The organism is Mesorhizobium sp. M0276, assembly GCF_040321755.1.
In the GTDB taxonomy this organism is placed as follows: domain Bacteria; phylum Pseudomonadota; class Alphaproteobacteria; order Rhizobiales; family Rhizobiaceae; genus Mesorhizobium.
Genome location: NZ_JAMYSC010000009.1, coordinates 110,601 through 167,082, shown reverse-complemented (window position 1 = coordinate 167,082; position 56,482 = coordinate 110,601). Strand labels below are relative to the sequence as shown.

The following is a 56,482-nucleotide window of genomic DNA, read 5'->3' as shown; positions in this document are numbered from 1 at the left end:
GACCGCGGAGATCGCGATGCGGGTCGGCATGGCCGCCGGCCTCTCCTTCCAGCGCGGCAGCCACCGTCATCGCGTCGTGCTCGGCAAGGACACCAGGCTTTCCGGCTATATGATCGAGAATGCCATGGTCGCCGGTCTTTGTGCCGCCGGCATGGACGTGTTCCTGCTCGGCCCGATCCCGACTCCGGCGGTTGCCATGCTGGTGCGTTCGCTGCGCGCCGATATCGGCGTCATGATCTCTGCTTCGCACAATCCCTACTATGACAACGGCATCAAGCTGTTCGGACCCGACGGCTACAAGCTCTCCGACGAGATCGAGGAGCGCATCGAGAGCATGCTCGACAAGGACATCGAGCTGGCGCTCGCCGATTCCGACGGGCTTGGCCGCGCCAAGCGGGTCGACGGCGTGCATGACCGCTACATCGAATTCGCCAAGCGCACCTTGCCGCGCTCGATGTCACTTTCCGGGCTCAGGATCGTCGTCGACTGCGCCAATGGCGCGGCCTACAAGGTGGCGCCCGAGGCGCTGTGGGAACTGGGCGCCGAAGTCGTCGCCATCAATGTCGAGCCCAACGGCTTCAACATCAACAAGGAATGCGGCTCGACCCATCCCGCTGGCCTTCAGAAGAAGGTCCACGAAGTGCGCGCTGACATCGGCATCGCGCTTGACGGCGATGCCGACCGGGTCGTCATCGTCGATGAGAACGGGGCGATTGTCGACGGTGACCAGATCATGGCACTGATTGCAGAATCCTGGCATCAGAGCGGGCGGCTTGCCGGCGGCGGCGTCGTTTCGACGGTCATGTCCAATCTCGGGCTCGAGCGCTTCCTCGGCGACATGAAGCTGCAATTGCACCGCACCAAGGTCGGCGACCGTTATGTCGTCGAGCATATGCGCGCGCACGGGCTGAATGTCGGCGGCGAACAATCCGGCCATATCGTGCTGTCGGACTTCTCGACCACCGGCGACGGCCTGGTTTCGGCACTGCAGGTACTGGCCTGCATCAAGCGGCAGGGGCGGCCGGTCAGCGAACTGTCGAAGAAGTTCGAACCGGTGCCGCAGCTTCTGAAGAACGTCCATATTTCCGGCGGCAAGCCGCTCGAGCAAGCGCCGGTCAAGGCAGCCATCGAGGATGCCCGTAACCGCCTCGGCAAGGCCGGGCGGCTGGTTATTCGGCCCTCCGGCACGGAGCCGCTGATCCGCGTCATGGCCGAGGGCGACGACCCGCAATTGGTCGAGTCCGTCGTCAATGGCATCGTTGAGGTTATCTCCGAAACGCGCAGCGCAGCTTAATCACAAGCCCGCCCGCGAGGGTGCCGCACTCATATCTTCGCCAGCTCAAGCCCGCCCTTCCGGCGGGCTTTTTTGGTCGGTCCGGCGGTCGATTCCGACATCCTGAAACCGCTCAACGATCCCTCGAAGTGTCGGGATTCGTGGTTAAGCAACAGGGTTAAACGCCTTTTAACCTTTGCACTTCATTATCCACGACTGAAAAGCAATTGCATTCGGACCGATGGCCGTTCCGAACTTCTCAGGGGTGACAAGCATGTTCAATACAGCCAGAAAGGTCCTGCTCGCCTTACTGTTCGCAGGTCTGGCAGGACCACTGTTCGCGGCCGACCTGCCGGAACCGGTGGTCGAGGAGGCTCCGCCTCCGGCCGTCTACGAGCAGCCGGTCGAAGTCGGCGGCTGGTACATCCGCGGCGACATCGACTATCACAAGTCGACCCTGCGCGGCATCGACTATATGACCTACACCGTCGATCCCTGTAACTGTACGGTCATTCCCGGCAGCAAGAGTTTCGACTTCGGCAAGCTCAAGGGCGGTTTCTCGCTCGGTGCCGGCGTCGGCTACAAGATCAACGACCATTTCCGTACCGATCTGACAGCCGACTACTGGTTCAAGTCGAACTTCAACGGCGGCACATCGGATATCAACGGAACATCGACCGAAGTGTCGAAAATGAGCGCCTTGCTGCTGCTGGCCAACGCCTATGTCGATCTCGGCACCTATAGTGGCATCACGCCTTACGTCGGCGCCGGCATCGGCGGTGCGCGCGTCAAGTGGGATACTGTCTACGACCCGAACACCACCGAGACCAACCCGGGAGCGTCCAACTGGCGCTTCGCCTACGCTCTGATGGCCGGCGCTTCCTACTGCCTGACCGACAAGATCATCCTCGACGCGGGCTATCGCTTCAGCCACATCCAGGGCGGCCGAATGTTCGAATGGGATGTCAGCAGCTCCGGCCCCGGCTTCGATCGCGGCATCAACACACACGAGGTTCGCGGTGGCCTGCGTTACCAGTTCGGCGGCAACAACGGTTGCGCAGCGCCGGTCGTGGCCTACCAGCCCGAACCCGAGCCGATCTACACCAAGTAACACCGGCATTACCTGAAATTCTCGTGAGCCGTCCGGCACCAGCCGGGCGGCTTTCGTTTGAGCCCTATGTAATGAAAGCTCGGCCGAAATGAATTCGCTAACGCTCTGTTAGCCTTAACCGGCACTTAACCACTATGGTTAACAATGCTCCCTGAAACGATGGCTGCCGTTGCTATTGCCAGCGGGCCAAATTCGGGAGTCGGGGACCATGAGAATCATTTCGCGTGCGGCGCTGGCGCTTGGCGCCTTAGCCCTCTTGCCGCTGGCGACCTTGCATGCTGCCGACTACAATCCGCCGATCTATGTCGACCAGGCGCCCGACTATGTGCCGGTCGAGGTCGGCTCCGGCTGGTATTTGCGCGGCGATATCGGTTACGCCTTCAGTCATCCGTTCAAACATGAGGAAACATCGAGCGGTCCGCTCGACAGTTTTACTGATGAGAGCAGCCTTTTCACGGGCAGCATCGGTATGGGCTATCATGTTAACGACTATCTCAGGGTCGAGCTGAACGGCGGGATTCTACCAACCGACAAATTCGGCGAGCACGCGAAGCTCGCCGCCACCTGCGACGGTCATACGCTCGAGGCCGACGGATTTGGAAATATCAATTCCGTTCCGGTCTCACAGGCATGCGATCTCTCCGACAACGCCTCCAACAAAGGCTACAGCATCATGGCCAACGGCTATGTGGATCTGGGCACTTACGTTGGGCTCACTCCCTATATCGGCGGTGGCATTGGTCTTGCTTACAACAAATATTTCAGAAGCATAGGCGCACGCGACTGCGTGGAAACACCGACCAATTCCGGCGGCACCGGCGGGTTTTTCTGCGACGATCCCGCCGGCTATGAAGGTCAGACCGACAGCGAGGGCAAGTTCAACCTAGCCTACTCGATCGGTGCAGGACTTTCCTATCAGGTCACCAAAAACGTTTCTGTGGATCTCGGCTACGAATATTTCTCGGTGCCGAGCGCAAAATACGTCGCCTTTGATGGCGGTGCCTTCAATATCCGCAAGGGTATCGACTACCAGACGGTCAAGCTCGGGCTGCGTTACGACCTCTGGTAGGTGCTACGCATAAGAAGAACAGGACGGGCGGATCCTCGGGTCCGCCACTCCCGGTTTTGCGCCGTGACATTTTCGTACAGATCGCTGGTATCCTGCCCGCGACAAAAACTTTCCTCTTGACGCCCGAGGCCTGAACGCATATCGCCGTCCGTGGGCCACCCCTCCCCAACGAGGGGCCACTATCTGGAAGGATAGACCACGATGACGACGCATGCGAAGCCCGGACTGCGTCCGGCAAACCCTAATTTTTCCTCAGGTCCCTGCGCGAAGCGCCCCGGCTGGTCAGTCGAGGCCCTGAAAACTGCAGCGCTTGGCCGTTCCCATCGCGCCAAAATCGGCAAGGCCAAGCTCGAACAGTCGATTTCGCTGACGCGGGAAATTCTCCAGGTCCCGGCGGACTACCGCATCGGCATCGTGCCGGCATCGGACACCGGCGCGGTCGAGATGGCGCTGTGGTCGCTGCTCGGCGAGCGCGGCGTCGACATGGTCGCTTGGGAGAGCTTTGGCTCCGGCTGGGTCACCGACGTGGTCAAGCAATTGAAGCTCGCCGACGTGCGCAAGATCGAAGCCGGCTACGGCGAACTGCCCGACCTCGCGAAGATCGATTTCGACCGCGATGTGGTCTTCACCTGGAACGGCACCACGTCCGGCGTGCGCGTGCCGAACGGCGATTTCATCCCTGCGGATCGCCAGGGCCTGACCATCTGCGACGCGACTTCGGCTGCCTTCGCACAGAGGCTCGACTTTGAAAAACTCGATGTCGTCACCTTCTCCTGGCAGAAGGTGTTGGGCGGCGAGGGCGCGCACGGCATGCTCATCCTGTCGCCCCGCGCCGTCGAGCGGCTGGAAACGTACAAGCCTTCATGGCCGCTGCCGAAAATCTTCCGCCTGACCTCGGGCGGCAAGCTGATCGAGGGCATTTTCAAGGGCGAGACCATCAACACCCCCTCGATGCTGTGCGTCGAGGACTATCTCGATGCGCTCAACTGGGCGAAGTCGATTGGGGGCCTCGACGCGCTGATCGCCAGGGCGGACGCCAATGCGGCTGTCCTCGATCGCTTTGTCGCCAAGTCCGCGTGGCTCGGTCATCTCGCCGTCCAACCGGCGACGCGGTCGAACACGTCCGTGTGTCTGTCCTTCACCGATCCGGATGTGTCCGCGCTCGATGCCGATGGGCAAGCGACTTTCGCCAAGGGACTGGTGTCGGTGCTCGACAAGGAAGGGGTCGCCTACGACATCGGCGCGTATCGCGACGCACCGCCCGGCCTGCGCATCTGGTGCGGCGCGACCGTCGAGACGTCGGATCTCGAAGCATTGCTGCCTTGGCTCGACTGGGCCTTCGCTGCGCAGAAGGCGTCGCTGAAAGCGGCGGCCTGAGATTTTCAGTGGCGGCCTTCGGCCGCCCATCCCCAACAATCCATTTCAAGGAGGCCGCTATGGCGCCCCGCGTTCTCGTCTCAGACAAACTCTCTCCCACAGCCGTTCAGATCTTCAAGGATCGCGGCGTCGAGGTCGACTATCTGCCCGATCTCGGCAAGGACAAGGAAAAGCTGCTCGAAGTGATCGGCCAGTATGATGGCCTCGCCATCCGCTCGGCGACCAAGGTCACCGAAAAATTGATCAACGCCGCCACAAAGCTCAAAGTCGTCGGCCGCGCCGGCATCGGCGTCGACAATGTCGACATCCCGGCGGCGAGCCGCAAGGGCATCATCGTGATGAACACGCCCTTCGGCAATTCGATCACGACAGCCGAACATGCGGTGGCGATGATCTTCGCGCTTGCCCGCCAGATCCCGGAAGCCAACGCTTCGACCCATGCCGGCAAATGGGAGAAGAACCGCTTCATGGGCGTTGAGATCACCGGCAAGACGCTGGGAGTCATTGGCTGCGGCAATATCGGCTCGATCGTCGCGACTCGCGGCGTCGGCCTGAAGATGCATGTCGTCGCCTTCGACCCGTTCCTGTCGGACAAACGCGCCGAGGAACTCGGCGTGGAGAAGGTCGAGCTGGACGAGCTTTTCGCCCGCGCCGACTTCATCACGCTGCACACGCCGCTGACCGACAAGACGCGCAACATCATCGACGCCGCGGCAATTGCCAAGATGAAGAACGGCGTACGCATCATCAACTGCGCCCGCGGCGGGCTGATCGTCGAGGCCGACCTTGTGGCGGCGTTGAAGAGCGGCAAGGTGGCAGGTGCAGGCGTCGACGTGTTCGAGGTCGAGCCGGCCGAGCAGAATGCGTTGTTCGGCATGGAGAATGTCGTGGCGACGCCGCATCTCGGCGCCTCGACGGCGGAAGCGCAAGAGAATGTCGCGCTGCAGGTCGCCGAGCAGATGGCCGATTATCTGATCAAGGGTGCCGTCTCCAATGCCATCAACATGCCGTCGATCACCGCCGAGGAAGCCCCGCGACTGAAGCCCTTCGTCAAGCTTGCCGAAGTGCTCGGCGCCTTTGTCGGCCAGGTCACCGAAGACCCGATCACGGAGGTCGAGATCCTGTTCGACGGCTCGACGGCGACAATGAACACCCGCGCGCTGATCAGTGCCGCGCTTGCCGGGCTGATCCGGCCGCAGGTCTCCGACGTCAACATGGTGTCGGCGCCGATCATGGTGAAGGAGCGCGGCATCATCGTTGCCGAGGTCAAGCGCGACAAGTCGGGCGTGTTCGACGGCTACATCAAGCTGACGGTAACGACCGAGCACAAGACGCGCTCGATCGCCGGCACCTGCTTCTCCGACGGCAAGCCGCGTTTCATCCAGATCAAGGGCATCAATCTCGATGCCGAGGTCGGCCAGCATATGCTCTACACGACCAATGCCGACGCGCCGGGCATCGTCGGCCTGCTAGGCACCGTCTGCGGCGAGAACGGCGTCAACATCGCCAACTTCCAGCTTGGCCGCAACCGGCCGGGAGGCGATGCCATCGCGCTGCTCTATCTCGACGCGCCGTTCCCGGAGGCCGTCCTGGAAAAGGTCAGGAAGCACAAGTCGATCGACTCGGCCAAACGGCTGCAGTTCGACATCAACGCCGTGTGATCCCGGACTTGCCGTGAAAGATCGAAAGGCGCGGCCTGGTCCGCGCCTTTTTGTTCAGCGTGTCCTGGCTGTTGGCAGGTTTGCTGCCTTGCGCCCGCTGTATTCGGCAAGCCCGATGCCGCCCAGCACGAGCGCCAGCGCCAGCGCCTGATAGAGCTGGAACGTCTCGCCGACGATCAGCACCGACAGCAGCGTGCCGAAGATCGGCACCAGATTGATGAACAAGCCGGCGCGGTTGGCGCCGATCAGTTCGTTGCCCCTGATGTAGAAGATCTGCGAGATGACCGAGGCGCCGATTGCGGTATAGACGATGACCGCCCAGCCGCGCGCGTCGGGCACGATAACCTTGCCGGCAGCGACCTCCCACAGAAAGAAGGGCACCGAGGTAACGAGAGCGGCAACCGACAGGGCGAGCATCAGGCTCTGCCAATGCATCACCGGTTTCAACCGCAGCCCGACCGAATAGCCGCTGTAGAGAAACACGGCGACCAGCATGATGGCGTCGCCGAAATTGAGCTCCAGCGTCAACAGCCGGCGTGGGTCGCCGTGGCAGGCGGTCAGGATCACGCCGGCGATGGTCAGAATGACGCCGACAATCTGCGCCCAGTTCACGCGCAGGCGGAAGAAGATGAAATTGGCTGTCATGATCAGGATCGGCATCGCCGCCTGCTCGATCGAGACGTTGATCGCCGTCGTATAGTTGAGCGCCGTGTAGAAGATGGTGTTGAACAGAGTGAAACCGCTGGCACCGAGGGCCGCGAGGATGACCCAGTGCTTGCGCACCAGCGGCCAGTCCTTGCGTATCGTCTTCCAGCCGATCGGCAGCATGATCGCCGCGGCCAGCACCCAGCGCAGGAAGACCAGCGTCATCGGCGAGACGTGATCGACTGCCAGCTTGCCGGCCACCGAGTTGCCACCCCACAGCAAGGTGGTGAGCAGCAGGACTATGTAGGCGCTTCGATGCATCGTGGGATTCCGGCCGCGGGGCCGCGGTGGTTGTCGGCCTATTGCCCCCGTGCGTCCAAGTAAATGATGTTAAGCCCGAAAATTGTTATGCCTCAGGGCATTTTCGGCGGCAAAGAAAGGTCGCGCTCGCGAGGTCTTGACGTTATAGAGGCCTGTCGTTTCGAACCATATTCAAGCCGCTTGGCGGCGTCTCAAGGGAAAAGAAACATGGCCAATGTGGTGGTCGTCGGCTCGCAATGGGGCGATGAAGGCAAGGGCAAGATCGTCGACTGGCTGTCGGAGCGCGCCGATGTCGTCGTGCGTTTTCAGGGCGGCCACAATGCCGGCCACACGCTGGTCGTCGACGGCAAGGTCTACAAACTGTCGTTGCTTCCGTCGGGCGTCGTGCGCCAGGGCAAGCTGTCCATCATCGGCAATGGCGTCGTTTTCGACCCACACGCCTTCGTCGCCGAAGTGGCCAAGCTCAAGGCGCAAGGTGTCGAGGTGACGCCGGACCGCCTGAAAATAGCCGAAAACACAGCGCTTATCCTGTCGCTGCACCGAGAACTGGACGGATTCCGCGAGGACGCAGCTTCCAATTCCGGAACGAAGATTGGCACGACCCGTCGTGGCATCGGCCCCGCCTATGAGGACAAGGTGGGCCGGCGCGCGGTCAGGGTGATGGATTTGGCGGATTTGGAAACGCTGCCCTTGAAGGTCGACAGGCTGCTGACTCACCACAATGCGCTGCGTCGTGGGCTTGGCCATGCCGAAGTCACGCATGACGCCATCATGCAGGAATTAACCTCGGTCGGGCACGAGATCCTGCCCTATATGGACCGGGTCTGGAAAATCCTCGACGACAAGCGCCGGGCTGGCGAGCGCATCCTGTTCGAGGGCGCGCAAGGCACGCTGCTCGATATCGACCATGGTACCTATCCGTTCGTCACCTCGTCGAACACGGTCGCCGGACAGGCCGCCGCCGGCTCCGGCGTCGGCCCGGGCGCCATCGGCTATGTGCTCGGCATCACCAAGGCTTACACGACGCGCGTCGGCGAAGGTCCGTTCCCGACCGAGCAGAGGAACGAGGTCGGCGAATTCCTCGGCACGCGCGGCCACGAATTCGGCGTCGTCACCGGCCGCAAGCGACGCTGCGGCTGGTTCGACGCCGTGCTGGTGCGCCAGGCCGTCGCCGTCAACGGCATCAAGGGCATCGCGCTGACCAAGCTCGACGTGCTCGACGGGCTGGACGAGATCAAGGTCTGCACCGGCTACCGGCTGGATGGCGAGATGATCGACTATCTGCCGGCCAGCCAGGGCGCGCAGGCGCGCGTCGAACCGGTCTACGAGACGCTGGAGGGCTGGAAAGGCACCACCGCCGGCGCGCGCAGCTGGAACGATCTGCCGGCCCAGGCGGTCAAATATGTTCGCTACATCGAGGAGCTGATCGGTGCCCCGGTCGCGCTCCTTTCCACCAGCCCGGAACGGGACGACACGATACTTGTGACCGATCCGTTTCAAGACTAGTTTCTCAGCCTTTCCGGGCATAGCGGCTGATTTGCGGGGGCCGGCGCGGAAACAAAATACAGGTCGACTGAAGCATGGCAGATTTCGTTTTTGTTCTGAAGAAAGCGATAGACGGTCTCGGCGATCCGTCGCCAGAGATGCGGGCGAAGGTCTACGAAAAGGCCCGCTCTACGATCGCAGCGAAGATTGCCCAGCGCGATCCGCCGCTTTCGCCGGAGGATGTCGCAAAGCAGAAACGCGGTCTGGAAGATGCCATAGCGAACGTCGAGCGGGACTATGCCAAGAGCGTGCCGGAGACCGACCCGCTCGCGGAACTGGAACACATCTTTTCCTCGATCGATCGCAACAAGAACCAGCCAAGCCACACGCGGCAACCGGCCAAGGCGGAGCCGGCCTGGCCGGCACCGCCTGCGGCCAAGCCTGAACCTTATCAACCCGCGCCGCCACCTGCCTCCAAGGTCGAGCCAAGCTGGCAAAGGCCAACGCCGGCGCCTGCCCAGCCGGCTCGCGCCGATACGCCCCTTCCAGCTATGGACGCTGAGGAGGCCGACGACGGTGTCGATGTGTTTTCCAGCAACGAAGAGCCGGCGTCGGACACTTTCCAGCGCCTGCGCCCGGCGGAGCGTAAGCGCAGCTACGGCGGGCTGATCGCCGCCGCCGTCGCGCTTCTGGTCATCGCCGGTGGCGGCTACGGCATCTGGCTGAACAAGGACGCCTTCGGCAAGATGCTCGGGCTCGACGGCACCAAGGTCGCGACAAAGACCGAACCCGTGAAGCCGGCACCTGCCAAGCCGGCAACCACCGCCGCCGCGCCGGCGCCAGCGCCAGCGCCCGCAGCTGGCGGCACGGAAGCTGAAAGCACGAAATTCACCCAACGGCTGACGCCGCAAGGCAGTGAAGTCGACCCGGGCCCGGCCGGCGGACAAAGCGGCATCGGCGAAGGCGAATCGGTCGCTGCGCTGACCACGCCGCCCTCGGCGACCAACGCGCCGCCGATTTCCGCACCGGCCGCCGGCACTCCTCCCGCGGCTACGCCTCCGGCGGCAGGTGCCGCCCCCGCAACACCGCCTGCCAACGGAGCTGCCCCGGCGGCGCCGGCCAACGCCGCCGCCACTCCGCCAGCACCGGCGGGTGCTGCGCCGGCGGCACCGGCCACCGCGCCGGCGGAAACCGCGCTGCCGGTCGGCCAGAAGGCGATCTTCTACGAGGAGCGCACCAGCACCGCCCAGGGCTCGGCGGAGCCGGGCAACATCGTCTGGTCGCTGGTACAGGAATCGCCCGGTGGCGACCTGCCGCCGGAGCCGGCGATCCGCGCCGAGGCGACCATTCCCGGCAAGGACATCCAGTTGCGCATGACGATCCGCCGCAACACCGACCAGACACTGCCGGCCAGCCATATCATCGAGATGATCTTCCTGACGCCGGACGGCTTTGAAGGCGGAGGCGTCGACAACATTCTGCGTGTCGCCATGAAGGGTTCGGAACAGGATGCCGGCAGTCCGCTGATCGGCATTCCGGCCAAGATCGCCGACGGTTTCTTCCTCGTCGCGCTGAACGACACAAAGGCCGACGAAGACGCCAACATGACCTTGCTGCGTGGCCAAGACTGGATCGACGTGCCGGTCGTCTACAAGACCGGCCGGCGGGCATTGCTGACCATGGAAAAAGGCATTCCCGGCGAGAAGGTGTTCGACGAGGCGATCAAGGCCTGGCAGGCGAAGACGGCGGGCTGAGACGGGCGCCAGCTGCGGTGCGCTCAGAAGCCTTGGAACAGCATGTCGAGTGCGGCGACGATGTCGTCGTGGTGCTTCATAAGGTTCAGTCGACTTTCGCCTAATTCACTGGCAGGAACGGTGGCAATCAGATGTGTTGCCATAACCAGCTTTCGACCGTTGATCTCAAAGATCGGATGAAGCTTTCGCATCGGCGGTGGAACAGTCGCGATCGGCAGAAGCGGGACGACCGCCCGCGTTTTGAAGTAGTCGAGGAGCTCGGACTGAACGTCGAGCAAATAGCGGCCCTCGATTTGATCGCCGAAGACATCATAGCGGGGCATCAGAATTGCCGGTACTCTTCCAGCGGAATGCCGTGTTTTTCGACATAGTCATTCCACGCGTCCATGGTGGCGCGGTTCTCAAGTTTCCATAGGCGCGCTTTTTCGGCCGCCACCGCTTCCGCGATGCCAGCCTCTGCAGCGCGAGAGACATTCACGTCAAGGCCCTTGGCTTCCCGCATGAGATTTGAATCGATCGATAGATTTGCTGGCTGACGGGTCGCATTCACGGCAATCTTACGCATAGTAGCCTCCGCAACATGCGCATAATATATGCGCACTTTCGCGTCGCTGCAATAATCAGAAGGTGCATAATCAGAAGGTGCTGATGCGGTGAGACTACCCTTCCATCTCTTCGCGCAGCATCTCCAGTTCCAGCCATTCCTCCTCCAGTGCTGCCAGCGTGGCGCGCTCCTTGTCGAGCGCGGCGATCGTCTTCTGGAACGAGGCCGGATCGCGCTCGTAATAGGCCGGATCGGCGATGTTGTTCTCGAGCCTTGAGATCGACGCCATCACAGCTTCGATTTTCTTGGGCAGCGATTCCAGCGCGAATTTCTGCTTGAACGACAGCTTCTTCGCCGGCCCCTTTGGCGTTGTGGACTCGCTCTTGCCTGGTGCGGGCGCTTCACCGTTTTCGGCCTTCGCCCGTGCCTTGCGGTCGTCCAGCCTGGTGCCGCCGCGCTGCGCCAGCATGTCGGAATAACCGCCGGCATATTCGATCCAGCGGCCGTCGCCATCCGGCGCGATCAGGCTGGTCACGGTGCGGTCGAGGAAATCACGGTCGTGGCTGACCAGGATGACCGTTCCGGCAAACCCGGCGACCAGTTCCTGCAGAAGCTCCAGCGTCTCCATGTCGAGATCGTTGGTCGGCTCATCGAGAACCAGAAGGTTTGCCGGCCGGGCCAGCACGCGGGCCAGCAACAGCCGAGCTCGCTCGCCGCCGGACAGTTCCCGCACCGGCGTGCGCGCCTGCTCCGGCTTGAACAGGAAATCCTTCATGTACGAGACGACATGGCGCTGCTCGCCATTGATGACGAGGTTTTCGCCGCGTCCGTCGGTGAGATACTGCGCCAAGGTCTCCTGCGGGTCGACCGCCTCGCGCTTCTGGTCGAGCGTGGCGATTTCCAGATTGGTGCCGAGCCGCACCGAACCGACATCGGGCTTCATCTCGCCGGTCAGCATCTTCAGCAGCGTCGTCTTGCCGGCACCGTTCGGCCCGACCAGGCCGACCCGATCGCCGCGCTGGATGCGAGTCGAAAACCCCTTGACCACGGTGAGATCGCCAAAGCTCTTCTCGATATTCTTGGCCTCGATCACCAGCTTGCCGGATTCTGCGGCATCGCTGGCCACCATAGTGGCCGATCCTTCGGCCCCGCGATGGCCGCGAAAACGCTGGCGCATGGTCTGCAATTCGCCCAACCGGCGCATGTTGCGTTTGCGCCGCGCCGTCACGCCATAGCGCAGCCAGTGCTCCTCACGCACGATCTGGCGGCCAAGCTTGTGCTGCTCGCGCTCTTCTTCCTCCAGCACCAGGTCGCGCCATTCCTCGAAATGACCAAAGCCCTTGTCCAACCTGCGGGTCTGGCCGCGATCGAGCCAGACCGTGGCGCGCGATACACGCTCGAGGAAGCGGCGGTCGTGCGAGATGACGATCAGTGCAGACGAGGTGCGGACAAGCTCCTCCTCCAGCCATTCGATCACGGATAGATCGAGATGGTTGGTCGGCTCATCGAGCAGCAGGATGTCGGGTTCGGGCGCCATGACGCGGGCAAGGGCGGCGCGCCTCGCCTCGCCGCCGGATAGGTCGTTGGGCCGCTCCTCGCCAGACAAGCCGAGATGCTCCATCAGATAGCTGGCGCGGTACGGGTCGTCGGCGGGGCCAAGTCCGGCCTCGACATACGCCCGAACACTGGCAAAACCCTCCATGTCGGGCATCTGCGGCAAATAGCGTATGGTCGCCGAAGGCTGGCGGAACACCTCGCCGTCCTGCGGCTCGATCAGGCCGGCGGCTATCTTCAGCAGCGTCGACTTGCCCGACCCGTTGCGGCCGACCAGCGCGATCTTGTCGCCTGCCGACGCCGTCAAGGCGGCACCATCGAGCAGCGGCGCGCCGCCGAAGGTCAGTTTTATACCGTCGAGATTGAGAAGGGGCGGGGCCATATCAGCTTTCAGGCAAGGGATAGGGATGGGCGAGCAGTATCGCGCGGCCGTGGCCCAGCGCGATTTCGAGGCGGCCCCTGACCTCATTGGAAATGGTCAGCGACGAGCCAAACGCCACCCCGACGTGGTTCAGCGGCCATTTGGCGCCGGTGACGGTCAGGCCGGCGAGTTGGGAAAAGCCGAGCACCGAAAACAACGTGCCGTCGGCATAGTCGAAGCCAGCCTTGCCGTGGAGCAAGGGGACACCCTCCTGCGCGCCGCTGGTTAAAAGCACATCCGTCCCGGCCTCGGCCAGCCGCAGGGCCAGCGCCAGATGCAGGAAGGCGTGGTCGGCGCGCTTGCCGCCGAAGGCGCCGGCGAGCACCAGGCTGGTCGCGCCGAGCTCCAGTGCGGCGGCGATGGCCAGTTCGCCATCAGTCTTGTCCTTTTCGGCCGGGAAAGTCCGGCGGGGAACAGTCGCGAGATCGTCCGGCAGGTTGGCCGGCACGGAATCGAAATCCCCCACCCACAGCTCCGGGACAAGGCTGAGCAGTCGCGCATGGCCGATGCCGGCGTCGGCGGCAATCACGCGGGAGCCTTCGACCTGGCGGTCGAGCCGTGGCGTGCGGATGAGGTCGCCGCCAAGCAGGATGGTGAATGTGCTCATATCGTGTGGCCCTTACCAGCCCGGCAACGGAAACGGAAGGCGGCAAACTCCCACTTGCGTGGGGGATCGGCCCGGCCTATGTGTCGAAACGCTCTAACGGGGTGCCGGACGCGATCTTCGCGGACCGGCTGAGAGGCAGTCTCGCCAACCCGCTGAACCTGATCCGGTTTGTACCGGCGGAGGGATTAGACGTTTCGGACAGTCCGACGCCTCAATTCCTTTCAATTCGAACGAAGGAGGCGCCGATGCGCACGCTCTTATACGCTCTTGTCTCAGCCATGACCTTGGTCTTGTCCGGACCGGCCTTGGCCAAGGACAAACTCACCGTCTACACCTATGAAAGCTTCACCGCCGACTGGGGTCCGGGTCCCGTGGTGAAGAAGGAATTCGAGGCCGAATGCGGTTGCGATGTCGAGTTCGTCTCGGTCGCCGACGGCGTCGCGCTGCTCAACCGCGTCAGGCTGGAAGGCGCATCGACCAAGGCTGATATCGTGCTCGGCCTCGACACCAATCTGACCGCCGACGCCAAGGCCACCGGCCTGTTCGCACCGCATGGCGCGGTGGCGGACGTCTCTGTGCCGGGCGGCTGGAGCGACGACACTTTTGTCCCCTTCGATTACGGCTATTTCGCTGTCGTCTACGACACCGAGAAGCTGAAGAGCCCGCCGAAGAGCCTGAAGGAACTGGTCGAAGGCAGCACCGACGACAAGATCGTCATTCAGGATCCGCGCACCTCGACGCCGGGCCTTGGCCTGCTGTTGTGGGTCAAGTCTGTCTATGGCGACAAGGCGCCGGAGGCCTGGGCCAAGCTGAAGGCGAAGGTGCTGACGGTGACGCCGGGCTGGAGTGAGGCCTACGGCCTGTTCACCAAGGGCGAAGCGCCGATGGTGCTGTCCTATACGACCTCGCCGGCCTACCACATGGTCGCCGAGAAGACAGAGCGCTACCAGGCTGCCTCTTTCGAGGAGGGTGAATATCTCCAGATCGAGGTCGCGGGCATCACCACGACAGGGGCCAAGAACCCGCTGGCGGCAAAGTTCATGGCCTTCATGACAGGGCCGAAATTCCAGGATGCCATCCCCGAAACCAACTGGATGTTCCCGGCCGGGAAGACCGAAAAGCCGCTCAACCCGGCCTTCGACAAACTGGTCAAGCCGACCAAGACATTGTTGCTCAGCCCCGAGCAGGTCGCCGCCAACCGCAAGGCCTGGGTGGATGAGTGGCTGACGGCGATGAGCAAGTAGGGCTCAGCCACCTCGGATGTTTGCGCCAAGCCACCCCCCTCTGGCCTACCGGCCATCTCCCCCTCAAGGGGGGAGATCAGCTACTTTGCTGGGGGCTCGTCCCCGGCAACGTTGGAGGTTGGCGAAGGCATGGGTAACGGCTAATCTCCCCCCTAGCGGGGGAGACGTCCGGCAGGACGGAGGGGGGCGCGACGGAGCGCGGCCTTCGCTAAGAACCTCAAGTCAGGTGGCCCAGCGTGCAACGCGCGTCTGACCCCCGCATCACAGCTGGCATCCTGGCGCTCGCCGCCATCGCGCTGCTCATCGGCGGCGCATTTGCCGGCCTGCTTTTCGAAGGCGGCCACGACCTCTCTGGCGCCTGGGCAGCCTTCGATCCCTATCTCCTGCGCGTCGTGCGCTTCACGCTCTGGCAAGCGGTATTGTCGACGCTGCTCTCCGTCGTGCCTGCACTGTTCGTCGCACGCGCTATGTCGCGGCACCCACGCTTCTTCGGCCGCGCCTTCATCCTGCAACTGTTCGCCGTACCGTTGGCGCTGCCGGCCATCGTCGCGGCACTCGGCGTGCTGGCGCTTTATGGCCGCGCCGGCTATTTCGCAGGCGTGCTCACGGTGATCGGCGGTGGAAGCTGGCCGGGTATCTACGGCCTGTCGGGCATTCTCGTCGCCCATGTCTTCTTCAACCTGCCGCTGGCGACAAGGCTGTTCCTCGAGGCGCTGCAGACTATACCAGCCGACCAATGGCGGCTGGCGAGCCAGCTCGGCATGGTGGCGCGCCCGGCATTCAGGCTGATCGAATGGCCAACGCTGCGTGCCGCATTGCCGGGTGTCGCCGGGCTTATCTTCATGCTCTGCATCACATCCTTCACGATCGTGCTGACGCTCGGCGGCGGGCCGGCCGCGACGACGCTGGAGGTCGGCATCTACCAGGCGCTGCGCTTCGATTTCGATCCCGCGCGGGCGGTGACGCTGACGCTGCTGCAGATCGTCCTGACCTTTATCGTGGTGCTGGCCCTGACGCGGCTTGGCGCCAATGTGGTCGGCGACACCAACCTGCCGGTTGCCCAACGCCGCTATCTCTCCGTCAACAGGAGCGAGAGCTGGCTGAACGCCATGCTCATCGTCTTGGCGCTGCTGTTCGTCGTCGGGCCGATGGCGGCGACGGTGTCGGCCGGGTTGAGTGCCGACCTCGGCCGGCTGGCTGGTGAGGCCACTGTCCGACAGGCGACTCTGACCAGTGCGGTGCTGGCCTTGCTGTCTGCGCTGCTCTCGGTGATGCTGTCGCTGGCGCTGACCATGGCGCGGCGGGCACTGGCGTTGAACCGCCGCGCTGGTCCCCGGACAATGCTAGAGCATGTCACGGATTCAGGCGCCGGCTTTGTCCTGGTCGTGCCGCCGATCGTCGTCGGCGCCGGCTGGTTCCTGTTGTTGCGCCATGTCGGCGATGTCTTCGCCATCGCCCCGGTCATGGTCGTTACCGTCAACGCGGTGATGGCGATGCCGTTCGCCCTGCGCGCCGTCCGTCCCGCCTACGATGCGGCCAGCGAGCGTCACGAACGGCTCTGCGCACAGCTCGGCATAGCGGGCTGGAACCGATTGGTTCTGGTTGACTGGCCGTCGCTGCGGCGGCCGCTCGCCACCGCCTTCGCTTTCGCCATGGCCCTGTCGCTCGGCGATCTCGGCGTCATTGCCTTGTTCGGCAGTGATTCCGTGCAGACATTGCCCTACCTTCTCCTGGCGCGCATGGGGAGCTACCGCACCGCGGATGCCGCCAGCCTGGCACTGCTGCTGGGCCTCGTCTGCCTCGCGCTGATCGTGGCGGCGCACTGGCTGGGAAGGGAGAGGGTCCGGGATGCTTGATGGAAAGGTCAGCCGGCTCGAAAAAGGCGCGCCGGTGCGGCTGGACAGGGTGTCGTTCAGCTACGGAGAGATGCCGCTCGTCTTCGACGTCGAGTTCGCCACGTCGAAGATCACCGCCATCATGGGGCCGAGCGGGTCGGGCAAGTCGACCCTGCTCAATCTGGTCGCCGGCTTCGAGATGCCACAGTCGGGCCGCGTGCTGATCGGGGGCGCCGACGTCAGCGCCGACCCGGCCTCGGCGCGGCCGGTATCGATGGTGTTCCAGGAGAACAACCTCTTCGCCCATCTTTCCGTCGAGCAGAATGTCGGGCTCGGCCGCTCGCCAGCCCTGCGGCTGACCGAGGCGGACCGCGCCGCGATCGCCGAAGCACTTGTGCGCACCGGTCTTGGAGGCAAGGAAAAGCGCCTGCCGCGCGAACTTTCCGGCGGGGAACGCCAGCGCGTCGCATTGGCCCGTGTCCTGGTGCGCAACCGGCCGGTGCTGCTGCTCGATGAACCCTTCGCGTCGCTCGGGCCCGCTTTGCGCGATGATATGCTGGATCTGGTCGCCGCCGTTCATGCCGAGCGTGGCATGACGGTGCTGTTTGTCACCCACCAGCCTGAAGACGCTCGCCGCATCGGCGAGCACATGGTGTTTCTCGACAATGGAATGGTCGCGGCAATCGGCAAGGCAGATGATTTCTTCACTGGGGCTGGTCCCGAAGTGTTCCGGCGCTATATCGGCGAGAGTGGCGGTTTATCACGAGATATTGCCCGGAAGCGGACATAATTTACGGTCAAACCGGCTCCAGGCGATGTGGCGCTTGCTTGCCATGACTGGAGGAGTGTGGCTAGGTCCGACCTGCTGGTCCGGCACAGGACGTGATTTGCCTGCAGCATCCGCCGCCCGCCCGAGGGACGTGCAACGGATGCTGCAGCAGTTTAAGATAGCGCATGACGTGTTCCGAAGATCGCCCCCGGTTTTCGTGGTTATGCGCCGGGACCCGAAAGGAAACCGTTCTGGCGATCGGCGTTGATAGACTACGAATGAATCCGCTGGCGCGTTTTCTTGCGCTGGCCGGTTTTGCCGTGGCGCTGGCGAGCTGCCAGATGTTCATGCCGCCGGAAGTACAGGAGTCCGGCTTCCAGCCTTCCGACAAGCCGATCACGGTCGACAACGTTGGCGCCAACAACAAGCTCGCCGAACTGGCCAAAGCGCAGCACCCGCGCATCCTGGCGACTTATGGCGGCGAATATTCCGACCCCAAGCTCGAGCGCATGGTCGCCAAGGTGGTCGGCAATCTGACGGTGGTGTCTGCCAACCCGACGCAGACCTATCGCATCACCATCCTGAATTCGCCCAACGTCAACGCCTTCGCGCTGCCCGGCGGCTATCTCTACATCACCCGGGGCCTGCTGGCGCTGGCCAATGATTCGGCTGAGCTTGCCGCTGTCATCGCCCATGAAATGGGCCACGTCACCGCCAATCACGGCCTGCAGCGCCAGCAGCTGGAGGCCGAGGAGGGCCTGGCGACGAAAGTGGTTTCCGATGTGCTGGGCGACAGCCCGACCGCCAAGGCGGCGCTGATCCGCGGCAAGCTGAGGCTGGCGCAATTCTCCCGCAACCAAGAGCTGGAAGCCGACGCCATCGGCATCAAATCGATCGGCGAAGCCGGCTACGATCCTTTCGCCGCCGGCCGCTTCCTGCAGTCGATGTCGGCCTATACGGACTTTCGTTCGATCAGCGGCGCCACCGATGCCAGCCTCGACTTCCTGGCCACGCACCCCAACACGCCGCAGCGCATCGATCTGGCGCAGCGCCATGCCCGCCAGTTCGGCGCGCCGGGCGTCGGCTCGCGCGACCGCGATTCCTTCCTCGCCGGCATAGACGGCCTGCTTTATGGCGACACGCCTGAAGAAGGCTATGTGCGCGGCGAAACCTTCCTGCATCCGGGCCTCGGCGTGTCCTTCTCGGTGCCGCAGGGTTTCATCATCGACAATTCGGCGGCCGCGGTGACGGCAACCGGTCCCGGCGATATGGCGATCCGCTTCGACGGCGTCTCGATCGACAAGAACCGCGCGCTGACCGACTATATCCGCAGCGGCTGGGTGGCCGGCCTCGACGACAGCAGCGTCAAGCAGGAGACGATCAACGGCAACGAGGCGGCGACGGCGCATGCCGGCGCCGAAGGATGGCAGTTCGACATTGCCGTGATCCGTGCCGGCGGTCAGGTCTACCGGCTGTTGACTGCGGCACCTTCGGCCAGCACCTCGCTGGATGCGGTCGCGCGTTCGGTCAGCGGATCTTTCCGTATCCTGAGTGCTGCCGAAAAGGCCGCGTTGAAGCCACTGCATATCCGCGTCGTCACCGTCCAGCCAGGGCAGACGATGGGTTCGCTTTCGGCTCAGATGGTTGGCGTCGATCGCAAGCTCGACCTGTTCCGCGTGCTCAATGCGCTGTCGCCGGGCGCCGCGGTTTCTGCCGGCGACAAGGTCAAGATCGTCACCGACAAATAAGAGCTCGCTGCGAATTCATTTGCTGAACGTCTGTTACAGATCAGGCGGCAGTCGCCATGAACTCCGGGTTCTGCTTCACCAACGCCACCTTGAGCTTTTCCATGGCGCGGGCCTCGATCTGGCGGACACGTTCCTTGGAAATGCCGAGCGTCTCGCCGAGCGCTTCGAGTGTCGCGCCCTCGTCATTCAGCCGGCGCTCCTCGATGATCCTCAGCTCCCGTGCGTTGAGCGCGCGCAGCGCCTCCCTCAGCCATAGCGAGCGGCGCGCGACATCGATCTTGTCTCCGACGATCTCGTCGGGCAGCGGATCGTCGGAGACCAGGAAATCCATGCGCTCGGTCGAACCCGCATCATCGGCAACCGGCATGTTGAGCGAGGAATCGGGTGCCGACAGGCGCGAATCCATCATCGCCACATCGGCTTCGGAGACGCCGAGTGTCTCCGACACTTCGCGGTATAGGGTCGCGTTCGACAGCGGCTCGGCGCCATTCGCCAGCCGGGCGCGCAGGCGCCGCAAGTTGAAGAACAGCGCTTTTTGCGCCGAACTGGTGCCGCCGCGCACAATCGACCAGTTGCGCAGGATGTAGTCCTGCATCGAGGCGCGGATCCACCACGTCGCGTAGGTCGAAAACCGCACCTCGCGCTCCGGCTCGAAGCGGGCGGCGGCTTCAAGCAGGCCGACGTGGCCCTCCTGGATCAGATCGCCGAGCGGCAGGCCGTAGTGGCGGAATTTCGAGGCCATGGAAATGACCAGCCGCATATGGGCGACGGTGATGCTGTGCAATGCGTTCTGGTCGTTGTCCTCTTTCCAGAGCAATGCCAGCCGATGCTCTTCGTCACGTTCGAGGTAGGGAGCCTTCATTGCCGCGCGGACCATGATCCGTCCTGCCGTGTCTTCCATCATGAGGCGCTCCCTGGCTCAGGCGATGCGGATGACTTTGCAAACTTGGCTGGCGCCCGGTTGAAATAGCGGCGTCGTGCCCTAGAACTGCCAGAACGTGCGGTACGCCGGAAAGGTTCCCTGGTTGTTGCCAGGCGGATCAGGTTGCTTGAACGATGTCTGCAGGACCGGTGACAGCCTCGATCGCCGCCAAGAAACGCCATTTGGAGAATCCAATTTCAGAAACGTGTGATTTTCGAAATCCGGTTCCTTATTTTCTCACCTCGCATCTGGCAGTTTCCAGCGCTCACACAATGCCGGATATCCGGCCAAGGACGGGATCACAGAAAAATGAAATGGCTGAAGTCGCTCATTATCGCCGGAACGCTGCAGGCTCTGGCTGTCACCGCAGGCAATGCCGGCGCCAATCTCGACCAGATCAAGCAGGCCGGAGTCATCAAGGTCGGCACGGAAGGCACCTATGCGCCATTCACCTATCATGACACTTCCGGCGCCCTGGTCGGCTTCGATGTCGAAATCGCCAAGGCGATCGCCGACAAGCTCGGCGTCAAGGCCGAGTTCCTCGAAGGCAAGTGGGACGGGCTGATCGCCGGCCTCGACGCCAATCGCTATGACGCCGTCATCAATGAAGTCGGCATTACCGATGCCCGCAAGGCCAAGTACGCCTTCTCCGATCCTTACATCGCCTCCAAAGCAGTGCTGATCGTGCGCGGCGACAACACCGACATCAAGACGTTCGCCGATCTCAAGGGCAAGAAGTCGGCGCAGTCGCTGACCTCGAATTTCGGCAAGCTGGCCGAGGCGAACGGCGCCGAATTGGTCGGCACCGATGGCTTCGACCAGTCGATCCAGCTGCTTTTGACCGGCCGTGCCGACGCCACCATCAATGACAGCCTGTCGTTCCTCGACTTCAAGAAGCATAAGCCCGACGCCAATGTGAAGATTGCCGCGCAAGAAGAAAACGCCGACTATTCCGGCGTCATCGTGCGCAAGGGCGATCCGGAACTTGTTGCGGCGATCAACAAAGCGCTGGCCGACATCAAGGCCGATGGCACCTACCAGAAGATCGCCGACACCTATTTCGGCCAGGACGTTTCGAAGTAAGCTGGTGAGGTGGGCCGGTCTCCGGCCCACGAGACATATCAAGCGGCGAGCCGTCTTTGACCGGCCGCCGCTTTTGTCGTGATATGTCTGACGCATTCACGCCTTGATGAACCGCCTCGACCATTGGAGAATCTTACGTGCCGCACTGGCTGCAACTGATGCTGGAGTCACTGCCTTCGCTGTTGTGGGCGGCGCTGATCTTCACCGTTCCGCTGACGCTGTTGTCCTTCGCTCTCGGCTTGACGGTCGGCCTGGGTGCTGCGCTCGCCCGGCTGTTCGGACCGAAGCCCCTGGTCGCGCTAGTGCGCTTCTACGTCTGGATTTTTCGCGGCACGCCGCTCCTGGTTCAGCTGTTCCTGATCTTCTACGGCCTGCCGTCGGTCGGCATTCTGCTCGATGCCTTCACCGCGGCGTTGATCGGCTTCACGCTCAACATAGGCGCCTACACGTCGGAGATCATCCGCGCCGCGATAGGCTCGGTGCCGAAGGGCCAGTGGGAGGCCGGCTATTCGATCGGCATGACCTGGAGCCAGGCGATGCGGCGCACCATCCTGCCGCAGGCCGGCCGGGTCGCGGTGCCGCCGCTCTCCAACACTTTCATCTCGCTGGTCAAGGACACGTCGCTGGCGGCCGCGATCACCGTGCCGGAAATGTTCCAGGCGGCGCAGCGCATCGTCGCCACCACCTATGAGCCGCTTATCCTCTATGTCGAGGCGGCGATGCTCTATCTGGCGATGAGTTCGGTGCTGTCGGCCTTGCAGACGCGACTGGAAACCCGGCTCAACCGCTATGGCGGCTTCCTGGAGGCGCGCTCATGATCGGCCTCACCAACATCGAGAAACGCTTCGGCGACAATCTTGTGCTGAAGGGCGTGACGGTCACCATTGCCGAAGGCAGCGTTACAGCGCTGGTCGGGCCTTCAGGCGGCGGCAAAAGCACCTTGCTGCGCTGCGTTAACCTCCTGGAGATCCCGACTTCGGGCACGGTGCGCATCGGTGACGAGGCGCTGGAATTCCACCCCGGCGTCAGGGTTCCGGCCAGGGATATCCAGCGCCTGCGGCTGCAGACCGGCATGGTGTTCCAGAACTTCCAGCTGTTTCCGCATCGCACCGCGATCGAAAACGTCATGGAAGGGCTGGTGACGGTGCTGAAATGGCCGCCGGAGAGGGCACGCGAGCGGGCACTCGCCCTGCTGGAAAAAGTTGGGATGGTGCACAAGGCGGATGCCTGGCCGGCGACGCTGTCGGGCGGCCAGCAGCAGCGCGTGGCGATCGCGCGTGCCTTGGCGCCGTCGCCGAAGGTTCTGCTCTGCGACGAGCCGACCTCGGCGCTTGACCCGGAACTGGCGCAAGAGGTGGTAGACGTGCTCGGCAAGCTCGCCAGCGAAGGCACGACGATGGTGATGGCGACGCATGATCTGCGCCTCGCCTCCAAGATCGCCCAGGAAGTGGTGTTTCTCGATGCCGGCGTCATCGTCGAGAAAGGGCCGGCCGCGCTGCTGTTCGGCAATCCCGAGAAGCAACGGACGAAGCGGTTTATTGCGACACTGAAGCAGGAGGCGGAGAAGGAAAGTGGCGGCGACGGATCGCTGTAGCTTTATCGTCCCAAAAAAACCCGGCGCGAGGCCGGGTTTTCATGAAATTCAAAGGCGAAAAGCTCAGGCAGCTTCTTCCTGCTCGGCTTCCTCATTGTCAGCCTTGGCGCCACGCTTAGGACCCTTGTTGAGGTTGACCTCGATCAGGCGCACGGCTTCGGTTTCCGACATGCGATTGACGGCCGCGATCTCGCGGGCCATGCGGTCGAGCGCTGCCTCATAGAGCTGGCGTTCGGAATAGGACTGCTCCGGCTGGTTGTCGGCGCGGTAGAGGTCGCGCACAACTTCCGAGATCGAGATCAGGTCGCCGGAATTGATCTTCGCATCATATTCCTGGGCGCGGCGCGACCACATGGTGCGCTTGACCCGGGCGCGACCCTGCACGACCTTCAGCGCGCGCTCGACATAGTCCTCTTCCGACAGCTTGCGCATGCCGATGGAGGTCGCCTTGGCGACCGGCACCTTCAGGCGCATCTTGTCCTTCGAGAAGTCGATGACGAATAGTTCCAGCTTATGTCCAGCAACTTCCTGCTCGTCGATCGACACGATCTGGCCGACGCCGTGCGCCGGGTAGACGATGTACTCGCCGGTCTTAAAACCGTGACGCGCAGCGGTGGACTTTTTCTGCGGGGTGATCGTAGCCATTACGCCCTGAACTCCTTGTTGTGGTACCGGCGTCCTGCCGGCCCGAACTCGCGCGATCGGGGGAGCCGATCGTTTGCCGCACAACAGATGACCCACCGGAAAAGCCGGACCGGCAAACGCAATATTGCGACCGCCTGGCCCAGATCGCTCTGGTCCGGAATGGGATTTTCACCTTTCAGTGATTTGGGGCGTCTGCGCCATAAATCGACGTGTGTCACCGGCATATTTGGCTCATGTAACACAAAAAGTCGGAAGAATCAAGGTTTTGCTGCATAAGCGAACGCCACAGGTCAACGCCGCCTGTCAAGGCGGTTAATGTGACGTGCCCCTTACCCCGCGTAATTCAGGCCTTTGCGGCCGTGTTGTCAATCGCCTTCGCCGGGCTCGGGCGAGAAGTATTTCTCGAACTTGCCGGCCTCGCCGTCGAAGGATTTGGCGTCGGCCGGTGGCTCCTTCTTGGCGGTGATGTTGGGCCATTTATCGGCATATTCGGTGTTGATCTGCAGCCACTTGTCGAGCCCCGGCTCGGTGTCGGGCTTGATCGCGTCGGCCGGGCATTCCGGCTCGCAGACGCCACAGTCGATGCACTCGTCGGGATGGATGACGAGCATGTTCTCGCCTTCGTAGAAACAGTCGACCGGACAGACCTCGATGCAGTCCATATATTTGCATTTGATGCAATTGTCGGTCACGACATAGGTCATCGGTCGGCTCCGGTACGTCCCATTTTTGTTGGGCTTTTTCCGTCAGGTAACGCCTTTATCGGCCGCTTGCAAGGGTAGGGATTGCGGGTGGTGCCGGTGTTTCGGGAATGGAATACCAGACAGCAGGCCCGGCGGAAGTCAGCCATGTCCTGCGAAACGTCTTGATTGCCGGGTTCAGTTCTGCCTCAGGCGTGTCGTCGTCCCATTCCCGCTGCGTGTTCCTGTATGTCAGGTTCAGTCTTCGCCGAGCAAGCGGTCGGTCTGCCGGCGTTCCTTCTTGGTCGGGCGGCCGCTACCGGCCTCGCGCAGCCCCGGAATTGCATCAGGAGGGGCTTCGCCCTTCGGCGCGGGCGGTGGCGAGATATCTTCGTACAGCGTGCGGGCCTCTTCGGCCGGGCCGCGTCGAGCACCGGCGCCAAGCACCTTCCAGACGAAGATGCGCCGCTCGAGCGTGATGGTCAGCACGTCGCCAGGCTTGACCAGATCGGAGGCCTGCGCTGCTTTGTCGCGATTGATGCGCACGCGGCCGGCGACCACCAGTTTCGCTGCCAGCGAGCGTGATTTCACGGCGCGCGAGAAGAATAGCCATTTGTCGATGCGCTGGCGGCCTTCGACGACCATCGAGGCGAGCCAGGTCTACTTCTTCAGCTGGTCGCGCAGAGCGGCGAGCTTGGCAAAAGGCGAGTCAGGATCGAAGCGCACCGGGCGTTCCTCGCGCGGCTTCGGCTGGAAAGCCGGCTTGCTGCCTTGCGCACCCTTGCCGTCCGGCCTGCCGCCCTTCCAGTCGGACCGGCCTTCGCGGCGGTCCGACCGATCGCCTTGCGGGCGGCCGTCACGCCGCTGTTCGCCTTCGGCCTGTGGCTTGGGCTTGAACTTCGAACGGTCGAAGCGCGGCTTGCCGGCGCCTTCGCGCCGTCCTTCATGGGCCGGACGATCGCCAGGTGGAACTGCGGCTGGTGCGCCGGCAGCATCCACAGGCGCATCGCTTCGGCCGCGCCCTTGCGCGTTGCGCGGGCGATTGTTCCTGCGGCTGTCGTCGCGGTTGCGCGGGCGCTGTTCGAAGCGACCCTGGCGCCACAACAGTATGGGCTTTGGCGCTTCGGCTTCTGGGGCGGGTTCGCTGCTGGCGGCCGCTTCAGCCGCCGCTGCAGGTTCGTTTGGCGCGGCGTCCGTTGCGGGCGCGGCATCTGGCGTCAGCTCGGCCGGTGCGGTTTCAATCTCGGCAGCTTCAGCCGCTGCCTTTGGTTCAACCGGCGCAGGTTCGGCGGCCTCTGCAACAATCTCGGCTACCGGCGCTTCGTCCTGCACGGTTTCGACTGGAGTGTCCGCCTGTTCTGCCACATCGGGCACAGTCGGTTCTGCGGCGGTGTCCGCGATGATTTCGGCAGGACTTTCGACCGGCTTTTCCGAAACGGCCACTGCGTCCGATGCCGGCTCCGAACCTTCGATCGCTGCCTCCGCAGCCGCGTCGGTTGCCGCGGCTTCCGCCGCTTTGGCCTGTTCGGCTTTTGCCGCCTCTTCCGCCGCCAGCTTGGCCGCCGCAGCTTCGCGCGCGGCATTGTCCTGTGCTTCGAGCCGTGCCTTGACTTCCACGGCCGGCTTAGGCTCGGCGCGGTAGCCCAAGCCTTTCAGGATTTCTTCCATATCGTCGGCGGTGGCGCCGAGGATCGACATCATCGGCGGCGTCACCATGAAGGACTGGCCGTCATAGGCGCCGTCCGGGCGTTGGCCGAGACCGGGCTTCCAGTTGGTCGCCGGGCGGATCAAGTCGGCCAGCCGTTCCAGGATGTCGATGCGCACGGCGCGGCGGCCGAGATTGCGGTAGCCGGCCAACTTGTAGAAGGTCTTGTCGAAGGCAGGATCGATGACCACCGATGTGCGGCCGGAAGCCAGCGCGTGAACCACGTCGCCAAAGCCGGGCTTGTCCTTGCCGTCGTTCTGCAATGCCCAGAGGAGCGTCACCAGCCCGGCGGGCGCCGGCTTGATCAGCGCCGGCACGAAGACATGGTAGGCGCCGAAGCGCACGCCAAGCCGGCGAAGGGCGGCGCGACCTTCCTGGTCGAGCGACTTCATCTCCTCGGCGATGTCGCGGCGGTTGATGAGGCCGAAATTCTCGACCAGCTGGAAGGCGATGCCACGGCCGATGCCGGAAATCTGGTCGGCATTCTTAAGGTCGACCAGCGGCTTCAGCAGCGATTCGACCTGGAAATTGACGAACCGCTCGGCACGCGCGGCGACCTTGTCGCGTGCCGGGCCAGTCAGCTGTTCGTCGGCCAGCAGCACCAGGCGCGGCTTCAGCGCGTCTTCGCCGGAAACCAGCGTGCCGATCGGCGCGCCGATCCAGCGCAGCGTGCCGTCCGAGCCAAGCGCGATGTCGCCATTGGCTGAAGCGCCGAAGCGCTCGGCGCGCGCCTCGAACTCGGCGGCCAGCGCCTTCTGGGCGGCGGTGCGCACGGCCTTGGCATCTTCGCCGCCGACGGTCTGGTCGGCGGTGAAGCGGAACCCTTGCAACTCGCCGACATGGTGGCCTTCGACAAGGACGGTTCCGGTAGGACTAATTTCGGCTTCAGGCATGGTATTTTCTCTAAGGCGCCGCATGAGGACGGAAGTCCTGCGGTCTACGAAGCGTTTCGTCAACCGCTCATGCAGCGCATCCGACAATCTGTCTTCGATTTCGCGCGTCTTTTCCTGCCAGTGTGCCTGATCGGCCAGCCAACCGGGCCGGTTCGACACGAATGTCCAGGTGCGGATCTGGGCAATGCGATGCGACAGCGTGTCGATGTCGCCCTCGGTGGTGTCGGCGCGGCGCACCTGCTCGGCCATGTAATTCTCGTCGACATGGCCATGCCGTGCAAGGTCCGTGTAGATCGAAGCAATGAGGTCTGCATGCTGGGCCGGCGCGATCCTGCGGTAATCGGGCAGCGCGCAGGCCTCCCACAGCAGCGCCACGCGTTTGGCATTGCTGGCAAGAGCGCGGATGTCTTCGTCGCGGGACAGATATTCAAGCGCCTGCGCGTCGACTGCAGGCAGCGCACGCGTCAGTCCTTCGACCGGGGCATTGGTTTCGATCGAGCGCTTCAGCGCATCGAGGCTGGCGAAGTCGAAACGCGCGGTTCGCCATTGCAGCACCTTCACCGGATCGAAATCATGGCCTTCGATCTTCTTGATCAGTTCCTCGTCCAGCGGGTCGACCTGGCCGGTGACGCCAAAGGTGCCGTCGCGCAGATGCCGACCGGCGCGGCCGGCGATCTGGCCAAGCTCGGCCGCCGTCAGGTTGCGATACTGATAACCATCGAACTTCCGGTTCTGGGCGAAAGCGACGTGATCGAGATCGAGGTTGAGGCCCATGCCGATGGCGTCGGTGGCAATGAGATAGTCGACATCGCCCGACTGGAACAGCGCCACCTGGGCGTTGCGGGTGCGTGGGCTGAGCGCGCCGAGCACGACGGCGGCGCCGCCTTGCTGGCGACGGATCAGTTCGGCGATCGCGTAGACCTCGTCGGCGGAGAAGGCGACGATCGCCGTGCGCCGCGGCAGACGGGTCAGTTTCTTGGAGCCGGCATAGGCAAGATGCGACAGCCTCGGCCGCGTCACCACGGAGACGCCTCTCAGCAGGCGCTGCAAAATGCCGTGCATGGTGGCGGCACCGAGCAGCAACGTTTCCTGACGGCCGCGCAGATGCAGGATGCGGTCGGTGAAGATGTGGCCGCGTTCGAGGTCGCCGGCAAGCTGCACCTCGTCGATGGCGACAAAGGCGGCATCGGTCTCGCGTGGCATGGCCTCAACGGTGCAGACCGAATATTTCGCGCCCGCCGGCTGGATCTTTTCCTCGCCGGTGATCAGCGCGACCTTGTGGGCGCCAACCTTTTCGCAGACGCGGGCATAGACCTCGCGCGCCAGCAGCCTGAGCGGGAGGCCGATGATACCACTCTCGTGTGCCACCATGCGCTCGATGGCGAGATGGGTCTTGCCGGTGTTGGTGGGCCCAAGTACGGCAGTCACGTCGCGACCCGAAAGGATCAGTGGCTCAGTGTGTTTCGGCTGGATGTTCATTGATCTGGAAATAAGGCTTCTGGCCTCTGGTTGTCGGGAGCGTGCCTCAACTGGCGCGTATGACAGGGGACACATAGGGATTTCGGGCGAGAAGCGAAAGCGGAATGTTCCGCCGGCGGCTAGAAGGGTCTTTGTCAAGCTCTCAATCGGCTGCGGATTAACGGATAGAACGAGTCTGGAACGAATCGGCGACGAATCAGTGACTCCTGCAGATTCAGCTTTTGTTCACGGCTACATGTGGGTTTTGCGACCACTGAACGCACCACATGCTGAATCCCCCAACTGGCCCGTTTCATGCTAGGAGAGCTATGACGTTAACCTTTGCCCATGAGCGATCATGAAGGCTTGGCGTCCCTCGCCCAACGGCATGAAATTGTTGATCTTTCCTAACCAACGTTAAGGATTAGGCTGACGATTCAGGTCGCCATCGTTAACTTTCCGGTCAAAGCCAGAACGAATCGGAGACGAATCGGCGATGGTATGATTTTCCTGGTTTGTTCACCCCAATACCTAGTGTTGTAGACAGGTTTTCCACCAATTATCCACAGGCTTGGGAACAGGTTTCGCACAGGGCAGCGGCCGGCCGTTAACCTCTGCGTGCCGGATTGGGTCAGCGACCGACGAGGACATCTCGAAAAGATCAGGCTGGCAACGAAAAACGGGCCGGCGTACCGGCCCGTCGATCTGTCCGCCTGCATCGCCGCGTCGTCAGACGAAATACTGGCCGCCATTGGCTGTGATGGTCGAACCGGTGATGAAGCCGGCATCTTCGGAAGCCAGGAAAACGACACAGCGCGCGATCTCCTCGGGCTCGCCGAGGCGGCCGACGGGGATTTGCGGGAGGATGCGCTCGTTGAGCACCTTCTCGTCGATCGCCTTGACCATCTCGGTGGCGATGTAGCCGGGGCAGATGACATTGACGGTGATGCCCGCGCGCGCGCCCTCTTGAGCCAGAGCTTTGCTGAAACCGATGTCGCCGGCCTTGGCGGCGGAATAGTTGACCTGGCCGGCCTGGCCCTTCTGGCCGTTGATCGAGGAGATGGTGATGACGCGGCCGAACTTGCGGTCGCGCATGCCGCTCCACAGCGGATGCGTCATGTTGAAGACGCCCGACAAATTGGTGTCGATGACCTCTTTCCACTGCTCGCGCGTGATCTTGTGGAACATGGCGTCACGGGTGATGCCGGCATTGTTTACCAGCACCGAGACGGGGCCGAGATCGGCCTCGACTTGGCTGATGCCGGCGGCGCAGGCGTCATAGTCGGCGACCGACCATTTGTAGACCGGAATGCCGGTCTCGGCCTTGAATTTCGCCGCCGCTTCGTCATTGCCGGCATAGTTGGCGGCAACCGAATAGCCGGCGTTCTTCAATGTGATCGAGATCGCTGCGCCGATGCCGCGCGATCCGCCTGTGACGATTGCTACCTTGGTCATGAAGTTCCTCCTCCCTAAAGTTTCTGGTGAATGGTCAATAGTGAATGGTGAATGGTCGAAGACGGACGGCTACCCGCCATTCACCATTTGCCACTCACCATTCACCCTTTTTCTCAGATTGCCTCCACGCACATGGCGACGCCCATGCCGCCGCCGATGCAGAGCGTAGCGAGGCCCTTCTTGGCGCCGCGCCGGCGCATCTCGAAGACCAGCGTGTTGAAGATGCGGGCACCCGAGGCGCCGATCGGGTGGCCGATGGCGATCGCACCGCCATTGACGTTGACGATCGAAGGATCCCAGCCCATGTCCTTGTTGACGGCGCAGGCTTGCGCCGCAAAGGCCTCGTTGGCCTCGATCAGGTCGAGATCGCCGACCGACCAGCCGGCCTTTTCCAATGCCTTGCGCGAGGCGGGAATAGGTCCGGTGCCCATGATCTGCGGATCGACGCCGGCGGTTGCCCAGGATACGATACGCGCCAGCGGGGTGATGCTGCGCCGCACCGCTTCCGCTTCGCTCATCAGCACAGCACCCGCGGCGCCGTCATTGATGCCGGAGGCGTTGGCGGCGGTTACCGTGCCGTCCTTGTCGAAAGCCGGCTTCAGCTTGGTCATGGCGTCGATCGTGGCGCCGTGACGGATGTACTCATCCTGGTCGACAATGGTGTCGCCCTTCTTGCCCTTGATGGTGACGGCGACGATCTCGTCCTTGAATTTGCCGGCCTTCTGCGCGGCCTCGGCCTTGTTCTGCGAGGCCAGTGCGAACTGGTCCTGGTCGTCGCGGGTGATCTGGAACTGGCGCGCGACGTTTTCGGCGGTGTTGCCCATGTGATAGCCGTTGAAGGCATCCCACAGCCCGTCCTTGATCATGGTGTCGATCAGCTTGAAGTCGCCCATCTTGACGCCGGCGCGCAGGTGCTGGGCATGTGTCGAAAGCGACATCGATTCCTGGCCGCCCGCGATGATCACCTTGGCGTCGCCGCTGGCGATCTGCTGCATGCCGAGCGCAATGGCGCGCAGCCCCGAGCCGCAAACCTGATTGAGGCCCCAGGCCGTGGTTTCCTTGGGCAGGCCGGCATTGATCGATGCCTGGCGGGCCGGGTTCTGACCCTGCGCCGCGGTCAGCACCTGACCAAGGATGACCTCGTCGACCTCGCCTGGTTCAACACCGGCGCGCGACAGCAATTCCCTGATGACGACGGCACCGAGCTCATGTGCCGGGGTGGCGGCGAAGGCGCCGTTGAAGGAGCCGACCGGTGTGCGTGCGGCGCTGGCGACGACGATGGAATTGGCAGAGGTCATTTTCTTCTCCGGACTTCGAGCTGTCGTATTTTTGGGCGTTGTTGGCGACTTTTCTTGCCCTTTCCATGATCCAAGTCAAACCGGAAATGGGCATGGCGCCCATGCGTCGCAAGCGGGTCGTGCTTCGCCGGGGCGGCAGTTCCCTCATTGCTGCGCAGCATATTTTGGCCGCTATGCAGCATTTAGTGATCCCGCACTGCACAAACTGCTTGGAATTGTGAGGCTTTTGCGCATATCCTCAAAAAAGGCACAATCGTTATCGGCGGCTTACTCAGAGGCTCGCCGGTGTCCCCGGGAGGATGTAGATGGCCGCGAAAGACGATCCGATCATCATCAAGAAATACGCCAATCGCCGCCTCTACAACACCGGCACCAGCACCTATGTGACGCTCGAGGACCTCGCCGAGATGGTCAAGAAGGGCGAGGAGTTCACCGTCCAGGACGCCAAGACCGGTGACGACATCACGCATCCGGTGCTGACCCAGATCATCTTCGAACTGGAGAACAAGGATGGGCAGAACATGCTGCCGATCCCGTTCCTGCGCCAGCTGATCGCCTATTACGGCGACCAGATGCAGATGATCGTGCCGAGCTTCCTCGAACAGTCGATGCTCGCCTTCTCCAAGGAGCAGGAGCGCTTTCGCGAGCAGATGAAGGGTGCTCTCGGCAAATCGCCGCTGGACATGATGAAAATCACCACGCCAATCAAGGCGCTGGAGGAGCAGACGCGCCGCAATATGGAAATGTTCCAGAATGCGATGCGTCTGTTCACGCCGTTTCCGCCCGCGGGCTCCGCACCAGCCGCTACGCCAGCGTCCGAGCCGGCCAAGAAGGAAACGCCTGACAAGCCCGACGACCTGCAGGAACTGAAGGACCAGATCGCAGCCATGCAGCGCAAGCTCGATACGATGTCTTGAGGCGTTCGGATCGAAAGATCCGATAGCAACGGCACATCGGATCGCTGCCCGTCTCACTTTTCCGAAGACCGGTACCCTTTCGGCCCTATGGCAGCACTCCCACATAACGGCCGCGGGGCCTGATAAGGCCTCCGCTTGTTATCTGTTCGACCGTATGCGCGGCCCAGCCGACGCTGCGTGCGAGTGCGAACAGTCGGAACGGCGCATCGCGCGGCAAGCCAAGGCTACGCGTCAGCGCGGCCAGGGCAAAGTCAATGTTGGGAAGCGCACCGGTCGCGGCATGGGCCGCGTCGTACAGCGACGACAGTGAGCCATCGACCTCGACAACCGACAGCAGCGCTTCCGCCCGCGGATCGCCGTCGGGATAGAGCTGATGACCGAAGCCCGGCAGCGGCCGATCGTGACTGAGCCAGCGCCGGATCGTCGCATCGGCGCCCTGCCGCGCCGCATCCTCGGCCAGTTGCATTACCGCCTCGCCGGCGCCGCCATGGCGAGGGCCTGACAGTGTCGAGAGCCCCGCGAGCAGGCAAGCGGCCAGCGGCGCGCCGGTCGAGGCCGCGACGCGCGCCGCGAAGGTCGACGCGTTCAGTTCATGGTCGGCAAGCAGGACAAGCGCGCGGCGGATCGCTTCCGCGCCGCCGGCATCCACCGACCAGTCGTGCGCCAATCGCCGGTGGACCGGACCTGATCCCGCCAGCGCGCCCAGCGCGCCGGCCAACACGCCGACAGCGTGCGCGGCATCGGCATGCAGCGACGCGGCATTGCGCCCGAGAGATGAGCGTTCCTGGCCGGCAAGCATGGCAAGTTGCGCAAAGGCCGCGGCTCGGCTGTCTTCAAGGGGCGCATCCGGCGACGGCGCTTCGAAAGCCACCGGTCCAGGCAGATTCCATAGCACTGCGGCCGTTTCTTCCAGTGTCGCATTCTCAGAAAGCGCAACGGCGTCCTGGCCACGATAGACAAGGCGACCATGCGAGACGGTCGAGATCGAGGTGACGACCGAAGGCTCGCCCCAGGCAATGGCGCTTTCGGCGATGGCCGAGGGGCTTCTTCCGCGCGCCCTTCGGGTTGCCAGCGCCGCTATGTCGTCGGCGCGATACTGGCTGCGGCGCGGATCGGAGCGGTCAGGCCGCATGCCGATGCGCCCACGGCTGACATAGGCGTACAGCGTCTGCGCCCGCACCTGGAGACGTTCAAGCGCTTCTTCTCGCGACAGCCACTCGGACATATCGAACTCTCATATTGATTCTATTGATCAAGATTGATGACCATGTTGTCCAGCCTTATCTCCGATCCCCAAAAGCTTCAAGGAGACAAGGCTATGGCGAATGGGCTCGATGATGTTGTAGCGGCGGAAACAGTGCTCTCCGACGTGGATGGTCTTGGCGGCCGTCTGACGATCCGGGGTCATTCGCTGCCGGAATTGGCCGGCCGCTGGAGCTATGCCCAGGTGGTTCGGCTGCTGCTGGATGGCTTTTTCGACGAGCTTCCCGATGATGCGGAACTGACGCGGGCTCTGGGCCAGGCGCGTGCGGACGTGTTCGAGCTGCTTTTGCCGTCGCTGCCCTTGCTGGCATCGTTCGATATCTACAGCGCCATGCGTGCCGGCATGGCGCTGCTGCCGGACGACGACACGCTGACGGACGCCTTGCTGCTGATCGCGGCGCCGGCGGTACTGACGCCGGCCTTGCTTCGCCTGCAACGCGGCGAGGAGGCGCTCTCCCCGGACAGTCGGGGCGATCACGCCGCCGACATGTTGCGGATGCTGAGTGGCAGCGTCGCCTCGCCAGGGCTGGCGAAGGCGCTCGACACCTATCTGGTGACCGTCTGCGATCACGGTCTCAATGCATCGACCTTTGCGACTCGCGTGGTCGCGTCCACGCAGGCTGGGCTGACTTCGTCGGTGCTGGCCGGGCTTGGCGCGCTCAAGGGGCCGCTGCATGGCGGCGCGCCTGGCCCTGTCATCGAGATGCTGGATGCAATCCAGGCGCATGGCGATGCGGCCGGCTGGCTGCGCGACGCGGTCGCGCATGGCGAGCGCATCATGGGCTTCGGACATCGCATCTACCGCGTGCGCGATCCGCGTGCCGATGTGCTGAAAGCGGTGGTGCGGCAACTCGGCGGCGAGGGCGAGGCCGGCCGCCGGCTGGCCTTCGCGGAGACGGTGGAGCAAGCGGCGCTCGACGTGCTGCGGGTTGCCAAGCCGTCGCGCTCGCTGCAGACCAATGTCGAGTTCTACACCGCGCTGCTGCTGGAAGCGGCGGGCTTTCCCAGCCAAGCCTTCAGCAATGTCTTTGCTGCCGGGCGTGTTTCCGGCTGGATTGCGCATGCACGCGAGCAGCAGAAAACCGGTCGGCTGATCCGCCCGCAGTCACGTTATGTCGGGCCCGTGCCGGACCTGGTTGCCTGAAGATTGTTTCGCTTGTGGGGAAGGACGGGGCGATTTGGCCTACGTCCTGCTGCAGCGGCTCATGACAAAAATGTCATCGCGCCGGACAAATCTGGCCGCTGTTATTGCGTCACATTGGGCATATATGCTGCACTGCAACATAGACCTGCTCTGCCGCAACCAGAGGATTCCGCCCTTGGCCACCAGGAAAACCGCAGTCATCACCGGCTCGACATCCGGCATTGGCCTGGCCATAGCCCAGGCGCTGGCGGGCGAAGGCCATAATGTCGTCGTCAATTCCTTCTCCGACACGGAAGCCGACCACGCCATCGCCGATGCGATCGCCAAACAACACGGCGTGAAGAGTGCCTACGTCAAGGCCGACATGTCGAAGCCGGCGGAATGCCGGGCACTTGTCGCCAAAGCGGCCGAGGCATTCGGGTCGGTCGATATTCTGATCAACAATGCCGGCATCCAGCATGTAGCGCCGGTGGAAGACTTCCCGATCGAGAAATGGGACGCCATCATAGCCATCAACCTGTCTTCGGCGTTCCACACCATCGCCGCCGCCATTCCGATGATGAAAAAAGCCGGCGGCGGCCGGATCGTCAATATTGCCTCGGCGCATGGTCTGGTCGCGTCGCCGTTCAAATCGGCCTATGTCGCGGCCAAGCACGGCATCTTAGGTCTGACCAAGACGGTGGCCCTCGAACTGGCGCGCGACAAGATCACCTGCAACGCCATCTGCCCCGGCTATGTGCTGACGCCCCTGGTCGAAGCGCAAATCCCCGACCAGATGAAAGCCCACGCCATGGACCGCGAGACCGTCATTCGCGAGGTCATGCTGGATAAGCAGCCGACCAAGGAATTCGTCACCGTCGAGCAGATCGCGGCAGCGGCGCTGTTCCTGTGTTCGGACGCAGCGGCGCAAGTCAACGGCACGCATCTCTCGGTCGATGGCGGCTGGACCGCCGCGTGAGGCCAGAATTTTCTCATCCCCCAAAGCGGGACAGATCAAGGACGACGCCATGACCAAAAACGGCAAGGCGGAGGAGACGAAGAAGATCAACATTGCGCTTCAGGGCGGCGGCTCGCACGGGGCCTTTTCCTGGGGTGTGCTCGACCGGCTGCTGGAGGACGGCAGGCTGGAGATATCAGCGGTGTCAGGCACCAGCGCCGGCGCCATGAACGCGGTTGCGGTGGCCGACGGTTTTGTCCGTGGCGGGGTTGAGGGCGCAAGACAGAAGCTCGACGATTTCTGGCGTGCGGTGGCGGCCAAGGGCCGGTTCAGCCCGGTGCAGCGGATGCCGTGGGATGTCGCCTGGGGCAACTGGTCGATCGAGAACACGCCGGGCTATGTCTTTTTCGACACCATGTCACGGGTGTTCTCGCCCTATGCCGCCAACCCGCTGGGCCTCAATCCGCTGCGTGACGTGGTTGCCAAGGAGATCGATTTTAAGAATGTCCGCGCCTGCAAGTCGATGGAACTGTTCATTTCGGCGACCAATGTCGAAACCGGACAGTTGCGCGTCTTTTCCGACGGCGAGATCGACCTCGATACGGTGATGGCTTCGGCCTGCCTGCCGCAGCTGTTCCGCGCCGTCGAGATCAAGGGCGTCCCCTATTGGGACGGCGGCTATGGCGGCAATCCGGCGCTTTATCCGTTCTTCAAGACGGCGGCGACCGAGGACGTGCTGCTGGTACAGATCAATCCGGTGGTGAGGGAGGGAACACCAAGGAGCGCCAATGAGATCCAGAACCGCATCGACGAGATCACCTTCAACGCCGGGCTGCTGCGCGAATTCCGTTCGATCGCCTTCGTCAAGGAACTGATCGCCGCCGGCCGTCTGCCGCATGGCGAATACCGCGACATCCGCATGCACCGCATCGATGCCGACGAGGCGTTCAAGGACCTGTCGGCATCGTCGAAGGTCAATGCCGAATGGGCGTTCCTGACCTATCTGCGCGATCTCGGCCGCACCGCCGCGACCGACTGGCTGGAAGAGAATTATGACGCTGTCGGCAAGCACCCGACGCTCGATCTCTCAGGCGAACTCGATGACGGTTTCAAGCCGATGCGCGGTCCCGCACCAGGCCGGCGGGTCAAGGAATTCCTCGCCGCGCGGAAGAACCCAGAGGTGGTTCGCCGTCGGGCCTGAACTCAACCTCGACACAACTCGACTTCATCCCGGCTTCAGGGTAGGTCGATCGTCCTGATCAGGGCGGCGGCTGCCCGGAGCTGCCCTGGCGCCTTCACGTGGCCTTCGCATGAAAAGTTCCCTATCATGCTGACGCCTACTGCCATGCTCGCCTTCAGAGCACCGTTCGCGATCGCGCAAGAGAGCCAGACGCCGGCGTTGGCGCCGGTCGACGCGGCAACAGGCCCGTCCGAATGAGGCAAGGTCTACGCCGTGTTTTCGCGTCCGCGCTGCGCCGACCGCCGTGTCGTGGACGACCGGCCGCGCTGGTCCGGTGCGCATCATGGCGGCGCGCGCGTTCACGCCTTCAACGTCCAAAGCGGCGTCGATGGGTCTGGTTTCGGCAATCCGGGCTTGCGTTGCACGACACGACATTTGTCCAGCTATTCCAATATTTTGCATGGGCCACAAGGGACCGAGGCTGGCATCTGGCATCGACCGAGATGGCCTGGCTCGGAAGGTCCTCGCCTGCACCCGGATCAAGGATCCCTCCGCCCGCAATGGCGGGCATAGCCTGCAGGATGTGGCGCTGTATGCGCGCGACGACAAATTGGCTGCCTGGGGCTGGGCCCGGTGGAGATCGCGAGTCAGCGCCAGGCTCGGCGGAAGACACATACGAGACGATCGAAAATGGATAGCGGCGGGCGCATCTTGTCCGGTGGCGCAATGATCTTGCAACTTTCGGACTATATTGCGGGACAACTTTGATGTAGAAGCGCGCTTCGCCGATCACGGCAAATTGAACACGGCTTGGCGCGCACCCATATCGGCGACGCGCCCGCGTTATGAGGACGCCGGCCGAACCCGCAGTGGAAAACAACGACGATGCCAAGAATCAGGTTTCACAAGCTTGCAGCCATTGTTGTGCTCATTGGTTTCGCGGCCTGGATGGCGACAGGCGAGTTTTCGTCCGTCGGCAGCGTAGCCGCCAACAATGCCAAGGCAGCCGGAGTCGAGCAGGCCAAGGCGCCGGACACCAACAAGCCCAAAGCGGCGGAAGCCGAGCCGAAGGCACCGCTGCGCACCGTGGCGGTGGTGACGCCGCCGCGCAAGACCTATGCACGCGCTATACGTGTTTCCGGGCTGACCGAAGCCGACAAGCGGGCGGTGCTGGCGACGCGCGTCGCCGGCGTGATCGACAAGCTGCCGGTCAAGCAAGGCCAGCACGTCAAGACCGGCGATCTGGTGATGATGCTTGCGGCGGAAGAAAAGATCTCGATGGTCGACAACGCCAGGCAATTGGTTGTGCAGCGTCAGGCCGAGTTGGAAGCGTCGCTGCAGCTGATGAAGTCAGGCAATTTGCCGAAGCTGCAGCTCGACACCGCGCGCTCCAATCTGACCCTGGCGCAATCGCAGTTGGATACCGCGCAGGCCGAGCTTGACCGCAACGAAGTCAAGGCGCCGTTTGACGGCGTTATCGACAGGGTGCCGGTGGAGCTTGGCAGTTCCATCATGCAGGGCGGCGAGGTGGCAACCATCCTCAAGCTTGACCCGGTGATTGCCCGCGGCGAAGTCAGCGAGCGCGACCTGGGCTATCTCAAGCTCGGCGACAAGGCCAATATACGACTGGTCAGCGGCCAGACCGTCGAAGGCACCGTGCGCTATATCAGCCGCGACGCATCGTCGGCGACCCGGACCTTCCGCGTCGAGGTGGCGATCCCCAATGGCGACGGCTCCGTGCCGGCTGGCATGACGGCGGAAATCGCGCTCAACGCCCAACCGACCGACGCAGTGCTGCTGCCGCGCTCGGTGGTGACGCTCGGGGACAAGGGCGACCTCGGCATCCGTGCCGTCGCCAAGGACAACAAGGTGGCGTTCTTCCCGATCGACCTTGTCGACGACACGCCGACCGGCCTCGTGCTCGGCGGCATTCCGGCCGATGCGCGCATCATAGTCGCCGGCCAGGAACTGGTGAAGGAAGGCGATCTGGTCAATCCGGTCGAGGCCGACCAGGCGACCATCAAGAAGCTGCTGGGCGAGGCGACTGCCGGCACGCAGTAGTATCGCGATGGACTAGCCCTGGATGGGGACAATCGGCTGCGACGCAGCTCCTGAAATTCAACAACAGGCGTTAGCCATGGATATCGTCAGACTCGCAATCAACAATGCCCGGCTGACCATTTCGGTCCTGGTGTTCCTCATCCTTGCCGGGGCGGTCGCTTATCAGTCGACGCCGAAGGAGGCGGAGCCTGACGTTCCGATTCCGATGATGTATATCAGCCTGATCTATCAGGGCATTTCGCCTGAGGATTCGGAACGGCTTTTGTTGCGGCCGATGGAAAGCAAGCTGAAAAGCTTGAAGGGCCTCAAGGAAATGCGTTCGGCGGCGTTCCAGGGCGGCGGCTACGTGCTGGTCGAATTCCAGCCGCAGACCAATCTGGCCACCGCGCTTCAGGATACGCGCAGCAAGGTGCAGGACGCCAAGGCCGACCTGCCACAGGCCGCCGAGGAACCGACAGTCAACGAAGTCAACATTTCCGAGTTTCCGGTGCTCGTCGTCACGCTGTCGGGCGAATTGCCCGAACGCGTGCTGACCGCCGCAGCACGCGAACTGCGCGACCGTATCGAGGAGGTGCCCGGCGTTCTCGAGGGCTCGCTGCAAGGTGCGCGCGACGACCTCGTCGAGGTCGTCATCGACCCGATGAAGCTGTCGTCCTATGGGCTGCAGCTCGATCAGCTGATCGGTGCGGTCGGCAGCTCCAACAGTCTGGTCGCCGCCGGCAACATCGAAGGCTCGGAAGGCAAGTACGCCGTCAAGGTGCCTTCGCTGATCGAGACGCCGGAGGATGTGGCGGCACTGCCGGTGGTCGCCGGCCCCAACGCCGTGGTGCAGGCCAAGGACATTGCCACGATCCGCTCGACCTTCAAGGATGCCGAAACGGTGACCCGCCTCAACGGCAAGCCGGCCATCGCCATCGAAGTCAAGAAGCGCATCGGCTCCAACCTTATCGACACCATCGCCAAGGTGCGGACGGTGTCCGACGAGTTCGTCAAATCCATGCCTGCGGGCATGAACGTCACCTACACGCAGGACAAGTCCGTCTTCGTCAACCAGCTGCTGGGCGATCTGCAGAACCACGTCATGATCGCCGTTATCCTGGTGTTCATCGTCATTCTCTATGCGCTGTCCGGCCGTGCCTCGCTGCTCATTGGCCTGGCCATTCCGTCGTCCTTCCTGATCGGCATCCTGCTGCTGGCGATGATGGGCTACACGATCAACATGATCGTGCTGTTCAGCCTCATCCTGGCTGTCGGCATGCTGGTCGACGACGCCATCATCGTCACCGAGTTCGCCGAGCGACGGATGAGCGAAGGCATGCCGAAGGAGGAAGCCTTCGCGCTCGCAGCCAAGCGCATGGCCGGTCCGGTCATCGCCGCGACGATGACGCGTATCGCCGCCTTCTCGCCGCTGCTGTTCTGGCCGGGCATCATCGGCGACTTCATGAAGTACATGCCGATCACCCTGATCGTCACGCTTTCGGCTTCGATGCTCTACGCGCTGGTGTTCGCGCCGACGCTGGGAGCGATCTTCGCCAAGGCGCCGCCGCATCACGAGGATGACAATCGCGACGGCTGGTACATGGCGATCGTCAAGCAGGCGGTGCGTTTCCCCATCACCGTGCTGGTGCTGACCGTCGCGCTGCTGTTCGGCGTCGGCTTTGCCTATTCGAAATACGGCGCCGGCGTCGAGTTCTTCCCGAACGTCGAGCCCGACTATGGCCTGCTCTACGTGCATGCGCGCGGCAATCTCTCGCTTGCCGAAATGGACACGGCGACCAAGGTCGCGGAAAACAGGCTGCTCGGCTGGCCCGGCGTCAAGTCGGTCTATACCCGCGTCGGCAAGACGCAAGGCGGCGGCCAGGATGTTCCCGAAGACGTCGTCGGCGTCATCCAGTACGAATTCATCGACTGGCGCGAGCGCAAGTCGGCGAACCACATCCTGGATGATTTGCGCGGCGTCATGGCCGGCATTCCCGGCGTCGATGTCGAGGTGCGCGTGCCGGAGGCCGGCCCTCCGACCGGCAAGCCGATCCAGATCAGGCTTTCGGCCGTCGACCCCAAGGGGCTCGACGACAAGGCCCGTGCGGTCGCGGCGCGCATTGGCAAGGTGCCGGGCGTCATAGACATCTCCGATGGCCTGCCGCCGCCCGGTGTCGACTGGGCGCTCGAGGTCGACCGCGCCAAGGCGGCGCAGTACAGCATCAGCCCGACCTCGGTCGGCACCGTGGTGCAGCTGGTGACCAACGGACTTAAACTCTCGGAATACCGTCCGGCCGGCGCCGATGACGCCGTCGACATCCGGCTTCGCCTGCCCGAGGACCGGCGCACGCTGTCGACGCTGGACGAACTGCGCGTGCAGACCTCGCAAGGCTCGGTGCCGATCTCGAACTTTGTCGTGCGCAAGCCTGAACCGACGGTCGGTATCCTCAACCGGATCGACGGCGCCCGTACGGTGGTCGTCCAGGCCAACGTTGCCGCCGGCGCCCAGGTCGCGGCCGTGCAGGAGCAGGTCACCAAGGCCGTCTCCGACATGGATCTGGGCAGCGGCATTCGCTGGAAGCTGGCTGGCTCGAACGAGGACAGTGCCGAAGCCAGCGCCTTCCTCAGCAAGGCCTTCGGAGCGGCGATCTTCCTGATCTTCCTGGTGCTGTTGGCGCAGTTCAACAAGTTCACCAGCGTCTGGCTGGTGCTGTCCTGCGTGGTCATGGCCACGATCGGCGTTTTCCTTGGGCTGCTGATAACAGGCGAGACGTTCGGCATCGTCATGTCGGGCATCGGCGTCATCGCGCTGGCCGGCGTGGTGGTGAACAACAACATCGTGCTGATCGACACCTATGATCGGCTGCGCGAAGAGGGCTGGGACAAGGTCGAGGCGGTGCTGCAGACCTGCCGCGAACGCGCCCGTCCGGTGGTGCTGACGGCGGTGTCGGCCATTCTCGGCGTGCTGCCGATCGCCTTCGGCCTTGGCCTCGAAATCTTCCATCACGAGACCACGATCAACGCGCCGTCGACGCAATGGTGGATTTCATTGTCGTCAGCGATCGTCTTCGGCCTGTCCTTCGCCACAGTACTGACGCTGGTGGTGACACCGTCGATGCTGATGGTTTTCACCCGCGCCAAAGTCAGGCCTGGCGCGCGGCGCGGCTGGTTCAGCCGGCTGTTCCGGCGCGGCAAGGGCGAGATCTCGTCGGCCGATGCGCCAGGACAGGACGATGCCGGAGCCGAGCCGGAGATCGCCTTTCCAAAAGCCGCCGAATAGACCCGTTACCGATTTGAACGGCAAAGGCCGCCCGGAACAACCGGGCGGCCTTTTGCATTGTTGTCTCCAAGAGCAACGTGAAGCGTTGTCTCCCAGACAAATGCGAAGCATCGCCCCGGAAGCAACGTAAAGTGATGTCCCGGGTGCAACGCAAAGCGTTGTCACCGGAGCAATGCTGGACGGAGAGTTTGCCATGCCGATCACCACCATTATCATCATCGTCCTGGTTCTCGTCCTCATTGGCGCCGTGCCAGCCTGGCCGCATTCGCGTTCCTGGGGTTATGGGCCGTCGGGCATTGTCGGGGTGGTGCTGGTGGTGCTTCTGGTGCTGGTGTTGATGGGAAGGGTTTAGCCCGTCCTTCCCGGAGAGACCTCTCGATGTAAAGAGATCGGGCAGGCAGCATGGCTGCCCGCCGGGCCTGTCAGGCAGCTTTCGCAGCGCCGTTCACGGTGGCGATGCCGATATCCTCAAGAGCTTCAGTGACCGCCTGATCCAGCGGCGTGTGGGGGATCGCACCGATGATGCCTTCCAGCCGCGTCGAAATCAGTTGATGCGGCTCGAAGCGCAGATAAGACATCGACACGATCTCGCGCCACATCGCCAAGAACGGGCTGCCGGCGCGCAGCACCCACCACGGCATCGAGGTCATCTTGAGCGGGCGTCCGAGCGCCTTCTCTGCCGCGGCCTTGAGTTGCCGGTCGGTGATTGCATGGCCGGGAAGGTTCAGGGCTTCATAGGTGCCGAACTTGTCGAGGTTCTGCGCCAGGCCGACGAAGGCCTTGGCGAAGTCCGGCAGGTAGGCCCATTCATGCACGACATCGACTGGACCAGGAGCGGTGTAGATACCCTTGGTCATCTTGGCGGCGACGACCAGGTCGAACCATGAACCGCTGCCGGTGCCGCCGAAGAAGTCGCCGGCGCGCAAGAGAATGGTACGCACCCGGCCGGCGTCGGCCTCGCAGCGGAACAAATCCTCCATGGCGCAGCGGATGCGGCCCTTCTCTGTCGTCGGGTGGAACGGCGTGTCTTCCGTGATCACCGCCGGCATTGGCGAGCCGTAATTGTAGACGGTGCCGGGGAAGAGGTGCAGCGTGTCATTCGCATGGCAAGCGGCCATGACGTTCTCGGCCATCGGCAGGCACTTGCCCCAATCGGTGTAGATCGGGTTGAGGCCGTTGAAGATAATGTCGACGCCTTCCGTGGCGCGGATCAAGCCCTCGCGGTCGAGCGCGTCGCCGGCGACCGCCGTGGCGCCGTTGAGTTCGGCCGGCACCTTGCCGCTGCGGGTGATTGCGCGGACATCATAGCCGGCATCGATGAAGGCCTTGGCGACCACGCGGCCGAGCCGGCCATTGGCACCGAGAATTGCGATCTTGGTCATTTCTGGTCTCCGTGTTTGCGTTTGCAGCCTGAATATGATCGCTCCGCAAGTGAATTGAAATTGACAATGATTGGCGGGCTGATATTCAAAAATGAATGGTCGAATTCGATTGGAACCTGATCAAGAGCTTCGTCACCGTGGCGGAAACCGGCAGCCTGTCGGCTGCCGCGCGAAAACTGTCGGCGAGCCAGCCGACACTTGGCCGCCACGTCGCCGAACTGGAGCAGGCGCTGGGTGTCACGCTGTTCCGGCGCGGGCGGCGCGGTTATGAACTGACGGAAGCCGGCAGCACGCTGTTTGAACGCGGCAAGGCAGTCAGCGAGCAGGCAAGCGCTTTTTTACTGCTGGCGCTGGGATCGGTCGAGGCAATCGAGGGCACCGTGCGTATCGCCGCCAGCGAAGTTGTCGCCGCCTATGTGCTGCCGGAGATGACGGCGCGGCTAGGGATCGAGGAGCCGGGTATCGAGGTTGAGATCGTCGCCTCCAATCAGGTCGAGAACCTGCTGCGCCGCGATGCCGACATCGCTATCCGCATGGTCAAGCCGGCGCAGAATGAACTGGTGGCGCGCAAGGTCTGCGATATTCCGCTCTGCGTCTGCGCGGCAAAATCCTATCTCGACCGCCGTGGCCGCCCGCTGGAGCCATCCGGCCTTGTCGATCACGATCTGGTCGGCTTCGACCGCAGCGACGAGATCATCAGGGGCTTCACCCAGTATGGCATCCCTGTTACGCGGAGCAGTTTCCGCTTCAGGGCCGACAACCAGATCGTCTTTTGGGAGGCGGTGCGGGCGGGAAACGGCATCGGTTTCGGCCAGCAGCCGCTGGTCGATCGTGATCCATCGGTGGAGAAATTGCTGCCTGGGCTGCCACTGCCTGATCTGCCGGTATGGCTGGCCATGCATCGCGACGTGCGCACCAGCGTGCGTATCCGCCGCGTGGCAGATTTCCTCTACGAAGAGCTGAAACTTTATTCGGCCGGTGCGGCCGCGAACTCGGCACGGTGAGCAAGGCCGGCCATCAGCAGCACGACGATCAGCAAACCCGACATGGCGACGAAGATCGGGCCGAAGCTCGAATGCTCGGCAACGAAGCCGATCGCCGACGGCGCCACCAATATGCCGGAATAGCCCATGGTGGTGACGACGCTCATGCCGGTGCCCGACGACATGCCTTCCTGATTGCCGCCGGCAGAAAAGATGATCGGCACCATGTTGGCGATGCCGAAGCCGCACAGGGCAAAGGCGGCGATTGCAAGCCAGGGCGAGGGCGACAGTCCGGCGATCAGCATGCCAGCAGCCGCGACAACCGCCGAGCCGCGTAGCGTCGTGACCGCCCCGAAGCGGTTGCGTACGCCGTCGCCGAAGAACCGCATGATCGCCATGACGCCGGAAAAGGCAGCATAGGCGAGACCGGCGACGGCAAGGTCTGCGCCGAGTTCCTGCCTTAGATACAGCGCCGCCCAGTCAAGCACCGCACCTTCGGAAACCATCGTCAGCAGCGCCATCAGGCCGACGAGGTAGACCAGCGGGTTGGCCGGCAGCGTGAATTTGTGATGCTCGGCCGCCTGCGGCCTGTTCTCGCCGATCAGATAGCCAACCGCCACCGCGATCGCCGCGAAGGCGAGCGCAGTCACCACCGCCGCGTGGGCGAGATGGCCGTAGGTCTGGATGACGAAGCCGCCGAGGCCGCCACCTGCGAAACCGCCGAGGCTCCAGAAGCCATGCGACGACGACATGATGGCGCGGGAGAGCCGCCGTTCGACCACCACGGCATTGGCGTTCATGGCGACGTCCATGCCGCCGATCGAGCCGCCGAAGATGAACATGGCGATGGCCGCCAGCGGCACATTGGGTGCCAGCGCCACGACCAGCAGGCCGAGGCTGCCACAAAGGCCGAACCAGCGCAGCACGGTGCGCGAACCATGTCTGGAGATCAAATGGCCGCACCAGGTCATGGCGGCGACGGCGCCGGCGCCGAACAGCAGGATCAACAAGCCGAGCGTGAATTTCGAGATGTCGAGCCGGGTCAGGAACACTGGAATCTGAGGCGCCCAGCTGCCGGTCAGAAAGCCGTTGGCGAGGAAAATGGCGGCAACGGTCCATCGTCCGCGAATGGCAGTCTGCATGGCTGTTGACGCGTTCATAAGGCGAATCCGGTCAGAAAATGGCTTCGCGCGGCAAATTAGATCGATTCAATTTCCAGTCAAGCGCTGTATGTGGGGAAATGCTTGGACCAAAGGGCTAGATAGGATCGGCATCGTTCGTGGCGGACAACCTGCGTTGGAGATTAGCGGAAACGCTTCTCTCTTCGTCATCCACGGGCGGAGCAAGGAGCGAAGCGACGCGGCGCAGACCCGAGGATCCATGCCGCGACTCCTGTGCGATGCTATGGTGCGGAACTAGTTCTAGCTGGAGCGCCACGACCTGAACCGCCATGCTTGTGCCAACCGTCGCGGCATGGATCCTAGGGTCTCCGCGACGTCGCTTCGCGACTGCTTCGCCCTAGGATGACGAAGCCGCGAGGGCCTAGCCCATACGAGACGCCGGAAGAAGGTGGCCGGGGACCCGTCGCCCCGCAAGGGTTTGTCTAATGGTCCTTAGGGCGCCTTGCCTCGAATTCGGCCTTCTTGGCGTCGGAGGCCTCGATCTGATTGAGTGCCTGCCATTGCGCATAGGGCATGCCATAGACGATCTCGCGCGACTGGTCCTTGCTGAGGTCGACGCCCTCGGCATTGGCCGCGTCTCGATACCAGTTCGACAGGCAGTTGCGGCAGAAGCCGGCGAGGTTCATCAGATCGATGTTCTGCACGTCGCTGCGTTCGCGCAGATGTTGGATCAGCCGGCGAAAGGCGGCGGCCTCGAAGTCGCGCTTCTGCTCGTCGCTGAGTTCGGTCATCGAAACCTCCGTCATAGCGGCCCGGTGCGCGAGCCGAACATCTTCACGACATGTATATCGGGACGGCGATTGATCGCGTCAACGATCAGCGCCAACCGTTCGGCCCAGTCGAGCGCGCCCTTCTGGTCTGCTATCAGATCTTGGCGAATTTCGATCAATGCATGAGCGAAGCCGTTGATGATGGCGTGCTTGTACATGGTGTCGCCGCGCAGCGCGCCGTCATAGGGTTCATTGTCGCCGACGACGAGGTTCTTGTCCTCGGCCAGCATATCGATCAGCGGGCGTGCCACCCGGTCGTCGAGGTCCCACAGGATGCCGACATGCCAGGGACGCTGGACCCCTTGCATGGCCGGCGTGAAGGAATGCACCGACAAGATGAAGGGCGCCTGCGCAGAGGCCCGCGCGACCGAGGCAATCACGGCGCCGACGGCATCGTGATAGGGCCGGTAGAAGCCATCGAGCCGCCTTTCGCGCTCCTCGGGAGCGATGGGGTAATTCCCGGGCACCACAGTGCCGTCATAGAGTTGGCGAATAAGCGTCGGATCGTCCTCGCCGCGGTTGGGATCGATCAGCAGCCGCGAAAAATTGGCGAGCACCGCCGGCACGTCGAGCAAAGCGGCCAGTTCGCGCGTTACCGTTTCGACGCCGATGTCATAGGCGATGTGGCGGTCGAACTCCGCCGCCGGCAGGCCGAGCCTGCCATAATCGTCGGGCAGGTCGCGGCGGGCATGGTCGCACAGGAGCACGATGCCTCGCTTGCGGTCGCCTTCGACAATATCGCAAGGCGCGAAAACTGTGGATCGGGTCATTGTCGGGAAATGGTCTGTTCGCTGGCTTCCGGGGAGGGTGCTATCGTCATTCCACGAAGACGACGCTTGCGCAATGCCGTTGTTTGGCCAAGGTTTCCCTGGAAATCTGGCAGAGGCCGGCGAATTGTGCGCCGGAGCCTTCTAAATCGATTGGAATTGGACAAAACGGTGCGTTGACATGCGCCCGGACTTTTCCGAAAAGGGGCGCAGAGAGATGCTGATGTGGTTCTTGAGGGGTTTTCGGATGAGTTCCGCTGGCAGGCAGCGCATGCGCTCTGCCTTTGCCACGCCGCTCTTGATCCTTGCCGTCGGCCTGTCGGCGATGGTCGTGGCCTCGCCGGCGCGCGCCGATTTTCGCGTCTGCAACGCCACGCAGAATCTGGTCGGCGTCGGTATCGGCTATCGCGCCAAGGCCGGCTGGATCACCGAAGGTTGGTGGCACATCGAGGGATCGAGCTGCAAGACGCTGATAGAAGGGCCGCTGTCATCAAGGTTTTACTATCTTTATGCAGAAGACGCCGAGCGCGGCGGACGCTGGGACGGCCCGATCAACATGTGCGTGGCTGAAAAAGAGTTCAAGATCGCCGGCGTAACCGACTGCGTCGCCCGGGGCTTTCAGCGCGCCGGATTCCAGGAATATGACACGGGCGAACAGGGAAACTGGATGGTCCAGCTGACCGATGAGTCCACAACGGGAGGCGCTCCAGCCGCCCCGGGAACAAACAGTCAATGAGACGTAGCCGCAAGGTCAAGATCCTAGCCACCATCGGTCCGGCCTCCTCGTCGGAGGAGATGCTGAAGAAACTGTTCGAAGCTGGCGCCGATGTGTTCCGCATCAATATGAGCCATACCGATCACGAGCTGATGCGCACGCTGGTCGGGCGCATCCGCACTGTCGAGGAAGCGGTCGGCCGGCCGATCGGCATCCTGGCCGATCTGCAAGGGCCAAAACTGCGCGTCGGCAAGTTCGCCAATGGCAAGGAAGTGCTGACCGTCGGCCAGACCTTCACGCTCGACGACAATCCCGAACCCGGCACCTCGACCAGGGTCTATCTGCCGCATCCCGAAATCCTGACCTCCGTCGAAGCCGGACATCGCCTGCTGATCGATGACGGCAAGCTCGAATTGAAGGCGGTGAGAAGCAACGGCAAGTCGATCGTTTGCACCGTCGTCGCCGGCACCACGATCTCCGACAAGAAGGGCGTCAGCCTGCCCGATACCGACCTGCCGGTCGGGGCGCTGACCGAGAAGGACCGCAAGGACCTCGATGCTGTGCTGGCCACGGGCGTCGATTGGGTCGCGCTGTCCTTCGTCCAGCGGCCGGAGGATCTTGCCGAAGCGCGCAAGATCGCGCGCGGCCGGGCGCTGATCATGGCCAAGATCGAAAAGCCGCAGGCCGTCGCCCGGCTGGCCGAGATCATCGAACTGTCCGATGCGCTGATGGTCGCCCGCGGCGATCTCGGTGTCGAGATGCCGCTCGAGGCGGTACCCGGCATCCAGAAGCAGATCACGCGCGCCGCGCGCCGCGCCGGCAAGCCGGTGGTGGTTGCAACGCAGATGCTGGAATCGATGATCACAGCACCGGTGCCGACCCGCGCCGAGGTGTCGGATGTTTCGACCGCAGTCTTCGAAGGCGCCGATGCCGTCATGCTGTCGGCGGAATCGGCGGCGGGCGCCTATCCCGTCGAAGCCGTGGCGATGATGAACCGTATCGCCACCAAGGTCGAAACCGATCCGACCTATGCCGGCATCATCAACGCACAGCGTTCCGAGCCGGAAGCGACCGGCGCCGACGCCATTTCGCTGGCCGCCCGCGAGATCGCCGAGACGCTGAAACTTTCGGCGATCATCACCTACACGGCGTCCGGCACCACCGGCCTGCGCGCCGCCCGCGAGCGTCCGCAAGTGCCGATCGTCGCACTGTCGCCGATCGTCAACACGGCGCGCCGGCTGTCGCTGCTATGGGGCACGCATTGCGTCGTCTCACCCGACGCAATCGATCTTGACGACATGGTCGACCGCGCCTGCCGCATCGCCTTCGAGGAAGGCTTCGGCAAGCCCGGCGACCGCGTCATCATCACCGCCGGCGTGCCGCTGAGGACGCCGGGCTCGACCAATATGCTGCGCATCGCCTATCTGGGATCGGAAGCGGCCGGCCGGTAAGCCGCTTCAACGGCGGTCGCCCCGGACGCGGCTAATCGCCATCCGTTGGTGTGGTGCAGCAAACCATTCCGCAACGCTTCGGATCATGGCCGGGACATGGTCTGGGTCGTCGGCGAGTTCAGCCAACTCGGACAGACGATGGACGCCGGTCAGGATGGAGATACGTTTGCGGTCCAGCACGCGTCCGGTCGCGATTTCATACGCGGCGACTATTCGCCCTGTAAGGTCCGGCGCGATAAAATTCGAGTAGATGAACTCCTGGTGCAACGCGCCTATGCCTGAATCGGCAAAGTCGTAGAGTCCGTTGAGCCTCATTCGCGCATGATCGAACGCCATGTTCCAGCCATGTCCGTCGAAGAATCCATATGTAGTCCCGTGCGGGTCTGGTGGCAGACTTTCGTATTCCATCAGGGTTGCCTCGGCGTGGACGAGTAGCCGAGGCGCCAGCAAGGGCAGCGCCTTCGCGCGGATTGCGCTCGGTGCCTGCCAGGTGCCTACCGGCTCGGCGCCAGCGGTCGCCATCTGCTTCAGGTCGAGCCGATGAAGCTCGGCGTAAAAGCGGCCCAGATCGTTGCCCAAGCGTTGGCGGGCATGTTCGGGCAATTCTTCATATCGTGCTGCCAGCAGATGTTCCCCTTTCAGTTTCTCATGTCTGGAGAACAGCGGAGGCCCCTCATGGATGCTCATATCGGGGACCGGCATCGACAGGCAAGGGCGGATCAGGGCCAGCAGGGCGGCTTCCCTGAGAAGCGCTCGTTCAGCAACCTTGTGACGCGGGAACTTGAACACCAGCCTGTCGTCGACATCGACCGCCGTCGAGTGCCAACCTGCCGTCATCAGCCGGAAGCTTGAAGTCTTCAATTCCGGGAAGACACGAATTATTGCTCGTGAGAATGTGTCCAGGTTCGGTTCAGGCATGGCCGTGTTGTAGGGGAGCTTCCCAGCCACGTGAAGGGACGGCGGTCAGGTCGGTGCAAGCTCTGCTTCCGGCTGCTTGAGATCGGCGCATTTCCCGACGCCATACAGATCGCCGGCGATCCGGGCTTCGACGCTTTTGGCGATAATCCGCAGATCGACATCCTTGCCGGAGACCTTCTCGATGGCACCAACGACGAGATCGGGCGCAATCCAGTCCGGCTTGTGGCCGAGATTGTGCACCCAGACGAGTTGGGCGCCCGGTATGTCGCGCTGGAGGCCCGTCGAGTGAATCTCCGCATAGACGACCTTGTCGCGATCACCCGAAATGACCACGGTCGGCGCCTTGATCTGGTTGTAGTGCGGTGCGGCGCCAAGGGCATAGCGATAGAGCCCGGCGACATCGGTGGCGTTGGCACGAAAGGCCGATGGTCGCAGGACCAACGGGATGGAGGCCGCGGCGAGATAGTTGTCCGGCACCCTGTTGGGCGAGAAGACGCAGGTCGTGGCGTCTTCCATCCGCAGCGTTCCCGTCGGATAGGTCAGCGTCTCGGAAAACAGCCAGCCGATCACCGGAATGGTCGTCAGATCGTAATACCAGGAGGTTGCGCCGCCCGGCCACGGATGAGTTGCCGGCGCGAGAAAGACCAGGCCAAGCGTCTTGTCGGGATGCTCGCGGCCGAAAGTCGATGTCACCACACCACCGAAAGAATGACCGACGATAACAGCCTTCCTGATGCCCAGACGGTCCATCAACGCGGCGATGGTGTTGGCTTGAGCCGACGGGTTCTCGTTGTTGCCGGGACCACGGCCTGACCAGCCGTGGCCTGGCCGGTCGAAGAACAGCATTTCGGCGCGGCCTTCGAGCAATGGCCGCAGCGGCAGCATCTGATCCCTGAGATTGGCGCTGGCGCCGTGGATGAAGACGATCGGCGGCAGCTCGGCGTTCGCGGGGCCCGGAATGTGGACATAGTGAATGCGGGCGCCATCGATGTCGGCGAATTCACCAATCGACGGATTGCGGCGTTCGATAAGCCATGAACCGGCGCGGGTGATGCCGACAAAGCCGAAGACAAGCGCCATCAGGAAGGCAAGGGCGGCGTAGATCAGGTTCATGGGGGAGATACGGGGGTGGAGGGGGATAAGTTGTGCAGTAGCGAATAGGGAATAGGCAGTAGGCAGTAGGCAGTAGGAATGTGCGTAACGCGATCTGCGCCTACTGCCTAATCCCTACTGCCTATTCCCTTAAATGCCTTCTCCAGCAAGCTCTTCCGAAAGCGTGCCGACCTGGTCCTGGGCGCTGCGCATCATTGGATAGATCGCCAGAACCTTCTGCCAGGCCTCGAGTGCCGATTGCTTGTGGCCGGTCAGTGCCATGATCTGCGCCAGGCCGGAGAGCGCGCCGAAATGGCGCGGCTCGAGCTGCAGCGTATGGTCGATGTCGGACATCGACTTGCCGTAGTTTTTCATCATGAAATGCACGGTGGCGCGCCTATTCCAGCCTTCGGCATAGGTCGGCTGTAAGATCACCACCTGGTCGAGGAAATCGAGGGCGACGTCGAACTTCTGACTTTCGATGGCCTTCTGCGACCACTGCATCATCAGATCGATCGAGGCGCTGCCGGATTGAGACCACTCATTCCAGATGTTGCCGGCAATACGCTCGGCTGCCTTTTCGTTGCGCTCGCGCTTCAGGTCGTTGAACAGCTGATCGAGACGGGCCTGCCTCGTCGTTGCCACCGGCGGCACGTCCTTGCTGGCCGGCGGCACGACAGCGTCATCCGCGCGCGCCAGGCCATAAATGGCGCTGGAAACAAGCAGAGACGTCAAAAATGCAAAAAGAATCCGCATCGCCGGACTCTAATCCCGGGCGGCGGAACGTCAAACTGAATTTGGCGTGAAAGGGCCGGCAGGCGGGCAACAAGCATCACTGGGCGAAGGCAACAGCCTCCAGCCCTAAAACTCAGCCCTGGCGTGCCTTGTAGCGCGGAGCGGTCTTGTTGATGATGTAGATACGGCCTTTGCGGCGAACCAGCTGGTTGTCGCGGTGACGCGCCTTCAGCGCCTTGAGCGAATTCTTGATCTTCATGGTCTTGCCTGTCGGTGTGGACCCGGTTCGGGTCGAAATTTTAAGGCGCGCCAGAAGACGCGCCTTTGAACTGTGGGTGGCTCATAAACGAGGAGCCTTGTCCGTGTCAACCGCAAGCGTGCTCCGTCTCTCCATATCATCAAATATCCGCCATGTCGGCCTTGCGGCATTGCGCGGGCTTCAGTCGGCTGGGATGATGCGCCCGCCATGAAGTGATTTGGGGATGGATATGCGCCGAATTTTCCTGTCCGCCTGCATTCTCGTGCTGGCGGGAGCCTCGGCTGCCCGCGCGCAGGAGTGCGACCGTAGCGACGACAGCCAGCAGATGATGAACATCTGCGCCGGCGAGGATTACCAGGAGGCCGACGCCAGGCTCAACAAGGCCTACCAGGATCTCATCAGCGCGGATGACGCCGACAGCAAGAGACTGCTGCAGGTGGCGCAACGCGCCTGGATCGCTTTTCGCGATGCAGAGTGCGCGCATTCCACCGCAGCCAGCGCGGGCGGTTCGATCCATCCGATGGAAGTTTCGCAATGCCTGGCCAGGCTGACCAATGATCGCATCGAGCAGCTCGCTGCCGCCGCCAATTGCGAGGAAGGCGATGCCAGTTGCGCCAGCCCTGACCAAGACGACAGCGACGACGTGCAGTAGGCCTGTTTCGGGGGTTAGGCGCGACGGCCGATCCTGGTGAAATGGCCCATCTTGCGGCCGGGGCGTGCCTCGGCCTTGCCATAGAGATGCAGCATCAGGTTCGGCTCGGCGAGCAGGGCTGGAACACGCAGCACATCGTCGCCGATCAGGTTCTCCATCACGCAATCGGAATGACGCTGGGGATTTCCAAGCGGCAGGCCGGCGACGGCGCGGATGTGCTGCTCGAACTGCGAAACGATGCAGGCCGCTTCCGTCCAGTGGCCGGAATTGTGGACGCGGGGCGCGATCTCGTTGGCCAGCAGGGAGCCGTCGGCGAGCACGAAGAACTCGACGCCGATGACACCGACATAGTTCAGCGCCGACAATATTTTAGACGCCGCTGCTCGTGCTGCTTCCGCCGTTTCGGGCCTTATTCGAGCCGGCAAGGTCGATGTGTGGAGAATGCCGTTGCGGTGGATATTCTCGGCCGGGTCGTAGGCTGCGACAGTGCCGTCGATGCCGCGCGCGGCGATCACGGAAATCTCGCGCTCGAACGACACGAAGCTTTCCAGGATCAGCGGCACATTGCCCATCGCCTCGCAGATGCCGGCGAAGCTGCCGGCTTTCATATTGCGGAAGACGCGCTGGCCCTTGCCGTCATAGCCCATGCGGCGCGTCTTCAGGATGCCGCTGCCATCGAACGCATTCAGCGCCGCCGTCAGCTCGTCATCATTGTCGACCGGGAGGAACCCCGCGGTGGCAATGCCGATGCCGTTGAGGAATGCTTTTTCGCTCACCCGGTCCTGCGCCACTTCCAGTGCGCGCGCCGGCGGATAGACCGGAACCTTGGCGGCCAGCGCGCTGGCGGCCGCAACCGGCACGTTCTCGAACTCGTAGGTGATGACGGAACTCGACGCGGCCAGTTCGGCAAGGGCTGCTCGGTCGTCATAGGGGGCCGCTATCTGCCGGTTGGCGACCTGCGCCGCCGGGCAATCCGCTTGCGGCTCCAGCACCACGGTGCGGTAGCCGAGACGGGCGGCAGCAATTGCCAGCATGCGACCGAGCTGGCCGCCGCCTATGATGCCGATGGTCGATCCGGGGGCCAGGCTCACGGCGTATCCGTCGGCTCGGTTGCGACCTTGGCGGTCTGCGCGGCGCGCCAGGCATCCAGACGGATGGCAAGCTCGTCATCGTTCAGCGCCAGCACGGCAGCGGCCAGAAGGGCTGCGTTGGCGGCACCGGCCTTGCCTATGGCCAGCGTCCCCACGGGAATACCGGCCGGCATCTGGACGATGGACAGCAGTGAATCCTGCCCGGAAAGCGCCTTCGATTCCACCGGCACGCCGAACACCGGCAGCGGCGTCATCGCAGCCGTCATGCCGGGCAGGTGCGCGGCACCGCCGGCGCCGGCGATGATCACCTTGTAGCCGGCCGCCTTGGCGCCCTTGGCGAAATCGTAGAGCCGGTCCGGTGTGCGATGCGCGGAGACGATCAGCCGCTTGTGCGGAATGCCGAGTGCTTCCAGCGTTTCGGCCGCATGGCGCATCGTCGCCCAGTCGGACTGACTGCCCATGATGATGGCGACATCGGCGCGTTGATCGTCCAAGTTCGTGTTTCCCGGCGACAAAGGCGCGCCTTAGCGGAATTCGCGCGAAGCCGCAAGGATCGGCGGCCGCCGCAGCGGTTTGGCAAGACGCAAACCATCCAGTCAGATGCCGTCGCGCTCGGCCTCTGGCGTCGAGACCAGCAAGGCCGACGCCGCATTGGCGGCGGTGACGGCCGCCCGCATGGTCTCCCCACGGGCAAGCGCCGCGGCCAGCGCACCGACGAATTCATCGCCGGCGCCATGCGTGCTGACGACCTTGACCGGGATGGCGGGCAGCGCGAAGGCCTCGCCGGTCCGATCACAGCAGGCGACACCTTCGCCGCCCGCCGTGACAATCGCGACAGGGCAAAGATCGGCCAGCAGCCGCGCGGCTTGCGCGGCACCGTCCAGGGTCTCGACCACCGCCATGCCGGCCAGGAACTCCGCCTCGATGGCGTTGACCACCAATATGTCGACCAGCGCGGTCAACTCGCCGGACAGTTTGCGCGCCGGGGCCCCGTTCAGCACAACACGGCCGCCTTGCGCCTTCGCCGCGCGTGCGGCAGCAATGTTGGCGCCTTCGGGTACCTCATTCTGCAACAGGAGCACTGCCGTTTGGGACACCATTTCGGAAGCAGCGGCAATATCGGCATCGCCCAGAGTGAGATTGCTGCCCGAGACGATCACCGCGCCATAATCGCCGCCCTGGTCGAAGATCGCCACGCTCATTCCGGAGCCGGCACCAGCGGCCACCCGCACGAAGCGGCGGTCGACCCTGGCGCGATCGAGATTGGCCAGCAACGCCCGCCCGAAATCATCGTTGCCAACCGCGCCAATCATCGCCGCGCGCACGCCGGCCCTTGCCGCCGAAACGGCCTGGTTGCCGCCCTTGCCGCCGCATTTCGGGTGCCAGGCATGGCCGGTCACCGTCTCGCCCTTGCGTGGGCGGTCGGGCGCGTCGACCATGATGTCGTAGTGCAGGCTGCCGAAGACGGTGACCAGCGGCGGTGTCGTCATGATCCCCGGTCTTTTCGCTTCGATGTCACCGCCGACATGGTGCGGCCGAGGTTGCGCTCCGCCGCCTGATAGTCGCGCTGCGCCACCGCGACGAACAGCGCATCGAGGATGTTGAGCTGGGCGATGCGCGCCGCCGCGTTCTCGCCCATTAATGGCGATCCCTGTGCGGTCGAGCACAGCACAATGTCGGCCACCGCAGCCAACGGCGAATTGTCGTAATTGGTGATGGCCAGCGTCCTTGCGCCGTTCTTGCGGGCCAGCTGGATGGCGTCGATGACGGCAGAGGTATTGCCCGAATGCGAGAAGCCGACGGCGATATCATCGCCGCCGAGCAGCGAGGCCGACATCAGCATCATGTGCGAATCGTCGTAGACGGATGCGCGAATGCCGATGCGCAGGAACTTGTGCGAGACGTCGCGCGCAATCTGCGCTGAGCCGCCGACGCCATAGAAATCCCGGTTCTTCGCACGGTAGAGAAGCTCGGCGGCGCGGTCGAAATCCTCGATGTCGAGGATCGCCAGTGTCTCCTCCAGTGCCTGGATGGAGGTGCGGAACACTTTTTGCACGATCTCGGCCGAACTGTCGTCGGATGACAGTTCCTGATGCATCTCGGCAGTCGGCAGGCGGCTGTATTCATAGACGGCGGTGCGAAAGTCGCGATAGCCGGAAAAACCGAGCTTCTTGGCGATCTTGACCACCATTGCCTCGGACACGCCGGCCTCCTCGGCGATCTGCTTCAGCGGGATGCTCTCGTCAAAGCCGCGCCGGCCAAAGACGGTTTCCACCACCTTCGCCTCCAGCGGGGTGAGATGCGGCATCATCATGCGGATCCGCGGTCCTACCGCTTTCAGGTCCAGCCCGCTCAAGGTCATCCACGCCCCCTCGTCACGCGATCGATAAGCATCGCGGCGAGGATTATAAGACCAGTTGCCAGAAGCTGATAGAAGGACTGCACGTTCATCAGCGTCAAACCGTTGCGCATGGCGCCGAGGATGACGGCGCCCAGGATGGTGCCGACGACACTGCCCTTGCCGCCCATCAGCGAGGCGCCGCCGATGGCGGCAGCGGCGATGGCGTCCAGTTC

Annotated in this window: 51 protein-coding genes and 1 riboswitch (2 of these 52 only partly in view); of the genes, 25 read left to right on the top strand and 26 right to left on the bottom strand. The window is 63.2% G+C overall.

The features are described 5' to 3' along the window. The 5 genes from glmM to serA form a co-directional block, all read left to right on the top strand. Nucleotides 1–1,294 carry the 3' portion of a phosphoglucosamine mutase gene (gene glmM / locus NKJ01_RS09890; RefSeq protein WP_352605727.1) on the top strand. It extends 59 nt beyond the left edge of the window, so the window shows 1,294 of its 1,353 coding nt (coding positions 60–1,353); its start codon lies beyond the left edge, outside the window; its stop codon occupies nucleotides 1,292–1,294. Nucleotides 1,295–1,547: 253 nt separating this feature from the next. Next, nucleotides 1,548–2,384, top strand: a complete 837-nt coding sequence (locus tag NKJ01_RS09885; protein WP_352727611.1) for an outer membrane protein — start codon at nucleotides 1,548–1,550, stop codon at nucleotides 2,382–2,384. A gap of 256 nt (nucleotides 2,385–2,640) precedes the next feature. Continuing rightward, nucleotides 2,641–3,453 carry an outer membrane protein gene (locus tag NKJ01_RS09880; RefSeq protein ID WP_352727610.1) on the top strand — a complete coding sequence of 271 codons (813 nt, stop codon included), beginning with the start codon at nucleotides 2,641–2,643 and terminating at the stop codon, nucleotides 3,451–3,453. Nucleotides 3,454–3,654: 201 nt separating this feature from the next. Next, on the top strand, nucleotides 3,655–4,830 hold the full coding sequence (locus NKJ01_RS09875) for a phosphoserine transaminase (RefSeq protein WP_352727609.1): 1,176 nt from the start codon (nucleotides 3,655–3,657) through the stop codon (nucleotides 4,828–4,830). 59 nt (nucleotides 4,831–4,889) lie between these two features. Beyond that, nucleotides 4,890–6,491 carry a phosphoglycerate dehydrogenase gene (gene serA / locus NKJ01_RS09870; protein ID WP_023758665.1) on the top strand — a complete coding sequence of 534 codons (1,602 nt, stop codon included), beginning with the start codon at nucleotides 4,890–4,892 and terminating at the stop codon, nucleotides 6,489–6,491. Nucleotides 6,492–6,545: 54 nt separating this feature from the next. Here the strand turns inward: serA and NKJ01_RS09865 are convergent, their stop codons facing one another. Further along, on the bottom strand, nucleotides 6,546–7,457 hold the full coding sequence (locus NKJ01_RS09865) for a DMT family transporter (protein ID WP_352727608.1): 912 nt from the start codon (nucleotides 7,455–7,457) through the stop codon (nucleotides 6,546–6,548). A gap of 207 nt (nucleotides 7,458–7,664) precedes the next feature. Between NKJ01_RS09865 and NKJ01_RS09860 the strand changes: the two genes are divergently transcribed. Next, nucleotides 7,665–8,963 carry an adenylosuccinate synthase gene (locus NKJ01_RS09860; RefSeq protein WP_023758667.1) on the top strand — a complete coding sequence of 433 codons (1,299 nt, stop codon included), beginning with the start codon at nucleotides 7,665–7,667 and terminating at the stop codon, nucleotides 8,961–8,963. 74 nt (nucleotides 8,964–9,037) lie between these two features. After that, on the top strand, nucleotides 9,038–10,696 hold the full coding sequence (locus tag NKJ01_RS09855) for a hypothetical protein (protein ID WP_352727607.1): 1,659 nt from the start codon (nucleotides 9,038–9,040) through the stop codon (nucleotides 10,694–10,696). 23 nt (nucleotides 10,697–10,719) lie between these two features. Here NKJ01_RS09855 and NKJ01_RS09850 read toward each other — a convergent pair whose 3' ends face one another. From NKJ01_RS09850 to NKJ01_RS09835, 4 genes are all read right to left on the bottom strand, one after another. Continuing rightward, nucleotides 10,720–11,019: a CcdB family protein gene (locus tag NKJ01_RS09850; protein ID WP_023762867.1), complete on the bottom strand. Its 300-nt coding sequence runs from the start codon at nucleotides 11,017–11,019 to the stop codon at nucleotides 10,720–10,722. Next, a complete protein-coding gene (locus NKJ01_RS09845; RefSeq protein ID WP_352727606.1) occupies nucleotides 11,019–11,261 on the bottom strand; it encodes a type II toxin-antitoxin system CcdA family antitoxin in 243 nt (80 codons plus the stop codon). Before NKJ01_RS09845 ends, NKJ01_RS09850 begins: the two co-directional genes overlap by 1 nt. 94 nt (nucleotides 11,262–11,355) lie before the next feature. Next, on the bottom strand, nucleotides 11,356–13,176 hold the full coding sequence (locus NKJ01_RS09840; protein ID WP_352727605.1) for an ABC-F family ATP-binding cassette domain-containing protein: 1,821 nt from the start codon (nucleotides 13,174–13,176) through the stop codon (nucleotides 11,356–11,358). 1 nt (nucleotide 13,177) lies between these two features. Continuing rightward, nucleotides 13,178–13,822, bottom strand: a complete 645-nt coding sequence (locus tag NKJ01_RS09835) for a thiamine diphosphokinase (protein ID WP_352727604.1) — start codon at nucleotides 13,820–13,822, stop codon at nucleotides 13,178–13,180. Between the two features lie 87 nt (nucleotides 13,823–13,909). Next, nucleotides 13,910–14,024, top strand: a riboswitch (TPP riboswitch). 43 nt (nucleotides 14,025–14,067) lie between these two features. On the opposite strand from NKJ01_RS09835, the gene thiB reads away from it, so the two are divergent. The 4 genes from thiB to NKJ01_RS09815 all read left to right on the top strand — a co-directional run bounded on the left by thiB (nucleotide 14,068) and on the right by NKJ01_RS09815 (nucleotide 19,418). Then, a complete protein-coding gene (gene thiB, locus NKJ01_RS09830) occupies nucleotides 14,068–15,066 on the top strand; it encodes a thiamine ABC transporter substrate binding subunit (RefSeq protein WP_352727603.1) in 999 nt (332 codons plus the stop codon). A gap of 236 nt (nucleotides 15,067–15,302) precedes the next feature. Further along, complete coding sequence (gene thiP, locus NKJ01_RS09825) at nucleotides 15,303–16,922, top strand: thiamine/thiamine pyrophosphate ABC transporter permease (protein WP_352727602.1); 1,620 nt, start codon at nucleotides 15,303–15,305, stop codon at nucleotides 16,920–16,922. After that, entirely contained in the window at nucleotides 16,915–17,691 is a 777-nt protein-coding gene (gene thiQ, locus NKJ01_RS09820; RefSeq protein ID WP_352727601.1) for a thiamine ABC transporter ATP-binding protein, read from the top strand. The genes thiP and thiQ overlap by 8 nt, the downstream gene beginning before the upstream one ends. Before the next feature lie 257 nt (nucleotides 17,692–17,948). Beyond that, a complete protein-coding gene (locus NKJ01_RS09815; protein WP_023762874.1) occupies nucleotides 17,949–19,418 on the top strand; it encodes a M48 family metalloprotease in 1,470 nt (489 codons plus the stop codon). 40 nt (nucleotides 19,419–19,458) lie between these two features. Here NKJ01_RS09815 and NKJ01_RS09810 read toward each other — a convergent pair whose 3' ends face one another. Beyond that, a complete protein-coding gene (locus NKJ01_RS09810) occupies nucleotides 19,459–20,322 on the bottom strand; it encodes an RNA polymerase factor sigma-32 (RefSeq protein WP_023762875.1) in 864 nt (287 codons plus the stop codon). 327 nt (nucleotides 20,323–20,649) lie between these two features. Between NKJ01_RS09810 and NKJ01_RS09805 the strand changes: the two genes are divergently transcribed. From NKJ01_RS09805 to NKJ01_RS09795, 3 genes are all read left to right on the top strand, one after another. After that, nucleotides 20,650–21,423, top strand: a complete 774-nt coding sequence (locus tag NKJ01_RS09805) for an amino acid ABC transporter substrate-binding protein (protein WP_023762876.1) — start codon at nucleotides 20,650–20,652, stop codon at nucleotides 21,421–21,423. 137 nt (nucleotides 21,424–21,560) lie between these two features. Beyond that, nucleotides 21,561–22,241, top strand: a complete 681-nt coding sequence (locus tag NKJ01_RS09800) for an amino acid ABC transporter permease (RefSeq protein ID WP_031261363.1) — start codon at nucleotides 21,561–21,563, stop codon at nucleotides 22,239–22,241. Next, nucleotides 22,238–23,017, top strand: a complete 780-nt coding sequence (locus tag NKJ01_RS09795) for an amino acid ABC transporter ATP-binding protein (RefSeq protein WP_352727600.1) — start codon at nucleotides 22,238–22,240, stop codon at nucleotides 23,015–23,017. Before NKJ01_RS09800 ends, NKJ01_RS09795 begins: the two co-directional genes overlap by 4 nt. A gap of 63 nt (nucleotides 23,018–23,080) precedes the next feature. Here NKJ01_RS09795 and NKJ01_RS09790 read toward each other — a convergent pair whose 3' ends face one another. The 6 genes from NKJ01_RS09790 to NKJ01_RS09765 all read right to left on the bottom strand — a co-directional run bounded on the left by NKJ01_RS09790 (nucleotide 23,081) and on the right by NKJ01_RS09765 (nucleotide 31,151). After that, nucleotides 23,081–23,662, bottom strand: a complete 582-nt coding sequence (locus NKJ01_RS09790) for a CarD family transcriptional regulator (RefSeq protein WP_013529179.1) — start codon at nucleotides 23,660–23,662, stop codon at nucleotides 23,081–23,083. A gap of 365 nt (nucleotides 23,663–24,027) precedes the next feature. Continuing rightward, complete coding sequence (fdxA, locus tag NKJ01_RS09785; protein ID WP_023762879.1) at nucleotides 24,028–24,366, bottom strand: ferredoxin FdxA; 339 nt, start codon at nucleotides 24,364–24,366, stop codon at nucleotides 24,028–24,030. A gap of 234 nt (nucleotides 24,367–24,600) precedes the next feature. Next, complete coding sequence (locus NKJ01_RS09780; protein WP_352727599.1) at nucleotides 24,601–24,987, bottom strand: RNA-binding S4 domain-containing protein; 387 nt, start codon at nucleotides 24,985–24,987, stop codon at nucleotides 24,601–24,603. A gap of 15 nt (nucleotides 24,988–25,002) precedes the next feature. Continuing rightward, complete coding sequence (locus tag NKJ01_RS09775) at nucleotides 25,003–28,419, bottom strand: helicase-related protein (protein WP_352727598.1); 3,417 nt, start codon at nucleotides 28,417–28,419, stop codon at nucleotides 25,003–25,005. 708 nt (nucleotides 28,420–29,127) lie between these two features. Continuing rightward, nucleotides 29,128–29,853, bottom strand: coding sequence for an acetoacetyl-CoA reductase (phbB, locus tag NKJ01_RS09770; RefSeq protein WP_352727597.1), 726 nt, complete (start codon nucleotides 29,851–29,853; stop codon nucleotides 29,128–29,130). Between the two features lie 113 nt (nucleotides 29,854–29,966). Then, nucleotides 29,967–31,151 carry an acetyl-CoA C-acetyltransferase gene (locus NKJ01_RS09765; protein WP_352727596.1) on the bottom strand — a complete coding sequence of 395 codons (1,185 nt, stop codon included), beginning with the start codon at nucleotides 31,149–31,151 and terminating at the stop codon, nucleotides 29,967–29,969. 305 nt (nucleotides 31,152–31,456) lie between these two features. Here NKJ01_RS09765 and phaR point away from each other — a divergent pair, with 305 nt between their 5' ends. Next, nucleotides 31,457–32,068 (top strand): polyhydroxyalkanoate synthesis repressor PhaR, encoded by a 612-nt coding sequence (phaR, locus tag NKJ01_RS09760; RefSeq protein ID WP_023762886.1) that lies wholly within the window; start codon nucleotides 31,457–31,459, stop codon nucleotides 32,066–32,068. Between the two features lie 85 nt (nucleotides 32,069–32,153). Here the strand turns inward: phaR and NKJ01_RS09755 are convergent, their stop codons facing one another. Next, a complete protein-coding gene (locus NKJ01_RS09755; protein WP_352727595.1) occupies nucleotides 32,154–33,293 on the bottom strand; it encodes a citrate/2-methylcitrate synthase in 1,140 nt (379 codons plus the stop codon). Between the two features lie 93 nt (nucleotides 33,294–33,386). Here NKJ01_RS09755 and NKJ01_RS09750 point away from each other — a divergent pair, with 93 nt between their 5' ends. The 6 genes from NKJ01_RS09750 to NKJ01_RS09725 all read left to right on the top strand — a co-directional run bounded on the left by NKJ01_RS09750 (nucleotide 33,387) and on the right by NKJ01_RS09725 (nucleotide 42,264). Then, a complete protein-coding gene (locus tag NKJ01_RS09750; protein ID WP_352727594.1) occupies nucleotides 33,387–34,475 on the top strand; it encodes a citrate synthase/methylcitrate synthase in 1,089 nt (362 codons plus the stop codon). A gap of 175 nt (nucleotides 34,476–34,650) precedes the next feature. After that, nucleotides 34,651–35,433 carry a 3-hydroxybutyrate dehydrogenase gene (locus NKJ01_RS09745; RefSeq protein WP_502905870.1) on the top strand — a complete coding sequence of 261 codons (783 nt, stop codon included), beginning with the start codon at nucleotides 34,651–34,653 and terminating at the stop codon, nucleotides 35,431–35,433. A gap of 49 nt (nucleotides 35,434–35,482) precedes the next feature. Continuing rightward, nucleotides 35,483–36,613 carry a patatin-like phospholipase family protein gene (locus NKJ01_RS09740; RefSeq protein ID WP_352727593.1) on the top strand — a complete coding sequence of 377 codons (1,131 nt, stop codon included), beginning with the start codon at nucleotides 35,483–35,485 and terminating at the stop codon, nucleotides 36,611–36,613. A gap of 864 nt (nucleotides 36,614–37,477) precedes the next feature. Continuing rightward, a complete protein-coding gene (locus NKJ01_RS09735) occupies nucleotides 37,478–38,653 on the top strand; it encodes an efflux RND transporter periplasmic adaptor subunit (protein ID WP_352727592.1) in 1,176 nt (391 codons plus the stop codon). Nucleotides 38,654–38,729: 76 nt separating this feature from the next. Next, nucleotides 38,730–41,912, top strand: a complete 3,183-nt coding sequence (locus NKJ01_RS09730) for an efflux RND transporter permease subunit (RefSeq protein ID WP_352727591.1) — start codon at nucleotides 38,730–38,732, stop codon at nucleotides 41,910–41,912. 193 nt (nucleotides 41,913–42,105) lie between these two features. After that, complete coding sequence (locus tag NKJ01_RS09725; RefSeq protein WP_032908138.1) at nucleotides 42,106–42,264, top strand: DUF3309 family protein; 159 nt, start codon at nucleotides 42,106–42,108, stop codon at nucleotides 42,262–42,264. 70 nt (nucleotides 42,265–42,334) lie between these two features. On the opposite strand, the gene NKJ01_RS09720 is transcribed toward NKJ01_RS09725, so the two are convergent. After that, entirely contained in the window at nucleotides 42,335–43,294 is a 960-nt protein-coding gene (locus tag NKJ01_RS09720) for an SDR family oxidoreductase (protein ID WP_352727590.1), read from the bottom strand. A gap of 95 nt (nucleotides 43,295–43,389) precedes the next feature. Between NKJ01_RS09720 and NKJ01_RS09715 the strand changes: the two genes are divergently transcribed. Beyond that, nucleotides 43,390–44,298: a LysR family transcriptional regulator gene (locus NKJ01_RS09715; RefSeq protein ID WP_352727589.1), complete on the top strand. Its 909-nt coding sequence runs from the start codon at nucleotides 43,390–43,392 to the stop codon at nucleotides 44,296–44,298. On the opposite strand, the gene NKJ01_RS09710 is transcribed toward NKJ01_RS09715, so the two are convergent. From NKJ01_RS09710 to NKJ01_RS09700, 3 genes are all read right to left on the bottom strand, one after another. Beyond that, entirely contained in the window at nucleotides 44,262–45,437 is a 1,176-nt protein-coding gene (locus tag NKJ01_RS09710; protein ID WP_352727588.1) for an MFS transporter, read from the bottom strand. The genes NKJ01_RS09715 and NKJ01_RS09710 overlap by 37 nt on opposite strands. Before the next feature lie 443 nt (nucleotides 45,438–45,880). Further along, nucleotides 45,881–46,189 carry a DUF1244 domain-containing protein gene (locus NKJ01_RS09705; protein ID WP_352727587.1) on the bottom strand — a complete coding sequence of 103 codons (309 nt, stop codon included), beginning with the start codon at nucleotides 46,187–46,189 and terminating at the stop codon, nucleotides 45,881–45,883. An 11-nt stretch (nucleotides 46,190–46,200) separates the two neighbouring features. Next, on the bottom strand, nucleotides 46,201–46,998 hold the full coding sequence (locus NKJ01_RS09700) for an N-formylglutamate amidohydrolase (protein ID WP_352727586.1): 798 nt from the start codon (nucleotides 46,996–46,998) through the stop codon (nucleotides 46,201–46,203). A gap of 322 nt (nucleotides 46,999–47,320) precedes the next feature. Here NKJ01_RS09700 and NKJ01_RS09695 point away from each other — a divergent pair, with 322 nt between their 5' ends. Both NKJ01_RS09695 and pyk read left to right on the top strand, forming a co-directional pair. Continuing rightward, the gene (locus tag NKJ01_RS09695; protein ID WP_352605849.1) at nucleotides 47,321–47,731 is read left to right on the top strand and encodes a DUF1036 domain-containing protein; all 411 of its coding nucleotides are present in this window, start codon (nucleotides 47,321–47,323) and stop codon (nucleotides 47,729–47,731) included. Continuing rightward, a complete protein-coding gene (gene pyk, locus NKJ01_RS09690) occupies nucleotides 47,728–49,161 on the top strand; it encodes a pyruvate kinase (protein WP_352727585.1) in 1,434 nt (477 codons plus the stop codon). The genes NKJ01_RS09695 and pyk overlap by 4 nt, the downstream gene beginning before the upstream one ends. A 6-nt stretch (nucleotides 49,162–49,167) precedes the next feature. Here the strand turns inward: pyk and NKJ01_RS09685 are convergent, their stop codons facing one another. The 4 genes from NKJ01_RS09685 to ykgO form a co-directional block, all read right to left on the bottom strand. Continuing rightward, nucleotides 49,168–50,079, bottom strand: a complete 912-nt coding sequence (locus tag NKJ01_RS09685) for a phosphotransferase family protein (RefSeq protein WP_352727584.1) — start codon at nucleotides 50,077–50,079, stop codon at nucleotides 49,168–49,170. 45 nt (nucleotides 50,080–50,124) lie between these two features. After that, complete coding sequence (locus tag NKJ01_RS09680) at nucleotides 50,125–51,192, bottom strand: alpha/beta fold hydrolase (RefSeq protein WP_352727583.1); 1,068 nt, start codon at nucleotides 51,190–51,192, stop codon at nucleotides 50,125–50,127. Nucleotides 51,193–51,321: 129 nt separating this feature from the next. Beyond that, entirely contained in the window at nucleotides 51,322–51,927 is a 606-nt protein-coding gene (locus NKJ01_RS09675) for a tetratricopeptide repeat protein (protein ID WP_352605789.1), read from the bottom strand. A gap of 112 nt (nucleotides 51,928–52,039) precedes the next feature. Continuing rightward, nucleotides 52,040–52,165 (bottom strand): type B 50S ribosomal protein L36, encoded by a 126-nt coding sequence (gene ykgO, locus NKJ01_RS09670; RefSeq protein WP_006203764.1) that lies wholly within the window; start codon nucleotides 52,163–52,165, stop codon nucleotides 52,040–52,042. A gap of 229 nt (nucleotides 52,166–52,394) precedes the next feature. Here ykgO and NKJ01_RS09665 point away from each other — a divergent pair, with 229 nt between their 5' ends. Further along, complete coding sequence (locus NKJ01_RS09665; RefSeq protein ID WP_352727582.1) at nucleotides 52,395–52,817, top strand: lysozyme inhibitor LprI family protein; 423 nt, start codon at nucleotides 52,395–52,397, stop codon at nucleotides 52,815–52,817. A gap of 14 nt (nucleotides 52,818–52,831) precedes the next feature. On the opposite strand, the gene NKJ01_RS09660 is transcribed toward NKJ01_RS09665, so the two are convergent. The 5 genes from NKJ01_RS09660 to NKJ01_RS09640 form a co-directional block, all read right to left on the bottom strand. After that, nucleotides 52,832–53,908: a 5-(carboxyamino)imidazole ribonucleotide synthase gene (locus NKJ01_RS09660; protein WP_352727581.1), complete on the bottom strand. Its 1,077-nt coding sequence runs from the start codon at nucleotides 53,906–53,908 to the stop codon at nucleotides 52,832–52,834. Beyond that, the gene (gene purE, locus NKJ01_RS09655) at nucleotides 53,905–54,402 is read right to left on the bottom strand and encodes a 5-(carboxyamino)imidazole ribonucleotide mutase (RefSeq protein ID WP_352727580.1); all 498 of its coding nucleotides are present in this window, start codon (nucleotides 54,400–54,402) and stop codon (nucleotides 53,905–53,907) included. The genes NKJ01_RS09660 and purE overlap by 4 nt, the downstream gene beginning before the upstream one ends. 102 nt (nucleotides 54,403–54,504) lie before the next feature. Further along, nucleotides 54,505–55,398 carry a PfkB family carbohydrate kinase gene (locus NKJ01_RS09650; RefSeq protein WP_352727579.1) on the bottom strand — a complete coding sequence of 298 codons (894 nt, stop codon included), beginning with the start codon at nucleotides 55,396–55,398 and terminating at the stop codon, nucleotides 54,505–54,507. Next, entirely contained in the window at nucleotides 55,395–56,270 is an 876-nt protein-coding gene (locus NKJ01_RS09645; protein ID WP_352605796.1) for a MurR/RpiR family transcriptional regulator, read from the bottom strand. The genes NKJ01_RS09650 and NKJ01_RS09645 overlap by 4 nt, the downstream gene beginning before the upstream one ends. Beyond that, nucleotides 56,267–56,482, bottom strand: the 3' end of a protein-coding gene (locus tag NKJ01_RS09640; protein ID WP_352727578.1) for an ABC transporter permease. The gene runs 753 nt beyond the window's last position; 216 of the gene's 969 nt are visible here — the last part of the coding sequence; its start codon lies off the right edge, out of view; it ends in the stop codon at nucleotides 56,267–56,269. Before NKJ01_RS09640 ends, NKJ01_RS09645 begins: the two co-directional genes overlap by 4 nt.

Excerpts from the sequence above, each read along its gene's own strand:
- NKJ01_RS09850 (WP_023762867.1), bottom strand. The coding sequence starts at position 11,019 with ATGCCCCGCTATGATGTCTTCGGCGATCAAATCGAGGGCCGCTATTTG.
- NKJ01_RS09710 (WP_352727588.1), bottom strand. The coding sequence starts at position 45,437 with ATGAACGCGTCAACAGCCATGCAGACTGCCATTCGCGGACGATGGACC.
- thiB (WP_352727603.1), top strand. The coding sequence starts at position 14,068 with ATGCGCACGCTCTTATACGCTCTTGTCTCAGCCATGACCTTGGTCTTG.
- NKJ01_RS09700 (WP_352727586.1), bottom strand. The coding sequence starts at position 46,998 with ATGACCCGATCCACAGTTTTCGCGCCTTGCGATATTGTCGAAGGCGAC.
- NKJ01_RS09720 (WP_352727590.1), bottom strand. The coding sequence starts at position 43,294 with ATGACCAAGATCGCAATTCTCGGTGCCAATGGCCGGCTCGGCCGCGTG.
- NKJ01_RS09765 (WP_352727596.1), bottom strand. The coding sequence starts at position 31,151 with ATGACCTCTGCCAATTCCATCGTCGTCGCCAGCGCCGCACGCACACCG.
- NKJ01_RS09675 (WP_352605789.1), bottom strand. The coding sequence starts at position 51,927 with ATGCGGATTCTTTTTGCATTTTTGACGTCTCTGCTTGTTTCCAGCGCC.
- NKJ01_RS09805 (WP_023762876.1), top strand. The coding sequence starts at position 20,650 with ATGAAATGGCTGAAGTCGCTCATTATCGCCGGAACGCTGCAGGCTCTG.
- NKJ01_RS09840 (WP_352727605.1), bottom strand. The coding sequence starts at position 13,176 with ATGGCCCCGCCCCTTCTCAATCTCGACGGTATAAAACTGACCTTCGGC.
- NKJ01_RS09835 (WP_352727604.1), bottom strand. The coding sequence starts at position 13,822 with ATGAGCACATTCACCATCCTGCTTGGCGGCGACCTCATCCGCACGCCA.
- NKJ01_RS09715 (WP_352727589.1), top strand. The coding sequence starts at position 43,390 with ATGGTCGAATTCGATTGGAACCTGATCAAGAGCTTCGTCACCGTGGCG.
- NKJ01_RS09645 (WP_352605796.1), bottom strand. The coding sequence starts at position 56,270 with ATGACCTTGAGCGGGCTGGACCTGAAAGCGGTAGGACCGCGGATCCGC.
- NKJ01_RS09735 (WP_352727592.1), top strand. The coding sequence starts at position 37,478 with ATGCCAAGAATCAGGTTTCACAAGCTTGCAGCCATTGTTGTGCTCATT.
- NKJ01_RS09855 (WP_352727607.1), top strand. The coding sequence starts at position 9,038 with ATGGCAGATTTCGTTTTTGTTCTGAAGAAAGCGATAGACGGTCTCGGC.
- NKJ01_RS09730 (WP_352727591.1), top strand. The coding sequence starts at position 38,730 with ATGGATATCGTCAGACTCGCAATCAACAATGCCCGGCTGACCATTTCG.
- NKJ01_RS09795 (WP_352727600.1), top strand. The coding sequence starts at position 22,238 with ATGATCGGCCTCACCAACATCGAGAAACGCTTCGGCGACAATCTTGTG.
- NKJ01_RS09860 (WP_023758667.1), top strand. The coding sequence starts at position 7,665 with ATGGCCAATGTGGTGGTCGTCGGCTCGCAATGGGGCGATGAAGGCAAG.
- NKJ01_RS09865 (WP_352727608.1), bottom strand. The coding sequence starts at position 7,457 with ATGCATCGAAGCGCCTACATAGTCCTGCTGCTCACCACCTTGCTGTGG.
- NKJ01_RS09815 (WP_023762874.1), top strand. The coding sequence starts at position 17,949 with ATGAATCCGCTGGCGCGTTTTCTTGCGCTGGCCGGTTTTGCCGTGGCG.
- NKJ01_RS09650 (WP_352727579.1), bottom strand. The coding sequence starts at position 55,398 with ATGACGACACCGCCGCTGGTCACCGTCTTCGGCAGCCTGCACTACGAC.
- NKJ01_RS09695 (WP_352605849.1), top strand. The coding sequence starts at position 47,321 with ATGGTCGTGGCCTCGCCGGCGCGCGCCGATTTTCGCGTCTGCAACGCC.
- NKJ01_RS09705 (WP_352727587.1), bottom strand. The coding sequence starts at position 46,189 with ATGACCGAACTCAGCGACGAGCAGAAGCGCGACTTCGAGGCCGCCGCC.
- NKJ01_RS09665 (WP_352727582.1), top strand. The coding sequence starts at position 52,395 with ATGCGCCGAATTTTCCTGTCCGCCTGCATTCTCGTGCTGGCGGGAGCC.
- fdxA (WP_023762879.1), bottom strand. The coding sequence starts at position 24,366 with ATGACCTATGTCGTGACCGACAATTGCATCAAATGCAAATATATGGAC.
- NKJ01_RS09740 (WP_352727593.1), top strand. The coding sequence starts at position 35,483 with ATGACCAAAAACGGCAAGGCGGAGGAGACGAAGAAGATCAACATTGCG.
- NKJ01_RS09845 (WP_352727606.1), bottom strand. The coding sequence starts at position 11,261 with ATGCGTAAGATTGCCGTGAATGCGACCCGTCAGCCAGCAAATCTATCG.
- NKJ01_RS09885 (WP_352727611.1), top strand. The coding sequence starts at position 1,548 with ATGTTCAATACAGCCAGAAAGGTCCTGCTCGCCTTACTGTTCGCAGGT.
- phbB (WP_352727597.1), bottom strand. The coding sequence starts at position 29,853 with ATGACCAAGGTAGCAATCGTCACAGGCGGATCGCGCGGCATCGGCGCA.
- serA (WP_023758665.1), top strand. The coding sequence starts at position 4,890 with ATGGCGCCCCGCGTTCTCGTCTCAGACAAACTCTCTCCCACAGCCGTT.
- NKJ01_RS09875 (WP_352727609.1), top strand. The coding sequence starts at position 3,655 with ATGACGACGCATGCGAAGCCCGGACTGCGTCCGGCAAACCCTAATTTT.
- NKJ01_RS09685 (WP_352727584.1), bottom strand. The coding sequence starts at position 50,079 with ATGCCTGAACCGAACCTGGACACATTCTCACGAGCAATAATTCGTGTC.
- NKJ01_RS09725 (WP_032908138.1), top strand. The coding sequence starts at position 42,106 with ATGCCGATCACCACCATTATCATCATCGTCCTGGTTCTCGTCCTCATT.
- NKJ01_RS09680 (WP_352727583.1), bottom strand. The coding sequence starts at position 51,192 with ATGAACCTGATCTACGCCGCCCTTGCCTTCCTGATGGCGCTTGTCTTC.
- NKJ01_RS09750 (WP_352727594.1), top strand. The coding sequence starts at position 33,387 with ATGGCGAATGGGCTCGATGATGTTGTAGCGGCGGAAACAGTGCTCTCC.
- phaR (WP_023762886.1), top strand. The coding sequence starts at position 31,457 with ATGGCCGCGAAAGACGATCCGATCATCATCAAGAAATACGCCAATCGC.
- NKJ01_RS09780 (WP_352727599.1), bottom strand. The coding sequence starts at position 24,987 with ATGGTCGTCGAAGGCCGCCAGCGCATCGACAAATGGCTATTCTTCTCG.
- ykgO (WP_006203764.1), bottom strand. The coding sequence starts at position 52,165 with ATGAAGATCAAGAATTCGCTCAAGGCGCTGAAGGCGCGTCACCGCGAC.
- thiQ (WP_352727601.1), top strand. The coding sequence starts at position 16,915 with ATGCTTGATGGAAAGGTCAGCCGGCTCGAAAAAGGCGCGCCGGTGCGG.
- NKJ01_RS09755 (WP_352727595.1), bottom strand. The coding sequence starts at position 33,293 with ATGTCCGAGTGGCTGTCGCGAGAAGAAGCGCTTGAACGTCTCCAGGTG.
- NKJ01_RS09790 (WP_013529179.1), bottom strand. The coding sequence starts at position 23,662 with ATGGCTACGATCACCCCGCAGAAAAAGTCCACCGCTGCGCGTCACGGT.
- pyk (WP_352727585.1), top strand. The coding sequence starts at position 47,728 with ATGAGACGTAGCCGCAAGGTCAAGATCCTAGCCACCATCGGTCCGGCC.
- NKJ01_RS09810 (WP_023762875.1), bottom strand. The coding sequence starts at position 20,322 with ATGATGGAAGACACGGCAGGACGGATCATGGTCCGCGCGGCAATGAAG.
- NKJ01_RS09775 (WP_352727598.1), bottom strand. The coding sequence starts at position 28,419 with ATGAACATCCAGCCGAAACACACTGAGCCACTGATCCTTTCGGGTCGC.